We start from the raw sequence: 54,833 nt of genomic DNA, 5'->3' as shown, positions 1-54,833 counted from the left end.
CCATCGCCGCCAGGGTGGCCAGCCCGACCGCCTCCACGTGGTCGTGCACCAGGTCGATGTCGTCGCGGGTGTGCAGCGCGCGCACCACCCCGTTGAGATGCGCCTGGGAGATCCCGCAGACCTGGTTGTACGGCCGTTGCAGGGCGGGGAACTGCCCGTCCGGGAAGACCGAGATCTTCTCGTCGACGGGCAGCGTGCTGGTCTCCACCGAGGCGAGCACCACCCGTACGCCGAGTTTGCGCAGCTCCGGCACCAGGGTGGCGACGATGTTCTCGATCCCGCCGTAGCCGGGCGGCGGCACGGACAACCAGGGGCCCGCGTTCATCAGGACCGTGAGACTCATCGTGGGTTCCTTCCGTCGGCGGCGCGACCCGCCCGGCCGCTGCGCCGGGCGCGCCCGCTCACGCCGCGACCCGTCGCCGGGGCACCCGGTGCCGCAACTGGGCCAGCGGTGGGCGCTCCTCGATCGAGATGTCGCTGACCGCGATCTCCCGGTCCAGGTTGGGCAGCGCCTCCGAGCCGCCCCGCCGGAACTGGGTCAGCAGGGTGCTCGGAACGGCGTCCGGGCTCGCCCAGCCCCGCCGCTGCAACCGGGACCAGACGGTGAGCATGATCTGGGCGGACATCCGGCCCAGCGCGGCGGCGTCCTGGTGGCGGTGCTTGCGCTGGCCGAGGTCCACCTGGGCCAGCGCGTCCAGCCCGACCAGCTCCAACAGGTCGATGAGCATGGCCGTCTCCACGCCGTACCCGGAGACGAACGGCACCTGCTCCAGCACCACTCGGCGGCCGGCGTACTCGCCCGCCAGCGGCTGCACGAACCCGGCGAGCTCGGGCCAGAAGAGATTCAGCAGCGGGCGGGCCGTCAACTCGGTGACCCGCCCGCCGCCGTCCGGCTCCACGCCGCTGGCCCGTACCAGGGGCCGGTGGTAGAAGCCCTTGACGAAATCGACCGACGGGTCGGTCAGCAGCGGGCCGATCAGCCCGGTGACGAAGTGTGGCCGGAACTCGCGCAGATCGGCGTCGACGAACGCGACCACGTCCCCCTCGGCCGCCGCCAGCCCCGCCCAGAGCGCGTCGCCCTTGCCGGAGAGCCGGGGCAGCCCCCGGGTCATCGCGTCCTGGCTGACCACCTCGGCGCCGGCCGCCCGGGCCACCTGGGCGGTCCGGTCGGTCGACCGGGAATCCACCACGATCAGCTCGTCCACCAGCGGGATCTGGTCCATCAGGTGCTCGCGGATCGTCGACACGATGGCGCCGACCGTGGCCTCCTCGTTGCGCGCCGGCAGCACCACGCTGACCCGGCTGTCACCCTTCGCCCGCAGCAACCGCCGCGCCGGCCAGTCGTCCGCCGAGGTGGTGCGGTACGTGGCCCAGGCCTCCACCACAGGTGAAACGATTGCTTGTGTATCCCGCACTGGCACCCCCAGGTTGTGGCGGAAACGCGCGTTTGCTTTTCCCATTACGCACCCCGCGCTAACCGGATCATGCCGAACAGCGTGATCACCCCCCACTCTCCGGCTGGTTCCTCGCCGGTAAACGTTTGGTTGCGCGCCGACCAGGGGAGAGCAGTCGGCAGCTACGTGAGTCGCGGCGGGAGGGTCGACGGATGCGTACGTGCCGGGTGGGACTGGTCGGGGCCGGTGGGGTGGCGCAACGCCATGCCCGCGTGCTGACCGGCTTCGAGGACGTGGAACTGGTCGGGGTGACCGATGTTGCCCGGGACGCGGCAGAGGCCCTCGCCGGGACGTACGGCGGACGCCCCTTCGCCGACGTGGCGGAACTGCTCGCCGCCGGCCCGGACGCCGTGTACGTCTGCGTACCGCCGTTCGCGCACGGGCCGGTGGAGGAGGCGGTCATCGACGCCGGCGTGCCGATGTTCGTGGAGAAGCCGGTGGCGGTGGACCTGGAGACCGCGGAACGGATCGCCGCGCTGGTCGAGCGGCGGGGACTGCTCACCGCGGTGGGCCACCACTGGCGCTACCTGCACGTCGTGGCGGAGGCCCGGCAGTTGCTCGCCGACCGCCCGGCGCGGATGGTCAACGCGGCCTGGCTGGACAAGGTCCCGCCGGTGGCCTGGTGGGCCCGGTGCGACCGCTCCGGCGGTCCGGTGGTCGAGCAGGCCGCGCACGTGCTCGACCTGCTCCGGGTGCTGGTCGGCGAGGCGTCGGAGGTGACCGCGTACGGCGACGGCACCCCGCCGCCGGTGGAGGGCGCCGACATCGACTCGGTCACCGCGGCGACCGTGCGCTTCATCTCCGGCGCGGTCGGCACCCTCGCCGCGGCCTGCGTGCTCGGCTGGAAGCACCGGGCCGGCGTGGAGATCCTCGCCGACGGGCTGGCGATGTCGCTGGCCGAGGACGGCCTGCTGATCTGCGACGGTGAGGGGGAGCGGCATCTGCCCGCCGACCCGGACGGCGCCCGGGTGGCCGTCGACCGGGCCTTCATCGACGCGGTGCGGGGCATCGGCGACGACATCCGCGTCCCGTACGCCGAGGCGCTGCGCACCCAGCGGCTCGCCGTCGCGGTGGCGGAGTCGGCGCGGACCGGGCGCAGCGTGGCGCTGCCCACCGGGCCGGCCGCCCGGCTCACCACCCCGGTCGCCAACGCCGTGCCGGCCGAACCGACCGGGGTGACCGTCGATGCGTGACCGGGTGGTCGTGGTCAACGGACCGGGCGCCGTGGAGCTGGTCGAGCAGGAGGCGGGCGAGCTGCGCGAGGGCACCTTCCGGGTGGCGACGGTGTGCAGCGGGGTCTCCGCCGGCACCGAGCTGAGCTACGTCAAGGGCACCAACCCCTACCTCAACGTCACCTGGAACAGGGATCTCGGGCTGTTCCAGCCCGGCGCGGCGAGCACCCCGTACCCGGTGACCCGGCTCGGCTACATGCAGGTCGGCCGGGTGGTGGAGAGCCGCACCCCGGCTGTCCCGGTGGGCACCGTGGGTGCGATGACCTACGGCCACCGCACCGGGTACGTCGCCGACCCACTCGCCGAACGCTTCGTCCCGCTCCCCGACGACGTCGACCCGCTGCTCGGCGTCTACGTCGCGCACATGGGCCCGATCTGCGCCAACGGGCTGCTGCACGCCGCCGCCGACCTGTGCGGCACCGACGTGCGCTCGCTCGGCGACGGCGTACGCGGCCGCCGGGTCGCGGTGGTCGGCAGCGGGGTGGTCGCCCTGCTCACCGCGCTGTTCGCCCGGCGGCACGGCGCCGCGTCCGTGGTGGTCCTCGACCCCACCCCGGCCAGGCGCGAGGTGGCCGAGGCGCTCGGCCTGGAGACCCTGGCCCCGGCCGCGGACGACCCGGCGGTGGTGCTCAAGACCCGGTGGCACCACGCCGCCGGCGACCGGGGCGCCGACGTGGTGTTCCAGTGCCGGGGCCAGGCCTGGGCGCTGCACCTCGCGCTGCGCCTGCTGCGCCCCCAGGGCACCGTCATCGACCTCGCGTTCTACCAGTCCGGCGCGGACGAGGTCCGGCTCGGCGAGGAGTTCCACCACAACGGGCTGTCGCTGCGGTGCGCCCAGATCGGGCGGGTGCCCCGCGGGCTCGCCCCCACCTGGGACCGGGAACGGCTCTCCGCGGAGACCATCGAGCTGCTGCGCCAGTACGGCGACCTGATCCGCAAGCACGTCGTGACAGCGGTGGTGCCCCTCGACGAGGCGCCGGCGCTGCTGATCGACCTGGCCGAGCGCCGCCGGCAGGAACTCCAGGTGGTGTTCACCGGCTGACGCGTGGGCCGCCCGGCCGCCGGCGGCCCTCCCGACGGCCAGCGGCCGGAACCGCTCTGAGCTGCCGAAACGGTCAGGAAACCGGACACCGGACAGACCCGGCGCCGGGCGGGGGTCACAATCGGCTCCGGTTCGCGTACCGTTGCCGCTCATGGGTGTGTCGCAACGGTTGAAGACCAGGTTCCGGCGGTTCCTCCAGCGCCCGGGGACGACGGTCGACCTGGCCCCGCTGGAGAAGCTGCTGCCGGCCGTCGAGGCCCGCGAGGCGGAGCTGGAGAAGGTCTCCGACGCCGAGCTGACCGAGGCCGCCGGGCAGGCCGAGGGGTACGAGGAGATCTGCGCGATCGGCCGGGAGGCGGCTCGCCGCGGCCTCGACCAGCGGCCCTACGACGTCCAGCTGCTCGGCGCGATGGCCCTGCTCTCCGGCAAGGTGGCCGAGATGGCCACCGGTGAGGGCAAGACGCTCACCGCGACCATCGCCGCGTACGGCCACGTCCGGATGGGCAACGGCCCGGTCCACGTGCTCACCGTCAACGACTACCTGGCCCGCCGTGACGCCGAGTGGATGGCACCGGTCTACCGGCTGCTCGGGCTCACCGTCGGCTGGGTCAACGAGGCCTCCACCCCCGACGAGCGGCGCGCCGCGTACGCCTGCGACGTCACCTACGTCTCGGTCAGCGAGGCCGGCTTCGACTTCCTCCGCGACCAGCTCGTCACCGACCTCGACGACCGGGTGCAGCCGGCGCTGAAGACCGCCATCGTCGACGAGGCCGACTCCATCCTCATCGACGAGGCCCGGGTGCCGATGGTGCTCGCCGGCGCGGTCGCCGGCGAGCAGGACCCGGTGCACGCGGCCGCCGGGCTGGTTCGCGGCCTGCGCAAGGGCAAGCACTACACGATTGCCGAGGACGGCCGCAGCGTCGCCTTCACCTCCGCCGGCCTGGCCACCGTCGAGGCCAAGCTCGGTGGCATCGACCTGTACGACGAGGAGCACGTCGGGCAGCTCTCCGCGGTCAACGTGGCGCTGCACGCGCACGCCCTGCTGCACCGCGACGTGGACTACATCGTCCGGGACGGCTCGGTCGAGCTGATCGACGAGATGCGCGGCCGGGTGGCCCAGCGCCGCCGCTGGCCGGACGGGCTGCAGGCCGCGGTCGAGGCGAAGGAGGGCCTGGACGCCACCGCCGAGGGTGAGGTGCTGGGCACCATCGCCGTGCAGGCGTTCATCGCGCTCTACCCGAAGGTCTGCGGGATGACCGCGACCGCGGTGCTCGTCGGCGACCAGCTCCGCGAGTTCTTCGGCCTCGAGGTGGCGGTGATCCCGCCGAACACCCCGTGCGTCCGGGAGGACGAGCCGGACCGGATCTACGCCACCCGGGCCGAGAAGGAGGAGGCGCTGATCGACGAGATCAAGCGCTGCCACGAGGCGGGCCGCCCGGTGCTGGTCGGCACCCTGGACGTCAAGGAGTCCGAGGGCCTGGCGGCCGGGCTGCACGCGGCCGGCGTGTCCTGCGTGGTCCTCAACGCCAAGAACGACGACGAGGAGGCGGCGATCATCGCCGAGGCCGGCGCGTACGGCGCGGTGACCGTCTCCACCCAGATGGCCGGCCGCGGCGTCGACATCCGCCTCGGCGGCAGCGACCAGGCCGACCGGGAGCGGGTGGCCGGCCTCGGCGGCCTGTACGTGATCGGCAGCGGCCGGCACGACAGCCGCCGGGTCGACGACCAGCTGCGCGGCCGGGCCGGCCGGCAGGGCGACCCGGGCGGGTCGGTCTTCTTCGTCAGCCTGGAGGACGACCTCGTCGTCCGGCACGCCGGCGACACCGTCCCGGCGTCGCCCCGGATGAACGCCGACGGCCTGGTCACCGACCCGCAGGTCGACTACGCGGTGGAGCACGCCCAGCGGGTCGCGGAGGGCGTCAACCACGAGATCCACCGCAACACCTGGCGCTACAGCGTGGTGATCGAGCAGCAGCGCAAGGCCCTCGCCGAGCGGCGGGAGCGGCTGCTGACCAGCGACATCGCCGCGCTCATGCTGCTGGAGCGGGTGCCGGAGAAGGCCGGCGAGATGGACGAGGACCTGCTCGCCGAGGTGGCCCGGAAGATCGCCCTCTTCCACCTGGACCGGCTCTGGGCCGAGCACCTGGCCGAGCTCTCCGAGGTCCGCGAGGGTGTGCACCTGCGCGCGCTGGGCCGCCTCGACCCGCTGGACGAGTTCCACCGCAGCGCCGTCCCGGCGTTCAACGCGCTCGTCCCGGAGATCGAGGCGCGGACCATCGCCACCTTCGAGGAGACCGAGTTCGACGAGGGCTGGGAGCCGGACGCCGCGAAGCTGGTCCGGCCGAGCGCCACCTGGACGTACCTGGTGCACGACAACCCGTTCGGCTCGGAGCTGGACCGGCTGATCGCCTCGGTGGGGCGGCGGCTCATCTCCGGGTCCCGCTGACCGTCGACGAAGGGGTCCCTCCCCGGCGCACGGCGCGCAGGAAGGGACCCCTTTGCGCTGTTTCGAACCTGGTTTGTCAGGGTAGTAGGCCGGGGCTTCGAGTCAGGGAGAGAGCGGATGGGACAGGCAATGGCGCCGAACGGGGACACCGCGTGGTCGGAGGTGGCGGGGGCCGTGGCCCGGTGAACCTCGACACGCGGGAACCCGTGACCGACCCACTCAACGTGCTGGAGACCGCCGCCCTGCTGCGCGAACTGACCGCCGGCCTGATCGCCGTCGCCGACTTCGACGAGGCGTTGGCCCGGCTGGTCCGCGTCGCCGGGGACGCCGTACCCGGGGTGGACAGCTGCGGCTTCACCGCGCTGCGCGCCGGCGAGCCGGCCGGGGTGGCCGCCTCCGACGCCGCCCGGGCCGAGCTGGACGACCTGCGGCACGGCCCCGACACGCCGGCCCTGGCCGCGATCCGGCGGCGCGAAATGATCACCGCGGCGGACCTCGACCGGGAGTCGCGCTGGCCCGCCTGGACCGGGCGGGCCCGCGGGCTGGGCGTACGCGGGGTGATCTCCGCGCCGGTCGACGTGGACGAGCAGGTGATCGGCGCGATCAACCTGTACGCCGAGCCGGCCGGCGCGCTCACCCCCCGGCACCAGCTCACCGCGATGCTCCTGGCCGAGCACGCCGGGCTGCTCCTCGCCGCCGTGCGGGACCGGGAGCGGCAGGCCGCCCAGGCTGGCCAGCTCGACGCGGCGCTGCTGGAGGAGGGCGTGATCGGGCAGGCCGTCGGGGTGATCATGACGCAGCGCGGCTGCCCGGCGCCGGAGGCGCTGGCGGTGCTGCGCAGCGCCGCCGCCTCGTTGGACATCCCGCTGCGCGAGGTCGCCGAGCGGCTGGTGTCCACCGTGTCCCGGCCCCGGGAGAGCTGAGCGGCGTCCGTTTCGCCCCGGTGGCACGTGGGTAGCACCCTGGACTGGTGAGCTGCGCCGACCCGGGGAGGGACCGATGGAGAGCCGACTGCGGGTGCAGGGGCACCCCATCCAACCGATGCTGGTGACGTTCCCGTTCGGACTCTTCGTCAGCGCCGCGGTCTTCGATCTGGCCGACGTCGCCGGCGGCCCGGCCTTCCTCGGCGAGGTCGGCTACTGGACCGCCGTGGCCGCCCTGGTCGCCGCCGCGCTCACCGCGGTCGCCGGGATGGTCGACCTGTGGGACGTGCGCGCCGACCGCACCCGGCGCACCGCCGTCACGGTCAGTCTGGTCAACGCCGCGATGGCGGCGCTGTTTCTGCTCACCTGCCTGATCCGGGCCCACGCGCCGCAGCGGGGCGCGACCGGCGGACAGTTGGCCACCGAGCTGCTGGCGCTGGCCGTCGGGTCGGTCGGGGTGTGGCTGGGCGCCGGGCTGATGCGCCAGTTCGACCGCGGCCGGGCCGGCGAGCAGGGCGGGCTCGACGCGCTCGCCGAGCTCCCGGCGTCCACCGTGGAGATCATCCGGCCGCCGGCCCGAGCGGCCGGTCCCGTCCGGTAAACCCGTTGCCGCGTCCGGCGCCGCTACGACAGGCTCGGCGGGATGAGCGCGGATGGTGACTTCGAGGAGCTGATCGCCGAGGGTGCGGCGGTGCCGGTCGAGGGCTGGGACTTCTCCTGGCTGGCCGGGCGGGCCAGCGAGGAACGCCCGCCGTGGGGGTACGCCCGTCTGGTCGGCGCGCGGATGGCCACCGTCGACGCCGCGCTGGACATCGACACCGGCGGCGGTGAGGTGCTGGCCGAGGTGCCCGCCCCGCCTCCGCTGCTGGTCGCCACCGAGGCGTGGCCGCCGAACGTCGCGGTCGCCCGCCGTACGCTGCGCCGGGTCGGCGCCACCGTCGTCCAGGTGGCGGAGCGGCCGCCGCTGCCGTTCCGGGCCGGCTCCTTCGACCTGGTGGTCAGCCGGCACCCGGTGGACACCTGGTGGAGCGAGATCGCCCGGGTGCTGCGCCCCGGCGGCAGTTACCTCTCCCAGCAGATCGGCGCCGGCACCCAGCGGGAACTGAGCGAGGCGATCCTCGGGCCGCTCCCGCCGCCGGCTGCGCGCCACCCGGAGCAGGCGGTCGCAGCCGCCGAGGCCGCCGGGCTGACCGTGGTGGACCTGCGTACGGCCACCCTGCGGACGGTCTTCCACGACATCGCCGCGGTGGTGTATTTCCTGCGCAAGGTGATCTGGACGGTCCCCGGCTTCACGGTCGACCGCTACCGTCCGGAGCTGCGCCGCCTGCACGACCAGATCCGCGCCGAGGGCCCCTTCACCACCCACGCCCAACGCTTCCTCATCGAGGCCCACCACCCCTGACCACCCCCACCCCCCACCCCGGAGAGGCAGGCGTTGATCAAGGAGTTTGCGTCGAGGTCGATCTCCAACCAGACGCGAACTCCTTGATCAACGGGGCGGGACCCGCGAGCGGGACCGGGGCGGGGTGGGGGTGGGGTGGTTAGTGGGCGGTGGCGTGGTGGGCGGCCAGGACGTCGGCGCCGAAGTCGCTGGCCGGGCGGCGCAGCACGGTGTGTGCGTGGTTGCCGTCGTCGGTGGTGTTGTCGTACTCGATCAGCAGGTCGTCGCCCTGGATCCGGTAGTAGTGCCGCTGGCCCGGCCGGGTGGGGCCGGCCCAGGCGAAATGCAGCTCCCCACCGTCGAGCCGGCCGGCCTCGCGGGCCGCCAGCTCGGGCGGCAGCCGGTCCAGGTAGAGGGCGACGAGCTGGTCGAGCAGCGCCCGCCCGGTCGGGGTGAGCCGGTCCCGGGGCACGCCGAGCGGGTCGAGCCGGTCCGGCGCGGTGGGCCGGGTGGCGCTGATGATGTCGCCGGGCGCCTCGTCGGCGATGATCGCGGCGGCTCGGCCGGCTGGCCCGAGCGCGTCGAGCAGTTCGCGGGCCAGGTCCTCCTCGGGTCCGAGCGGGCGGGAGACCGGGCGGCCGGCGTACCGGACGGTGGCCGGGTTCGCGCCGAGGAAGAGCGGGGCGGGGGAGACCTGGTCGTCGACCACGGTCATCGTCACCGACAGGTGGTGGCCCTCGAACCGCCACCCCCACCGGTCGTCGCGGGCCGGGTCGCCGAAGACGGCCACCCAGTAGTCGCCGCTGTGCCGGCCGCGCCGCCAGCTCTCCGCCCGGTCGAGCACCTCCTCGAGGGCGACGACCGCCATGGCCTGGGCGTACGCGGGCGGGCTGAGCGCGGTGGCGAGCAGCCGGTGGGCGGCCTTGCGGGCGGTGACGTCCATGTCGGCGAGGCTGACCCCGGGCCGGGGCCGGGGCCGGTACTCCAGCCAGCGCCGTGCGGCCTCGTCGGCGAAGTCGTGCCGGGCCCGCTGTCGGGCCGGCTCGTCGAGCGCCGCCAGCCACGCGCCGGCCGCCGCGCGCATCTGCTCGGGCAGGGGATCCTCCACCGCCCTTGTATACCTGCCCGACCGGCCGTCGCGCCGGGAGCCCGGCGGGCCAGCTCGGACGGGGTGGGGCTTGCGTCGCGGGCGGGTCGAGGAACCGGGCGGCCGGAGGTGCTGCCGGGCCAGGGCCGGCGCCTGGTAGCTTGCCGAGCCGGCACGGGAGGGTACGGATGGACGATCGGGTGTACGTCGGCAACGCGGCGGTGGACGGGGCGACCGACGCGGGCTGGCTGCTCGGCCACTTCAAGCCGCTCGGGGACGTGCGGCACAGCACCGAGGTCGAGGTGAAGTGGGGCGTGCACCCGGCCGGGGAGACGCGCTCGGCGTGGGCGACGGGGGAGCGGCGCACCGCCCTCCTGGTGCTGATCAGCGGGGCGTTCCGGATCGAGCTGCGGGACCGGACGGTGCTGCTGCGCGAGCCGGGAGACTACGTGGTCTGGGGCCGCGGCGTGGACCACTCCTGGTACGCCGAGCGGGAGTCGGTGGTGCTCACCGTCCGCTGGCCGTCGGTGCCCGGCTACCGGGTGGACCCGCCGGTCCGGCGCTGACCGCCCGGATCCGTGCGGGCCGTCCCAGCATCCGGTATTGCCTACTAAACCTATAGGGTTTACCTCCTATAGTGAGGTGGTCCGCGCCGCTCCGTACCCGTGAGGACGAACCACCGATGACCCGCACCGATCCGCCCGACCTGCCCGCCGTCGCCGCCCGTTGGGCCGACCCGACGCGCTGGCCGGTGCCGTTGCGCTTCGACCCGGCGCAGCGGTGGTACGCGCGCCTGGCCGCCGAGGCCACGCACGAGGTGTGGGCGCTGAGCTGGCTGCCCGGGCAGGGCACCGACCTGCACGACCACGGCGGCTCCGAAGGCGCCTTCCTGGTGGTCGCCGGCACCCTCACCGAGGAGACCGTCAGCGGCGGCCGGCTCCGCCCGCACCGGCTCGCCGCCGGCGCGGGCCGGCGCTTCGGAGCCCGCCACGTGCACCTCGTCACCAACCGCGGGGACCGGCCGGCGGTCAGCGTGCACGTCTACCGGCCCGCGCTGCAACGGATGACCCGCTACCGCCTCGTCGCCGGCCAACTCCTGGTCGCCGAGGTGGCCGAGGCGGGGGTGGCCTGGTGACGCCGCCGCCCGCCGCACCCGTGCCCCCGACCCACGCCGCCCGGAAGGACCCGACGATGCCCCAGCGCCCCACCCGTACCGAGAGCTGTCCGGTCCCGCCACCCGGCTCGCGGGGTATCGACGAGATCCTCGCCGCCGCCCGTCGCCGGCTGCGCCGCCTCGATCCCGAGCAGGCCCACCTCGCGTACCGGGCGGGGGCGGTGCTGGTCGACATCCGCCCGGCCGGCCAGCGCGCCGCGCACGGCACGGTGCCCGGCGCCCTCGCCGTGGAGCGCAACGTGCTCGAGTGGCGCTTCGACCCGCGCTGCCCGTCCCGGCTGCCCGAGGCCGTCGACTACGACGTGCCGGTGGTGATCCTGTGCCAGGAGGGCTACACGTCCTCGCTGGCCGCCGCCGCGCTCCAGGACCTCGGCCTACACCGGGCCACCGACGTGGTCGGCGGGTTCGCCGCCTGGCGCATCGCCGGGCTGCCCACCCTCGGCCCCACCCCGCCGCTCCGACCCTCGTCCGCCGCGCCCCCGGTCACCACCGGCCGGGCGCCCCGCTGACCGCCACGCCGCACCCGGCGTGGCGGGCGCGACCGCCACTCAGGAGGCTCCATGTCCGTCGTCGCCATCTCCCCGCGCCCGCACCGGTCCGGCCGCCCCGACCGGGCCGCGCCGCCGAGGCCCCGCACGACGCCCACTGTGACCATCACCCTCGACCTGGGCGCCGCCGTGCTGACACCCGGCCTGGCCCGCCTGGTCGACCTGCTCGACGAACTCGCCGCGTCCGGCGCGGGAGTGGTCCCGACCGACGAGCACCAGGCCGTCCGCGCCGTGCCCGACCTGCGGCGCGACGCCGAGCCAGCCGCTCCGGCCGCGGCGGAGAAGCCCCACCCGGTACGCATCCTGGCCGGCACCCGGGTGGTCCGCCGGGGCGGCGTGCAGATCCCGCTGACCCGGATCGAGTACGAGCTGCTGCTCTTCCTCGCCGAGCATCCCCGGCGGGTGTTCACCCGGCTCCAACTGCTCGCCAACGTGTGGGGGTACGAACACGCGGTGGCCCGTACCGTGGACGTCCACGTACGCCGGCTGCGGGCCAAGCTCGGCGTCGACACGCCGGTGGTGACCACCGTGTACGGCGTCGGCTACCGGCTCGCCGACGAGGCCCGGATCGTGGTGGACCGCGACCGCTGAGGGCGGGGCGGCGACGGCGCGGCGTACCGGGCGGCCCGGTGCGCCGCGCTCACATTTTCGGTGCTGCCGCCGACGGCGACCCATTCAGGTGAACCGGTCAACCGGGTGGGGACCCCCCGTAACGGGTCATCTCGTCGCTCTGCTGTAATCAACGGACTCGTACGCAGAGCGAGCATCCGGCTCCGATGTGTTCGTCAATTGTCACAGTCATGCAACGTAGCCGCCCCTTGACCCGCGCACAGGCGCCCGGAAGCATCGATGAAGCGGTGTCCCGGGCCGTGGGGAAGCACTCGGACCAGCCAAGGAGGACCATGTCGGTCAGCCCCGCCTCGCCGCGCGCCGGATGGCATACGTCCCAACCCGCGGTCCCCGGTCGTCCTCCCGGCGGCCAGCGTCGTCCCGCCAACACCACCACCCCGGTGCTCACGGTCACCCTCAACATCCCGCTGGCCGGCGAGGAGTCGCTGAGCCCGGCTGCCCGGCGGCTGCTGGAAGCCGCCCGCGAGCTGCTGGAACGCGGCGACGCCGTGATCACCAGCGGCGGCGGGCCGGCGGAACGCCGGGTCGACGTGCCGGTCGGCCGATCGCCGAGCCGCCCGCTCGCGCCGGCCATCCCGAGCCTGCACATCCTGGCCGCGTCCCGGTCGGTGCTGCGCGACGGCGAGCCGCTGCCGCTTACCCGGCTGGAGTTCGACCTGCTGCTGCACCTCGTCGCCCACCCCCGCCGGGTGTTCACCCGGCTGCAACTGCTCAACGCGGTCTGGGGGTACGAGCACGCCGGCGTCCGCACCGTCGACGTGCACGTCCGCCGGCTGCGCGGCAAGGTCGGGGTGGACGTCCCCCTGGTCACCACCGTCTACGGCGTCGGCTACCGGCTCGCCGACGACGCCCGGGTCACCATCGACCGCACCGGCTGACCCGCCCGACCAACCCGCCGCGACCGGACGGAGCCCCGCACCGTTCGATCCGACGGAGACCGGGGGCTGACCGCCCGGTCGAACCCCGGCGAACGGCAGGATGGTCGGATGCGGATCCGCCCGATCACGCCAGAGCGTCTCGTCACCGAGCTGACCGACCGGCTCACCGGCGCCGCCGTACCCGGCCGGCTGCGGGTGGCCGTCGACGGCCCGCCGGCCGCCGACCCGGACGCGCTCGCCGGAGCGCTGGTCGACCCGCTGCGCGCGGCCGGGCGGCCGGTGCTGCACGTGCGCGCCGCGGACTTCCTCCGGCCCGCCTCGCTACGCCTGGAACACGGCCGGACCGACCCCGACGCGTACTACGAGGGCTGGCTCGACGAGGCGGGGTTGCGCCGCGAGGTGCTCGACCCGGCCGGTCCCGACGGCTCCGGCCGGGTGCTCCCGTCCCTCTGGGACGCGGCCACCGACCGGGCCAGCCGGGCCGCGTACGTCGAGTTGCCGGCCGGCGCGGTGGTGCTGGTCAGCGGGTCGCTGCTGCTCGGCGGCGGGCTGCCCTTCGACGTCACCGTGCACGTGGAGCTCTCGCCGGCCGCGCTGGACCGGCGGACCGATCCCGAGCTGCGCTGGACCCTGCCCGCCTTCGCCCGGTACGCCGACGAGGTCGCCCCGGCCTCCTTCGCCGACGTGGTGGTCCGCGCCGACGATCCGCGCCACCCGGCCCTGGTCGAGGCCGGCTGACCGGCGGTGCCGAGCCGGGCAGCCGGGCGGCATGCGGACGGCCCCGCCGGATTTGGGACGGCCGGGGACGGACCGGGCGGCGCAACAGCGCACGAATGCGATGGAAGACCGCGGAAATCCCCGGTTTGATCCTCGGAGGCGGCGGGTAATCGCCCGGCTCACAGAGCACGGGTGAGATCGCTCGTGCACCCCATCGATCCGTCCGGGGCGCTCGCCGCCCCGGACCGGTATGAGGCCCCGAGGAAAGGCAGGCAGCCATGCTCGTCCACGACACGACAGCCACGGGCCGTTCGCAGGCGGAGGTCGACCAGATCCGGCAGTCCCTGCGGTCGCGGTACGACGAGCTGACTGCGGAGTACGAGCAGGCCGTGCTGCAGAGCCAGGTGCTGCGCCTGGTCGAGGTCGGCGACACGGCCGGCGACGACCAGGCCGACAGCGGCACCAAGACCGCCGAGCGGGACACCGCACAGTCCCTGCTGCGCAGCATCCTGGACCGGCGCGCCCAGTTCGAGCACGCCCTCAGCCGGCTCGAGGAGGGCACCTACGGCTTCTGCGAGGGCTGCTCGGCCCCGATCCCGGTGGAGCGGCTGGAGATCTTCCCGTCCGCCACCTCCTGCGTGTCCTGCAAGCAGACCCGGGAGCGGCGGGCGGCCTGAGCGCCACCCGGGTTGCCGGTCGGTCCCCGACGCGGTGGACTCGCCCCATGGGTGAGATCAAGGTGGGCACCGCCTCGTGGACCGACCGGACCCTGCTCGACTCCGGCTGGTACCCGCAGACCGCGGACACCCCGGAGAAGCGACTGGCGTACTACGCCCGGCAGTTCCCGCTGGTCGAGGTGGACGCCACCTACTACTCGCCGCCGGCTGAGCGGACGGCGCAGCTGTGGGTCGACCGCACCCCGCCCGGCTTCACCTTCAACATCAAGGCGTTCAGCCTGCTCACCGGGCACCCGACCCGGGTCGGGGCGCTCTACAAGGACCTGCGCCCGGACACCGAGAAGAAGAACCTCTACCCGGACGACCTGCCGCCGCAGGCGTACGAGGAGGTGTGGACCCGGTTCCTGTCCGCGCTCGACCCGCTGGTCGCGGCGGACCGGCTCGGCGTGGTGCTGTTCCAGTTCCCGCCCTGGTTCACCATCAAGCGGGACAACAAGCAGTACCTCCTCGAGGTGGCGAAGCGGTGCGCCCCGCTACGACCGGCCGTGGAGTTCCGGCACGCCTCCTGGTTCGACGGTGACAACCGGGAGGAGACCCTCGGCTTCCTGCGCAAGCACCAGCTTCCGTACGTCTGCGTCGACATGCCGCAGGGGCACCGGTCGTCCGTACCGCCGGTGCTGGCCGCCACCGCGGACCTCGCGATGGTCCGCTTCCACGGCCACAGCGAGCGGTGGACCAGCAAGGACATCCACGAGAAGTTCGGCTACGACTACTCCGACCGGGAGCTGCGCGACTGGGCGCCCCGGCTGCGCGAGCTGGCCGGCGAGGCCGCGCAGACCCACGTGCTCATGAACAACTGCTACCGGGACTACGCCCAACGCAACGGCCAGCGGTTGCAGGCCCTGCTCGGCGTCGACTGACGGCCCGGGTTTCACCCGACCGGGGTGAGGCCGGCTCACCCTCTCCCCGGACAGTCTGGGCGGTGTGTGCGGTCCGTACGCGGCCGCGAGGCCGACAGGAGGTGGGCCATGACGGTGCGGGTGGTATCGGATCGACGCCGTGGCGGGGTGCTGCACGTGGTCGGGAAGTCCGCCGGCCCCCGGCGCGGCGAGCGGCCCGGTCGGTTCAGTCCGACCCGGCAGTGGCGGGGGCCCAGCGGGCCGCCGCGACGCACCGACGACCGACGGTGGGAAACCGACCTACGGGGGTGGGCAGATGGCTGAGCAGCTGAGTACCGCGATTGAGTCCTCCATCCAGAAGACCAACCTGATCCTCAAGGACATCGAGCAGGCCTACGGCTGGCCGAAGTCGCAACGCAACCAGTCCTACTGCGCGCTGCGTACCGTGCTGCACCTGCTGCGCGACCGGATGCCGGTGCAGGAGAGCGTGGAGTTCGCGGCGCAGTTGCCGGTGCTGGTACGGGGGATCTACTTCGACGGCTGGCAGCCGATGGACGTGCCGGTGAAGCTGAACCGGGACGACTTCCTGTTCGAGGTGCGGCAACGCTTCCCGTACGACGTCGAGGGCGGCACCGAACGCGTGGTCCAGGTGGTGCTCGACGCACTGAGCCGGCACATCACCCCGGGCCAGTGGGAGGACGTGAAGGACAACATGCCCAAGGACCTGGTGCAGAACTTTCCCTGACCGACCGTCCCGACCGGCCCGCCCCACCACCGGTGGAGCGGGCCGTTCGCGTCAGCCGGCGAGGTCGCCCGGCGCCGGCACGCGGCTCACCGGCCGGCCCGCCCGACCAGCCAGACCGGCGAAGGCCACCGCGTCGACGATCGCCGCGCCGCCGGGGTCGTTGTTGAAGTAGACGTACGCCGGTTCCGCGGCGTCGAACGTCCCGGCCAACCGGCGTACCCAGGAGGCGAGCGCGTCCCGGCCGTAGCGCGGCCAGGGCCGGGCCCGCCCCTCGTGCAGCCGCAGGTAGCCGAAGTCGGCGGTGCGCCACAGCGGGGTCACCGGGCGGCCGAGCCGGTCCGCCCAGACCAGCGCGGCGCGGCGGCGCTCCAGTGCCTGTCGCGTGTCGTCCGTCCACCAGGAAGGGTGCCGCAGCTCCACCGCCACCCGCACCTCGGGCGGGAAGAGGCGCAGCGTGGCGTCCAGCGCCTCCGGGTCGGCCCGCAGGTTCGGTGGGAGTTGCACCAGCACCGGTCCGAGCCGGTCACCCAGCCCGGTGGCCCGGCCGAGGAAGCGGGCCACCGGTTCGGCCGGCTCCCGCAGCCGCTTGATGTGGGTCAGGTAGCGGCTCATCTTCACCGCCACGCAGAAGTCGTCCGGGGTCCGGTCCCGCCAGGCGACGAAGGTGTCCCGCTCGGGCAGCCGGTAGAAGGCGTTGTTGACCTCCACGGTGGCGAACCGCGCCGCGAAGTGTTCCAGCCACAGCCGCTGCGGCAGCTTCGCCGGGTAGAAGCGTTCCCGCCAGTCCCGGTACTGCCAACCGGAGGTGCCGACCAGGATCATCGCCGCGGCCTAGGCGAGGTCGAGGCGGAAGACCTCGAAGGCGGCGCCGTGCCGGACGCCCAGGCGGGTGCCGGCCGGGCGGGCCAACCCCTCGAGGAACTCCTCCGCGTCGAACTCCAGGTCGTCGGGGTGGGCCACCACGGCGAGCGCCCGCTGCCAGTCCTCGGCCAGCGGCGTCAACGGCTCCGGCTGTCCCACGGCCACCTCCTCTCCGGCCTTCCCTCCGCCATCCTGGCACCGACCGGGCCGGCCCGCCGTCCACGCCCGGGCCCCCGGGTCCGGGTGACGCTCGGCGGGGCCCGGCGAACCGTCCGTGTCGCCGAGCCCCGGCGTCTACGGTGTGGTTAGAGGAGATCGCGCGTGGGGTACCACCCGCTCCACGACGAACCCCCCGACCGACGGCGGGGCGGCACACCCGAGGGAGCACCCATGGCACTCAACGACGACGACATGCAGACCACCGGTGGCGGCGGGGCCGAGGGCCCGGCCGACGGTGGCGCGACCCCGGGCCAGCGGGACGGTGGCGCCGATGGCGGTGCGGACCGTGGCGCGGAGCGCGGGGCCGACCGCGGCGCCGACAAGGGCGCCGAAGGTCCGGCCGACGGTGGGGCGACCCCGGGCAAGCAGGACGGCGGCGCGGACGGCGGCGCGGAGGGTCCGGCCGACGGTGGCGCGACCCCCGGCCAGCGCGACGGCGGCGCCGACGGCAGCGCCTGACCGATCGCCATGACGCACCTCGACGCGTCCGACAGATCCAGCTCGGCGCGTCTGACGCCGCGCCACGACCGGGAACCGTCGCCGGGCGGCGACGGCCGCCCGGCGGTTCCGCCTTCCGCCGCCGAGTCCCTCGCCCGATGTATCACGGTCGAGCCGGCCAAGTTCGCCGCCGACCACTGGGGACGCAGCCCGCTGCTGTCCCGGGCCGCCGAGCTGCCCAACCCGCGCGGCTTCACCGACCTGTTCAGCCCGGCCGACGCCGACGAACTGCTCAGCCGGCGCGGCCTGCGTACCCCGTTCCTGCGGATCGCCAAGAACGGCGAGCTGGTGCCGGCGGCGCGCTACACCGGTGGCGGCGGCGCGGGCGCCGAGATCGGCGACCAGGTCCTCGACGAGCAGGTCCTCCAGCTGTACGCCGACGGCGCGACCCTGGTCCTGCAGGGCCTGCACCGGACCTGGCCGGCGCTGGGCGACTTCGCCCGCGAGCTGGGCACCGCGCTGGCCCAGCCGGTGCAGGTGAACGCCTACCTGACCCCGGCCGGCAGTCAGGGCTTCGCCACCCACTACGACACGCACGACGTCTTCGTGCTGCAGGTCGACGGCCGCAAGCACTGGCGGATCCACCCGCCGGTGCTGCCCGACCCGCTCGAGCGCCAGCCCTGGGGCGGGCGGGCCGACGAGGTGGCCGCGACCGCCGAGGGGCCGGCCGCCCTGGACGTGGTGCTCGCCCCCGGCGACGCGCTCTACCTGCCCCGGGGCTGGCTGCACAGCGCTCAGGCGCAGGAGCGCAGCTCGCTGCACCTGACCGTGGGCATCCGGGCGCTGACCCGGTACGCCCTGGTCGAGGAGCTGCTGGCGCTCGCCGCCGACGATCCCCGGCTGCGCGCCGGGCTGCCCTTCGGCGTCGACGTGGCCGACCCGGACGCGCTGGAGCCGGAGCTGACCGAGACCGTGGAGGCGCTGCGCGACTGGCTGCTGCGGGCCGACCCGGCCGCGGTGGCCGGCCGGCTGCGGGCACGGGCCTGGCCAGCCGCCCGCCCGGCGCCGATGCGGCCTCTGGCCCAGGCCGCCGCGCTGACCGCGCTGGACCCGGACAGCCGGGTCGCGGTCCGGGGCGGCCTGCGCTGGCGGCTCGACCCGAGCGGGGACGGCCGGATCGCGCTGCGCCTGTTCGACCGCGCCATCACCCTGCCCGGCAGCTGCGAGCCGGCGCTGCGCGCCCTGCTCACCGGCGAGGTCACCCGGGTCGGCGACCTGCCCGGCCTCGACACCGACGCCGACCGCCTCGTCCTGGCCCGCCGCCTCCTCAAGGAAGCCGTCCTCACCCCCGCCTGACCGCCCTCCCGCCGGCCCTGCGTTGACCATGAAGTTGTTGTCATCCCGCGCGGTGTGTCGTGGCAACAACTTCATGATCAATTGGCGGTCACGGTCGGAGTGGCTGGCGGCACCGCCGGTTGCGGGGCGGGCGTGTCGGAGAGGGCGATGCGGCGGTGCAGCCGGCGCAGTGGCGCCGGTGCCCACCAGTTCACCCGGCCGGTCAGCCGCAGGAAGGCCGGGACCAGCGCGCCACGGATGAGGGTCGCGTCGACGATGATCGCCAGCGCCATGCCGATGCCGAGTTGCTGGAGGAAGACGACGCGGCCGGTGGCGTAGGTGACGAAGGAGACGGCGAGGATGGTGGCCGCGGCGGTCACCAGCGGGGCACTGCGACCGATGCCGAGGACCACGGAGCGGAGCGGGTCGCCGGTCCGGTCGTACTCCTCCTTTATCCGGGAGAGCAGGAACACCTCGTAGTCCATGGAGAGGCCGTACGCGACGCAGAACATCAGGATGGGGATGCTCGGCTCGATCGAACCGGTCGGCGTGAAGCCGAGCAGGCCGGCGAGGTTGCCGTCCTGGAAGACGAAGACCAGCGCCCCGAACATCACCGAAAGGCTCAGCAGGTTGAGCGCGGACGCCTTCAACGGCGCGACGACGCTGCCGGTCATCAGGAACAGGACGACGAACGTGACGGCGACGATCAGGGCGGCGATCAGCGGCAGTCGGTCCGTCACCCCGTCGCGATAGTCGGTGAGCTCGGCCGGGTAGCCGCCGACCAGGACCTCGAAGGGCGCTGGAGCGTCCCGCACCGCGCGGACCAGGCCGACCGCGTCGGCCTCCAGCCGGTCCGACGACGGCACGATGGACAGCCAGGTGCCGTTGCCCGTGGGGCGGGTCGCCGGCGGCGGACCGACGGCTACGCCGTCGACGTACGATCCCACCGCGGAGTCGACCCGCAGCGCGCCGTCCAGCCGGGACAGTCTGGCGGCGTACCGCCCGGCGGCCGCCGGGTCGGTCGTCCGCGAGACCACCTGGATTGCGTCGGCCTCTTCGGCGACGAAGCCGGCCCGGATCTCGTCGTACATCTGGCGGACCGGTGCGGTGGCGGGCAGAACCCGGTCGTCCGGGATGCCGAAGCGTACGCCGAGGAACGGCGAGCCGAGCGCGAGGACGGCCGCCAGCGCGATCCCGCCGAGCAGCAGCGGCCGCCGCATCACCAGGCCGGACATGCGATACCAGAAGCCGTCGGGCTCCGCGGCGGTCGCGCCCTGCCGGTCGGCTCGGCCGGGGCGAGCCAGCACGCGCCGGCCGAGCAGGGCCAGCGCTGCCGGCAGGACGACGGTCGCCCCGACCACCGCGGAGAGCACCACCGCGATGCCGGCGTACGCGAAGGAGTTGAGGAACGGGAACGGGAAGGCGAACAGCACGGCCAGTGAGGCGGCGACGGTGACACCGCTGAACAGCACCGTGCGACCGGCGCTGCCCAAGGTCCGACGGACCGCCACGGCGACGATCGCGGAGGAGTCGAGTTCCTCCCGGAACCGGAAGATGACGAAGAGCCCGTAGTCCACCCCGAGTCCGATCCCCATGACCAGGACGATGTTCGACGCGAAGGTGGAGATCTCGGTGACGGCGGTGGCTGCGCGGAGCAGGGCCAGCGAGCCGAGCACGGCGAACAGGCCGACCCCGAGGGTCACCAGCGCCGGGGTGAACCGCCGGTACACCCACCAGAGCAGCAGCAACACCATCGGCAGGATCACCAGTTCGGCGCGGATGAAGTCGGCGCGCGCCTGCTGCATCACGGTGCGGAACACCTCGTCGCCGCCACCGACCTGGACGGTGATGGTGTCGTCCTGGCGGGTGAAGGTATCGGCGAGCCCGGGCAGCAGGTTACGGCGAACCTCGTTGGCGTCGCCCGGCGCCCAGGCCAGCACCATGGCCTGGCGGCCGTCCTCGCTGCGCAGGGTGTCCGGGTTGTCGCGGGTCCAGTACGACCACGCGTCGCCCACCCCCGGGTAGCCGGCCAGTTCCCGGGTCAGCGCCTGCCCGGCGGCCACCACCTGCGCCGTGTCCACCGTCCCCTGGCGCGCTGTCACCAACAGCGCGACGTTGGGGCTACCGGTGTGGAAGGCACCGGCGAGGAGGTCCCGCGCCCGCATGGACTCCGACCCTGGGGCCTCGAAGCGGTTCAGGGAGAGAGCGTTGAGGGTCCCCGCCGCGATCGCCGCGGCTACGACCGTGGCGACGGCGGTCGCCAGGACGATCCACCACCGTCGACGTACCACGAAACCAGCCAGCATCAGACCTCCTGCTACGCTCGCTTTTGCGAGTGATCAGTCGCATTTTGTGGCAAGAATACGAGCGACCGCTCGTATTAGCAATGCCGGCTGAAGGAGGAGAGAGAGTGCCAGAGGAACCGACCGGGGTGGCACAGGTGCCGACGCGGCGCCGGCAGGCCCGGGGGGAACGCCGGATGGCCGAGATCCTCGACGCGGCAGCGGCGGTGTTCGCCGAGGTGGGATACGAGAACACCACCACCAACGCGATCGCTGCCCGCGCCGCCGTCTCACCCGGGTCGCTGTACCAGTTCTTCGCCAACAAGGAAGCGGTCGCCGCCGCGCTGGCCGACCGGTTCGTGGCGCAGATGCGGGCGGCGCACGCCGCAGCCTTCGACGCGACCGACTTCGCGGCCATCGACCTCGATCAGCTGCTCGACCGGATCGTCGACCCGATCGTGGCGTTCAACATCGCCAACCCCGGGTTCAAGGCGCTCTTCGCCCGCCCGGACATGCCGGCGGGCCTCGCGGACGCCGCCCAGTCGATCCAGTCGGCCCTGCTCGGCCGGGTCGAGGCGATCGTCGCCGACCGGGCGCCCGGCGTGCCGCAGGTCGAACGAACCCGTGTCGCCCGGGTCGCCATCCAGGTCTTCCAGGCAATGATCCCGCTGGTGACCGCCACCACGGGAGGCGAGCGCGCCGCAAACGTACGCGAGCTGAAGAAGGTTCTCCGCGGCTACCTCGCACCGGTCATCGGATGACCCTCCGTACCGCCCCCGTTGGCCCTCAGCGGGGGGCGAGGGCGAGCAGGAGGACGGTGGTCACCAGGCCGGCGGCGGCCACCAGGGTGATGGCACGCGGGGTCAGCACGGCATGCCGGCGGTCGGCCAGCAGCCGGGCCGGGGCCAGCCCCACCAGCGGCCCGAGCAGCGTGACCACCAGCGCCAGCACCGGCAGGCCGACCGCCAGGTCCCCGCTGGAGCCGTCGCCCAGCGCCCGCGCGCCCATCCCCAGCGCGTACGCGACCAGCGCGCCCCCGATCCCGCAGCCCACCAGCAGCGGGTTAGCCGAGCCGGGCAGCTCGCCTGCCTGGCGGGTGCGGTCCAGCACCTCGCGTACCCCGTGCAGCAGCGGCACCGGATCGCCGGTCGCATCCCGGGCCGGCCCGGGCAGCTCGCCCAGTCGCCGCCCGCCGCTGCCCATCCGGGCGCGCAGCTGCCCCCACAGGTGGGCGGCCTCGGCATCGACCCGCTCCACCAACTCCCGCGCCTGCGCCACCTCCGCCTCGGCCCGGCGGACCTGCTCGGTGGCCTCCGCCACCGCCCGGTCGGCGGTGGCGCACTGCTGCGCGTACCAGGTGTGCGCCTCGGCGCGCTGGGCGGCCACCCGGGCGGTCAGCTCGGCGAGCCGACGGATCTGGGCGGCGTACGTCTCACTGGCGACCGGTTCGTTCATCGGGAAGGACCATAGGGGATGATCACCTGGCCGGTGCGGTGCACCGCCCGGTCGAAGTACAGGCCCCGCCACGGGCGCGGGTACCAGTCCGGCCCGCCGGTGCCCGGGTAGAGCGAGGAGCCCAGCTCCGCGCCCTGCACGTCGAGCGCCACCCAGGCCCCGATCTGGTCGGTACGCGCCGCCGGGCCGCCCAGGTCGGCCCGCATCCGGGCCACCCCGCGCCACCAGGCCAGCACGTGCGTACGCCGCTCCGGGCCGTCGTGCAGGATCCGGCGCAGCTGCTCCAGCCCGGTCCGCCGGCCAGCCTTGCCGGCGAGCTGTCCGGCGGCCGCGTCGACCGCGTAGAGCAGCAGATAGTGCGGGCTGTTCGGGGTGCCCGGGGCGCCGAGCGAGTCGCCCACCTCGGCCATCAGCTCGGGGACGGTCTCCTCGTCGTACCAGGCGGCGTCGTCGGCGAGGTCCTCGTAGAGGGCGCGGGCGGCCGGGTCGGCGTCCGGGTCGAGGCAGGCGATGGAGAACCGGGCCGTGCCGGGGCGGTGCTGCCGGGCCAGCGAGCGGGCGGCGGCGTCCAGCACGGCGCACGCCTCGTCCACCCGGGTGCCGAGCACGGCCAGGTTGCGCCCGGGGGCCCGGGGCAGCCGCAGCGCCGCCGAGCGGGCCTGCACGTCGATGATCTCCCCGAGCAGCGCGACCGGGCTGCGCGGCACCCCCTGCTCCGGGGCGGTCAGCGCCCGGAAGTCCGGCGCCTCGGCCAGCTTCGGGATCGCGTCGCCGTCGAAGAGCCGGGCCGGGGAAGCGTCCTGCGGGCGCATCCGCCACAGCCGGTGCTGCAGTTCGCTCCACGTCTCCCAGTCGCCGGCCGACGGGATACGGGCCACCTGGTTCCCCTCGGCCAGCCCCGACTCGGCGTTCACCACCGCGTGGTGCCGGGGCAGCGACTGCGCCGCGTCGTTGCGCTCGGCCAGGATGCGCAGCGCCTTCGGCAGCGCGATCCGCAGGGTGAACTGGGCGACCAGGGCGGGTCGCCCCCACAGCGCCTCGATGCCCCGGACGTCCTGCGAGGCGAGCACCAGGTGGATGCCCTGTGACCGCCCGCGCCGGGCCAGGTCCTCCAGCAGGTCGGCGGCTTCCCGCGCGACCACGTCCCGGCCGGCCAGCAGCGCCTGGAATTCGTCCACCACGGCGACGATCCGGGGCCAGTGCCCGGTCGGGTCCACGGCGCGCAGCTCGGCCAGCTTGGTGACCTCGTGCTTCTTCGCCGCGTCCGCCCGGCGGCGCAGCTCCTCGGCGAGGAAGCGCAGCAGCGCCAGGCCGAACTCCCGGTCGGTGTTCACGTTGATCCCGACCAGCCGCATGTGCGGCAGCCAGCTCGGGTCCCGTCGGCCCTGGGCGAACCGCGCGAACGACACCCCCTCCTTGAAGTCGAGCAGATAGAACTCCAGCTCGGCGGGGGAGTAGCGGGCGGCGAGCGCGCCGATCCAGGCGAAGATCAGGTTGGTCTTCCCGGTGCCGGAGGGGCCGCCGATCAGCGCGTGCGGCGGGTAGTCGCCGAGGGTGAGCTGCACCGGCCGGCCGTGCGGGCCCTCGCCGATCGGCGCGGTCAGGCCGTGCGCCGAGTCCGCCCGCCAGTAGTCCTCGGTCGGGGGCAGCAGGTCGGTGAAGGGCGCCGGCGGCGGTCCGGCGTTGACCCGGGAGGCAGTCTCCCGGCACGTCTCGGTGACCAGCCCGGGCGGGGGCGGGGGGTCGAGCGCCACCGGCAGCCCGCCGATCCGGGCGTCGTCCGGCTCCACCACGACCCGGGTGACCGTGGGGTCGTCGGGCAGCTCGATGCCGCGGACCACCAGGTGCACCCCGCAGGCCGCCCCGGTCCGCACCACCCGGTCGAGCTGGCCGCGCTCGTGCCGGGACAGCTCGTCGCCGCCGAGCAGCACCGCCACCCGCCACGGCTCCGGCCGGCGGCCGGTGGTCGCGGCCAGCTCGCGCAGCGACGCGTACTCCCCGGCCAGCACGGTCTCGTTGATCCGGCGGATCTGCTCCACCAGGTCGTCCAGCAGCCGGCCCAGCCCGCCGGGGCCGACGAAGGTGAGCAGGCCGGCGGTGCCAAGCGGGGCGAACCCGGCGAGCCCGCCGCCCAGGTGCTCCGGGTCGTACCCGACGAGCCGGACGCTGCCCGGGTCGGCGCGCCCCAGCGAGCGCAGCAGCAGGGCCGGCACCACCGCGGCGATGCCCTCCCGGTCGCTGCCGGCGAGGTGCACGTGACCGGCGTCCAGTAGCGGCACCAGCGCCGGCAGCGGCTCCGCGCCGGGGATGCGCACCGTGCCGACGCGTACCGCGCCGGGGGTCTCTGTGCGGTCGGCGGGGGTGGGTCGCCACCGGTCCCACGGGGCGGACGCCGCGCCCGGCGCCTCCCGCTCGGCCGCGGCGGCGGCCCGCCGGGCCAGCTCGGCGATCCGCGCGGTGTGCCGGGCGTCTATCTCGGCGAGCCGGTGGTCGCGGGCGGCGCCCACCCGCTCCGGTACGTCCGCCGCGGCGCGCCGCACCCGGACCAGCCGGTCCCGGCGGGCGGCCAGGTCGGCGTCGGCGGCGGCCAGCCGGTGCCGGGTGGCCCCGAGTGCCTCGGAGAGCAGCCCCCGGACCCGCGACACCACCTGGGCGCGGACGTCAGCCATGCGTACCCCGTCCGGGTTCCCGCTCGTCGGCGTCGTTGGGCAGGTCGCGGCCGAGCCGGTCCAGCAGCACCCCGGTGACCACCCCGGCGGTGACCGCCGGATCCGCGGCGTGCGGTTGTTCCTGCTCGCCGGAACGGCGGGGCGGGGGCATCCGGCAGACCCGGGTCAGCAGGGTGTCCAGCACCGGCGGCGGCAGCCCGGGCAGCAGGTCGCGGACCCGCCCGTCCAGCTCCCGGCGCAGCCGGGCCAGGTCGTCGGCGCGGGGCGGGTGGCCGAGCAGTTCGCCGGCCAGCTCGCGCAGCAGTGGCGGGGCGATCGCGGCCAGCCCCAGCCCGACGTCGGCGTGTGCCTGGCGCAGCTCCGCGTGCAGCCGGGCCCGGTCGCCGGAGCGGACCCCGGTCACCACCCGGCGCAGCAGCTCGCGGGAGTCGCCGACCCGCGCGTCCGGCTCGTCCGGGGCGCCCTCCCGGCCGCCGGTCAGCTCCGCCACCCGCACCGACCACCAGCGCCGCATCGCTGGCTGCTCGCCCTGCTCGGCCGCTGCGTCCGGGGCCGCCGGCGGCGTCTCACCCCGGGGCGCGTCGTGCTTCGGCCGGCGCTGCTCGCCGGTCGGGGCGGGCGCGCCGTCGGCGGCCAGCCCGATCGCGGCCAGGTACGCGGACAGCTGCTCCTGGGCCACCCGCAGCGCGTACCCGGCGGTCTCGGCGTGCTCGGTCGCGGCGGACAGCTCCGGCACCCCCAGCGGGTTCGCCGATTCCTGCCGCACCCAGCGCAGCCGCTCGGTGGCCTGGCCGAACTTCTCCAGCGCCACGGCGAGCTGGGCCAGCGGCAGCTCCTCGGCGGCGGCGCGCACCTGCCCGCCGACGTCCTCGATGATGGACACGTTCCGCCCCCTACAGGGTGGCGACGTAGAGCTGCGCCTGCTCGACCGCGACGAGGGTGGCGGCGAGGCACTCCTCCAGCTCCTGGCTGGCCTGGGTCAGCGACGCCTGGGCCGCCTCCACCGTCTCGTGGCCGCTGCCCTCCAGCGCGCCGGCAAGGGTCTGCTGCGCCTCGGCCAGCTTCTCGCCGGCCGCCTGCACGGCTGTCTGCCCGTCACCTATCTGCTGGAGGGCGACATCGATGGCTGCCTTCAGCTCGGCGACGCTCGCCACGGGGGACCTCCTGGGGGCAAGGGAGATCTCCATTACAACCCATCCCGCCGGATGGGCGAACATCCGCCCTCGCGGTGTTCCTGCCCGGCTGTCCGATCAATCCCCTGACGTGCGCGGAAGCCCTTTCGCCCGGACGGCCCCGGTCCCGCCGGCGAACCGCCTGGTCCCGTGCACGAGTCACCCCGCCGGGCGTACCCCGGTCACCGCACGGGCCCGCGGCGCTGGACGTCCGGAGGCAGCCAGCGTGGCCCGTGCACCTCGGCGCCCAGCGCACCCACCCGGGCCCGCAGCTCCCGGTCGGCGGTGACCACCACCCGGCGTCGGTCCGGCGCCGCGGCGACCAGCTCGACCATGGTGTCGTCGCCGGACCCGGGTGCGGCGACCACGGCCACCCCCGGCGCGGCCGGCACGTCCCGCGCCGCGCCCTCCACCACCAGCACCACGTCCACCGGTGGCGGCAGCTCCGGTGGTACGCCCCGGTCGGCCAGCGGCGCGAGCGCGTCGCGCAGCCGCGCCGCCGCCCCGGCCCGGTCCCGCCACCAGCCGTCCGGCCGCGAGCCCACCACGTTCGCGCCGTCGACGATCAGCAGCGCCCTGTCCGCCATGCCCCCAGCCTGCCATCCGGAGGCGTTTGTCGCGCCGACCGCCGGGTAGCCACCGCCGACCGTGCCGCGCCAGTCGCCCGGCGGGGCGCGCCGCGTCTGAGGAGCGGAGGACAGAGATGATGGGACCCGGTGACTTCGGCTCCGACCCGTGGGACGAGTTCCTGGCCCGGTACTTCGGTCGCGGCGAGGGGGGACGCCGGCCGGCACACCGGGTCGACATCACCCGGCTGATGACCGCCGACGCGCGGGAGATGCTGGCCGACGCGGCCCGGCGCGCGGCGCAGAAGCACAGCAACGACCTGGACACCGACCATCTGCTCTGGGCGGCGCTGCAGCGGGAGCCGCTACGCGATCTGGTACGCCGCGCCGGCGCCGACCCGGACGCTCTGGTCAACGCACTCGGCGGGCGCGGTGACGGGGCGCCGCGCGGCGAGGTGCCGCCCAACCTGTCGCTCACCCCGGCGGCCAAGCGGGCGTTGCTCGACGCCCACCAGCTCTCCCGGGCGATGGGTGCCAACTACATCGGCCCCGAACACATCCTGATGGCCCTGCCGTTGAACCCGGAGTCCCCGGCCGGCCGGATGCTGGCCGCGGGCCGGATCCAGCCGGAGTCGCTGCAGGCGGCCAGCGCGGAACGCGGCGGCGCCCCCCGTCCGGACCGCGGCACCCCCACCCTCGACCAGTACGGGCAGGACCTCACCGAGCTGGCCCGCAACGACCAGATCGACCCGGTCATCGGCCGGGCCGACGAGATCGAGCAGGCCGTGGAGATCCTGTCCCGGCGGACCAAGAACAACCCGGTGCTGATCGGCGAGGCCGGCGTCGGCAAGACCGCGATCGTGGAGGGGCTGGCCGAGCGGATCTGCGACGGCGACGTGCCGCAGACCCTGATCGGCAAGCGGGTGATCCAGCTCGACCTCGCCGGCCTGGTGGCCGGCACCCGTTACCGGGGCGACTTCGAGGAACGGCTGAAGAAGGTGATCGACGAGATCCGGGCCCACAAGGACGAGCTGATCATCTTCCTGGACGAGATCCACACCCTGGTCGGCGCGGGTGGCGCCGGCAGCGAGGGCGGCATGGACGCCTCGAACATGCTCAAGCCCGCCCTCGCCCGTGGCGAGCTGCGGGTGATCGGCGCGACCACGCTGGACGAGTTCCGGCGCAGCATCGAGAAGGACGCCGCGCTGGCCCGCCGGTTTCAGCCGGTCTTCGTGCCCGAGCCGAGCGTCGAGGACACCGTCACCATCCTGCGCGGCCTGCGTGACCGCTACGAGGCGCACCACCAGGTCCGCTTCACCGACGAGGCGCTGGTCGCCGCCGCTGAGCTCTCCGACCGCTACGTCACCGACCGCTACCTGCCGGACAAGGCGATCGACCTGATCGACCAGGCCGGCGCGCGGGTGCGGCTGCGTACCCGTACCCCCGCCGAGGACGTGCGCGAGCTGGAGCGGCAGCTCGACGAGGTGCGCCGCAACAAGGAGCAGGCGGTCGCCGACGAGCAGTACGAGCGGGCCTCCCAGTTGCGCGACCGGGTGTCCGAGCTGGAGGAACAGGTCCGCCGGGCGAAAGGCGACGGGGAGAGCCCCGAAGTGCCGACGGTCGGGCCGACGGAGATCGCCGAGGTGGTCTCCCGAGCCACCGGCATCCCGATCAACCAGCTCACCGAGGAGGAACGCGACCGGCTGCTGCGGCTCGAGGGGTACCTGCACGAGAAGGTCGTCGGGCAGGACGACGCGGTCAGCGCGGTGGCCGAGGCGGTGCGCCGCTCGCGTGCCGGGCTGGCGGACCCGGACCGGCCGATGGGCAGCTTCCTCTTCCTCGGCCCGACCGGCGTCGGCAAGACCGAACTCGCCCGGGCCCTGGCCGAGGCGCTCTTCGGCGAGGCGGACCGGATGGTCCGGGTGGACATGAGCGAGTTCCAGGAGCGGCACACGGTCAGCCGGCTGGTCGGCGCCCCGCCCGGCTATGTCGGCTACGAGGAGGCCGGCCAGCTCACCGAGGCGGTGCGCCGCCGCCCGTACGCGGTGGTGCTGCTCGACGAGATCGAGAAGGCGCACCCGGATGTGTTCAACATCCTGCTCCAGGTGCTGGACGACGGCCGGCTCACCGACAGCCAGGGCCGCACGGTGAACTTCAAGAACACCGTCCTGATCATGACCAGCAACCTCGGGTCGGAGATGATCACCGGTACCCAGCGCACGGTGGGCTTCGGCGTCGGCGAGCCCGGCCGGGAGCAGGAGGCCAGCGAGCTGCGGGAGCGGCTGATGCGCCGGCTGCAGGAGAACTTCCGGCCCGAGTTCCTCAACCGGATCGACGAGGTGATCATCTTCCAGCGGCTGGAGGCCGAGCAGCTGCGGCAGATCACCGAGCTGATGCTGGAGGAGACCAAGCGCCGGCTGCACGCCCAGGACATCCAGGTCGAGGTCACCGCGGCCGGCATCGACTGGCTGGCCGAGCACGGCTACCAGCCGGAGTTCGGGGCCCGCCCGCTGCGCCGGGTGATCCAGCGGGAGGTCGACAACCGGCTCTCCCGGATGCTGCTGGAGCACCAGGTCTCGCCCGGCCAGAAGGTCGTCGTCGACGCGCGGGACGGGCAGCTGTCCATCGAGGTCGGCAGCGGGGACCGCGACTACGTCGCCGCCAGCACCTCGCACCCTCGATGAACCGGAAACGGGACGAGATGACCGAGCCGGAGGAGAGCCGGGAGGAAACCGAGCGGCGCGAACCGATCGTGAGCCCGCCGACGGCGAACCCGTCGCGGGTCAAGGTGCCGCCGGAGGGTGTGAAGAAGCAGACCGACGAGGGCGACCGGACGCCGTCCGGGCCGCCGCCGGAAGAGGAGGCGTGATGGTACGCGAACAGCGCGTGGATCCCGAGGTCGACGTGCTCTGGGACGACTTCCACGCCCTGGTGAACGTCCCCTCCGAGCAGTTGCGCCAGTGGCTGCTGACCCGTGGCTCGGGGGAGGAGTCGTTCGGCCCCGCCCCGAACATGGACCTGCCCGAGCCGGGCCGGCACATCCTGCGGGTGCTGAGCAAGCGCAAGGTGGACCTCACCCGGGAGGACATCGAGGTGATGCAGGCGGCGGTCGACCGCATCCAGGACCTCATCGACGCCCGGCCGAGCGGCGGCAACGCCGACAACGAGTGGCGGTACTCGCTGCTCGACCTCGGGCACGACGTTCTGGTCGAACGCTGACCGGACCGGCCGACGGCACCCGGGGGAGTCCCGGGTGCCGTGCCGTGCGTTAGTCGGACGATTCCATGCTGGGTAGCTCCAAGCCGGCCGCGTCGGCGGCGGCCTGCCGCTCCGCGCGGGCCCGTTCCTCCCGGCTGAGCAGGTTGGCGTACTCGGTGATGTCCGCCGGGTCGGGCACCTCCGGCAGCCGGCGCAGGAACGCCTCCAGGTCGGTGGAGGCGGCGGTGTGCGCGGCGGCCGCCTGGCGCAGCAACTCCCGCTGGTCGGCGGCAGGGTACAGATCAGTCATGGCGCCCTGATACCCGCGCTCAGGCGGTTCGCACCCCGCCGGCCGCCGCCACCTGCGCACCGAAGTCGGGTCGACCCAGCAACCAGGCCAGGTAGTCCGGGTGCGGGGCCAGCGCGTCGGTGTACGCCGCCACGGCCGTCTCGAGCACCGTCTCGGCGACCCGGGCGGTCGGCGCGTCCGGGTGCCAGCCCAGCAGCAGCCGCCAGCGCAGCGGCGTACCGGCCAGCCGGCGGGTCACCAGGCCGGCGACGGGCCGGAAGGTGGCCTGGCAGAGGCCCACCGCCTCGCCGGCGTCGACCAGGTCCAGGCAGCCGCGCACGTCCGCCTCGTACAGCTTGCGGGGGGTGAAGCCGGCGCGGGCGCAGGCGGCGGCGAAGCAGTCGCCGAAGCAGCCCTCCCCGGGCGCCGCGACCCACTGCTCGTGCCGCAGGTCGACCAGGCGCACCTCGTCCCGGCCGGCCATCCGATGGGTCTGCGGCAGCAGCACGAAGATCGGGTCGACGGCGACCTCCCGCCAGCTCAGCCCGAACTCCGCCGACGGGGCGGCGTCCCCGCACACCCCGGTCAGCGCGAAGTCGAGCCGGCCGCCGGCGACCAGTTGGGCCAGCTCGTCCACCGACCAGGACGCGTACGTGCTGATCTGCACGTCGGGCCGCTCGGCGGCGAGCCGGTGCACCAGCCGGCCGAGGATCGGGCTGTTCACCCCGCCGAACCGGTACCGGGTCAGCGGGTCGGCCGCCCCGGCCAGCCGGGCCGCCTCGTCCTGCAGGCCCTTCATCGCCGGCAGCAGCACCCGGGCCCGGTCCAGCACCAGTTCGCCCAGCGCGGTGGGGCGGGCGCCGCGGCGGTCCCGGTCGAACAGCGGTCCGCCGAGGGCCCGCTCGATGCGCTGGAGCTGGGCGGTCAGCGCCGGCTGGGCCAGGCCGAGCATCGAGGCGGCCTTGGTGACGCTTCCCGTCTCCGCGATCGCGCAGACCACCCGCAGATGTCGCAGCTCCAGATTCATACGGTGACGGTAGGACCACGAACGGGGATGCGGAAGGGCCCGTCCGCCATCGGTGTACGCCGATCAGTCGGCCGTCCGTCGCCGCGGCGGCCGGAATCGGCTCAGTGCTTCCCCGGCCGTTCCAGATCGGACAGCTGGGTACGCCGGCCGGTCACCGCGTCGCGGACCTTGTCCAACACCCCCACCGCCGGCTCGACGAGCTTGTTCCACGGCGGGGTGGCCGGGGTGCCCGGGTGCGGCCGGGTCGGCGCCGCCTCCTCGGCGATCTCCCACCGGTTGCCCAGCCGGATCAGCTCGGCGTCGGTGGCCACCTCGCGCAGCGGCGCCACCAGCGCGGCGACCCGGTCGACGTGCCGGCGTACCCGGTCGGCCACCTCGGCCAGCGCCGGGTCGTCCGGCCCGGACAGTTCCCGCAGGGCGGTGAGCAGCCCGGCGTCCGCCTCGATCTCCCGGTCCACCAGTTCGGCGCCGGCCGGCACGGCGGCCCGGGCGGCGGGGAAGAGGTACTGCTCCTCGGCGGACAGGTGCCGGGACACCACGGCGGTGAGCACGTCGAGCACCTCGCGCCGACGCTCGGCGGGCAGGTCCGGGTCGGTGACCTGCCCGGCCAGGCCGAGCAGCGCGGTGTGCTCCCGCGCCACGAGGTCGATCAGGCTCCGGCCACCCGGCCGGTACACGTCGTCAGCGGCGGGCGGCAGCGGCGGCAGGGGGACGGTCATGGTGCACTCCTCGACTGATGGCCGGCGCGGGATCGGCGGCGCCGCCGGCCCCGGGTGAGCGGTGCGGGAACGCCACCGGCGGTACCCGTACCCGCGATCCGTGAAACCGCCCGCCGGGCGGGGCGGACCGGGCGTCGGGACCGGCTGGTATGAAGAAGCGATGACGAGCGACCCCGCCTCCGACCGACCCGACCCCTGTGACGAGGTCGTGGACCTCTGCCGCGACCTGCTGCGCATCGACACCACCAACACCGGCGACAACGACACCAGCGTCGGGGAACGCCGCGCCGCGGAGTACGTCGCCGAGAAGCTCGCCGAGGTCGGCGTCGACGCGGAGCTGCACGAGTCCGCGCCGGGCCGGGCCAATCTGGTCGCCCGGATTCTCGGCACCGACCCGGGCCGGGACGCGCTGCTGGTGCACGGTCACCTCGACGTGGTGCCCGCCGACCCCGACGAGTGGTCGGTGCATCCGTTCTCCGGCGAGCTCCGTGACGGCTACCTGTGGGGCCGCGGCGCGATCGACATGAAGGACTTCGACGCCATGGTGCTCGCCGTGGTCCGCGGCTGGCAGCGCGCCGGGGTGCGTCCTTCGCGGGACATCGTGCTCGCCTTCACCGCCGACGAGGAGGCCGGCAGCGACTACGGCGCGCACTTCCTCGCCCAGCGGCACCGCCACCTCTTCGACGGCTGCACCGAGGCGATCGGCGAGGTCGGCGGCTTCTCCTACTCGGTTGACGAGCAGCGCCGGCTCTACCTCATCGAGACCGCCGAGAAGGGCATCGACTGGCTGCGCCTGCACGCCAAGGGCCGCCCCGGCCACGGCTCGATGGTGCACGACGACAACGCGGTCACCGCGCTCGCCGAGGCGGTCGCCCGGGTCGGCCGGCACCGCTTCCCGGTGGTCGTCACCGACACCGTGCGGGCGTTCCTCGAAGAGGTCTCCGACGTGCTCGGCATCGAGATCGACCCGGAGGACCCGGAGACCGCGATCGCCAAGCTCGGCCCGATCGCCAACATCATCGGCGCCACCATCCGCAACACCGCCAACCCGACCCGGCTGGCCGCCGGCTACAAGGACAACGTCATCCCCGGCCGGGCCACCGCCACCATCGACTGCCGCAGCCTGCCCGGCCAGTCGGAGCTGCTGGAGCGGCAGCTGCGCGAGCTGATCGGCCCGGACATCGCCATCGAGTACATCCAGCGCCAGCCGGCCCTGGAGACCACCTTCGACGGCGACCTGGTCGACGCCATGTCCGCCGCGCTGCGCGCCGAGGACCCGGGCGCCCGCCCGGTGCCGTACATGCTCTCCGGTGGCACCGACGCCAAGGCGTTCTCGCAGCTCGGCATCCGCTGCTTCGGCTTCGCGCCGCTGCGGCTGCCCGCCGACCTCAATTTCTCCGGGCTGTTCCATGGCATCGACGAGCGGGTTCCGGTGGACGGGCTACAGTTCGGCGTGCGGGTTCTCGACCGGTTTCTCCGCAGCTGCTAGCCGTGTCCGTCACGTCACCGTCGGCGCGGAATCTCCCCCCATCCGAAGGGACTGCCACACATGACCGACCAGCACGGTGAGCTGGACGCCGCCCTGGAGCGGGTGATCGACGCGGCGCGTGCCCACCTGGCCGCCGTCCGCGCCGCCCACGGCCGGATCGACGACGACAACGTCTGGCAGGCGTACGTCGCCCTGAACAATGCCTCGTTCGCCTACGACGAGCAGTTGCTCGACGCGTTCGGCGAGGTGACCCCGTGGGACGTGGAGTCGATCGACCCGAACGAGGCCGACGAGCGCTTCGGCGGCGTCGAGGGGGTCGAGGCCACCGACCCGCACCCGCGCGTCATCTCGGTCCGGCAGCGCCGGGACTACCGGGTGCCGAGCGTGTCCGCCCTGATCCGGGCGGCCGAGGCGGCCCGCCGCGAGGGCACCCCCGAGGAGGACGAGCCGGCCCCGGTCGAGGGGGTCGGCGAGGCCGTGCTGGAGCTGCTGCAGAGCGGTGACGGCTCGCTCAGCGCGCTGGACGTCCCCGAGCTGGAGCCGCTTGACGGCCTGGTCATGGTCAGCGAGGTCAGCAGCCCGGTCGACCTGGAGTCGTTCGACGACGACGACTCGCTCGGCCCCTTCCAGCCGGCCGCCGACGACCGTCTCGTGGGCCGCCTCGACGAGCACCCGTTCCTCGAGCTCGACGAGGAACACGACCACGCCCACTAGGCCACGCCGCCCCCGGGGCCTGACCGTCCGGTCCGGGCCCCGGGGGCGTACCGCGTCGGCCCGGTCCGGCCGTCCTCAGTACGACAGGCCCGGCTGCGGCTGGTTGACCCGGCGGCGGCGCAGCATCACCTGCCGCGTCCCGTCCCGGTACAGCCGCACCCGGGCCAGCTCCCATCCGGAGAACTCCGCCTGGATCGCCAGCTGCGCCGCGGCGGTCAACCGGTCGACATTCGCAGGCAACCGCAGCGGCGCGTATTCGTAGTCCATGCCCTCTATGCTGCCCAGCCCGGTGGTCCACCGCCACCCCCGGACGGTGACCCGGATCGCCGTCCGTCGGCCGGCATCCAGACGACGGGCCTCAGCCGTCCCGTTCCGGGTAGCCCACCGGCACCGCCGAGACGTCGTCGAGCGCGGTGACGATCTCCTCCGGCAGGGTCATCCGCTCCACCTGCAGCGCGCCGAGGAGCTGCCCCACGGTGCGGGCGCCGAGGATCGGCGCGGTGACCCCCGGCCGGTCCCGGATCCAGGCCAGCGCCACCTCCAGCGGCGACACGCCCAGCCCCCCGGCCGCGGTGGCGACCGCCTCCACGATGCTGGAGCAGCGCGGCTCCAGGTAGGTGGCGACGAAGCGCTCGAAGTGCGGCGACGCGGCCCGGGAGTCGGCTGGACGGCCGTGCCGGTACTTGCCGGTGAGCACCCCGCGCCCCAGCGGCGACCAGGGCAGCACGCCCAGCCCCAGCGCCGCGCAGGCGGGCAGCACCTCGCGCTCCACGCCCCGCTCCAGCAGCGAGTACTCCACCTGCGCGGCGACCACCGGGGCGCGCCCCGGCCAGGCGGCCTGCCAGGCGGCGGCCCGGGCGGTCTGCCAGCCGGAGAAGTTCGACACCCCCACATACCGGGCCTTGCCGGTGGACACGGCGTGGTCCAGGGCGGAGAGGGTCTCCTCCAGCGGGGTGTCCGGGTCGTATCCGTGCACCTGCCACAGGTCGACGTGGTCGGTGCCGAGCCGGCGCAGCGACGCCTCCAGGGTCCGCAGCAGGTGCCCGCGGGAGTTGTCCCGCCGGCGGCCGCTGCCCGGCCGCAGCCCCGCCTTGGTGGCGATGAGCAGCTCGTCCCGATCGACCAGGCTGCCCAGCAGCGAGCCGATCACCGACTCGGCGTCGCCGTCGGCGTACACGTCGGCGGTGTCGACGAGGTTGCCGCCCGCGTCGAGGTAGCTCTTCAGCTGGGCGGCCGCGTCGTCGGCGTCGGTGTCCCGTCCCCAGGTCATGGTGCCGAGCGCGAGCCGCGAAACCGCCAGCCCGCTTCGGCCGAGCGGTCGCTGTTGCATGGGTGAACCTTATTTCGAACCTCGCGTCACGGATATCCTCGCCCGGAGTCAAGTTCCTGCTCCACCCAGCCCGGCGAGCTGTGACGCGGTCGGGGGTGAGCCGGTGACCGGCTCGGCCACCGGCATTGCGTAACCTGATGCGACCTGTGGTGCGGACGGTGGGAGGACCAGTGCGACTCGGGCTCAGCCTCGGATACCAGACGGCGTGGAGCGCGCCGGCCGATCATCTGGCCCTGGCTCAGGAGGCCGACCGGCTCGGCTACTCGGTGGTGTGGGCGGCGGAGGCCTACGGCTCCGACTCGCCGAGCATGCTGGCGTGGATCGCCGGCCAGACCGAGCGGATCGACGTGGGCAGCGCGGTGATGCAGATCCCCGCCCGTACCCCGGCGATGACCGCGATGACCGCCGCCACCATCGACACGCTCTCCGGCGGCCGGTTCCGGCTCGGCCTGGGCGTCTCCGGCCCGCAGGTCTCCGAGGGCTGGCACGGCGTCCGCTTCGCCAAGCCCCTGGCCCGCACCCGGGAGTACGTCGACATCGTCAAGCTGGCGATCGCCCGCAAGGAGGTCGCGTACGACGGCGAGCACTACACGCTGCCGCTGCCGGACGGCCCGGGCAAGGCGCTCCGGTTGGGTTTCCACCCACCGCGCGAGCACATCCCGATCTACCTGGCCGCTGTCGGCCCGAAGAACCTGGAGCTGGCCGGCGAGATCGCGGACGGCTGGCTCGCCATCTTCTACGCGCCCGAGTTCGCCGAGGAGCAGCTCGCCGCGGTCCGCGCCGGCCGGGCCAGGATCGGCGAGGAGCTGAGCGGCTTCGACGTGGTGCCGTCCGTCCCGGTGGTGGTCGGCGACGACGTCGCCTCCTGCGCCGAGCTGGTCCGCTGGTACGCCGCCCTCTACGTCGGCGGCATGGGCAGCCGGGAGCAGAACTTCTACAACCAGCTCGCCATCCGGATGGGCTACGGCGACGCGGCCCGCGAGGTGCAGGACCTCTACCTCGCCAAGCGGCAGCGCGACGCGGCGGCCGCGGTGCCGACCGAGTTCATCGACCGCACCTCGCTGCTCGGTCCGAAGGAGCGCATCGCCGAGCGGATGCAGGAGTACGCGGAGGCCGGCGTCACCACCCTGTCGGTGACCCTCTTCGTCGCTGACCGGGAGAGCGGCGTGCAGACCCTGCGCACCGTCGCCGAGGCCCTCGAGCTGTCCGGAGTCGGCGAGTGACCTGGGTCGAGGCCATCGTCCTGGGCATCGTCCAGGGGCTCACGGAATTCCTGCCCGTCTCGTCCTCCGGGCACCTGCGGATCACCTCCGCGATCTTCTTCGGCCGGGATGCCGGCGCGTCGTTCACCGCGGTGACCCAGTTGGGCACCGAGGCGGCGGTGCTCATCTACTTCTTCAAGGACATCTGGCGGATCGTCCGTACCTGGGTGATCGGCATGTGGGACCGCTCGGTCCGGTCCAGCCTCGACTACCGGATGGGCTGGTACGTCATCGTCGGCACCATCCCGATCGGCGTCTTCGGCCTGCTGTTCAAGGACGCGATCCGCGACACGGCCCGGAACCTGTACCTGATCTCCTTCACGCTGATCTTCTTCGCGCTGGTGCTGGCCTTCGCCGAGTACTGGGGGCGGCAGACCCGCACCCTGGAGAACTTCCGGATGCGCGACGGCATCGTCATGGGCTTCGCCCAGGCGATGGCGCTCATCCCCGGCGTCTCCCGGTCCGGCGGCACGCTCACCTTCGGCCTGTTCCTGAACCTGACCCGGGAGACCGCGGCGCGGTACTCGTTCCTGCTGGCCATCCCCGCCGTGGTGCTGTCCGGCGTGTTCAGCCTCGGCGACGTCTTCGAGCCCGCCGAACCGGGCACTGCCGCACCCAGCGTGGCCCAGATGGTGGTCGCCACGGTGATCGCCTTCGCCATCGGCTACGCGGCCATCGCCTGGCTGCTGCGCTACGTCGCCCACCACACCCTGTACCTCTTCGTGCTGTACCGGGTGGCGCTCGGCACCCTCGTTCTGTGCCTACTCCTCACCGGGACGATCCAGGCCACGTAGCCCCTCTTCCTCGGCTGGCTCTCGCTTTTCGGGGGTCTGGGGGCGACCGTGCCCGGCTCCGGGCGGTCAGGCTTGATCCCTGCGCCGGTCACGGTCGCCCCCAGCCCCGTCGTGTGCCTTCGCCGCCCGCCGGTTGCGGTCTTCCTTTGGTACGTACCGCAGTGAGCTGCTGATCTTGGGCGGTGTTCTTCTGTTCTGCTGCTGACGGGAGCTGTCCAAGATCTGGAGACGCCAGCGTTCAGAGACACTGCTGGCCGGCACCCGTCTTGGGGTGCCGGCCAGCAGCTTGTACGCGTTTTCAGTTGGTCAGCTGATCAGGTGGGTCAGCTGTTCCAGTGCTGGGCGACGAGGTCGGCGGCCTGCTGTTCCCACTGGGCGTAGGCGTCCGGGTAGGCCGACACCTGCACGGTCTGGGCGGCCTTGGTCAGCGGCATGTCCTGCCAGCCGTCGATCTGCTTCAGACCCTTCAGGAACGCGGTGGTGGCGTACTCCGGGTTCGTGATCTGCTCCGGCGTGCCCCAACCACTGGAGGGGCGCTGCTGGAACAGGCCCAGCGAGTCGTGGTCATTGGCGTCGCCGAGGTGGCCCAGGTTCTCCAGCTTCGACTCCTGCAGACTCGTGGCGATCGAGATCACCGCGGCCCGCTCCGGCAGGCCCGCCTTCTTGGTGGCGGCGATGATCGCCTTCGCGTTCGCGGTCTGCTCGTCGTTCAGGGTGATCTTCGACTGGGCGCCCTGCACACCATGCGGCACCAGCTTGCCCATGTCCGGCTTGTCGGCCTGCACCGCCGCCACCGGGTTGGCGTGCACCGGCTCAGCAGCGTGGGCGGCGATCGGACCGGCGAACACACCACCGGTGAAAGCCAGACCAGCAACACCAAGAATGCTCTTACGCAGCATCGAGTTCATGACCAAAGCTCCATTCGGGGGTCGGCGCACACACCGCCCACGGGGGTGGGCAGGGCGCGCAAGCACCGTCAGGCGCTCAAAGGGGAAAGTCTTCGACCAGCGGCTCGCGGGGCGAGGGGTTCGCCTCTTCGCGGCGCCGGGACCATATCCAACGACCGGCGGCCCGCCAACATTCCGGGCCCGACCACCCCGGCACACGGGGCGGCTTCCTCGGTCGCGAGTCATGTGCAACGACCGCCGGCCTACCATCATTCCGACCTGGGCCGGCCAGCAAGCCTGCCTCGCGGGGCGCCTACCTCGGCCGTGCACCCGTGTTTCAACGACCCCCGGCCGCCCATCATTCCGGGCCCGGGATGCCGCCGACCACACCCACAAACCGGACATCGCCCACCACCACAGCCCGCCAAGTGGGCCCGAACCGCCCTTGATCCACTCCAGGTCGCGGAAACGGCGGTAACCGACACCCGCCTACACCGCCACATCCCCGACAGGGAGTCGATCACGGGCGGGCCAGGACGGGAGGCCACACTTTCGGCGAAACCGACGGCCGAGCCGGTACCCCCGCCGAGGCGCGGACCGTGTGCAGGTACGCACGCCGTACCCGGGGCGCGAACCACGCACGCCGGACAGCCGGACGGCGCAGGACCACGACGCGGGGTGTGGCCCGCCGTGACCGGCGTAGGGGTCAAGCCTGACCGCCCGGAGCCGGGCACGGCGGGCCACACCCCCAACCGCGACCAAAGCCGGCAGCGGCCCACGACGGGCGCGCGCGGCGGGCCACACCCGAACCGCAGCCGGAAGACAGACGCCGTACCGCCTAGGGTGGTCAGGGTGGCGACCCTTCTGCTTCTGCGACACGGCCGGACCACCGCGAACGCCGACGGCGGCCTGGCCGGCCGGCAGCCGGTCGAGCTGGACGAGACCGGTCGCGCCCAGGCCACGGCGGTCGGCGAGCGGCTGAAGGGGCTCCCCCTGGCGGCGGTGGTGACCAGCCCGCTGGTCCGCTGCCGGCAGACCCTGGAGCTGGCCCTGCCGCAGGCCGAGCCGGTGGTGGAGGAGGGGCTGATCGAGTGCGGCTACGGCAGCTGGGAGGGGCAGCCGCTGAAGAAGCTGGCGAAGGAGCCGCTCTGGCCGGTGGTCCAGCAGCACCCGAGCGCGGCCGTCTTCCCGGAGGGGGAGTCGATGTCGGCGATGTCGGCGCGGGCGGTCGCGGCGGTGCGTTCCTGGGACGCCCGGATCACCGCCGAGCACGGGCCGGAGGCGGTCTGGCTGGCCTGCAGCCACGGCGATGTGATCAAGGCGATCGTGGCCGACGCGCTCGGCGTACACCTGGATCTTTTCCAGCGGATCGTCGCGGACCCGGCGTCGGTGACGGCGATCCGCTACACGGCGCTGCGGCCGTTCCTGGTCCGGCTCAACGACACGGGCGGTGATCTGAGCGGGCTGGTGCCGCCGCCGCGGAAGCGCCGGCGGCGCGCGGCGCGGGCCACGGACTCGGACGCGGCGGTGGGCGGCGGCGCGGGGGCGGCCCCGTGAGCGCGAGGAGTGAGCCGATGAGCCGGTCCGCCACGCCCGGGAACGGCCCCCGTGGGCGCCGGTGTTTCGCCCTGGGCGGATTCAGCGTCGGTGCGCTGCACGGCGGTTCCACCCGCCGGATAGGGTCGTGGGTATGACCCACCAGGTGCACGCCTTCGAGCCGCCGGAGCGGTTCGTCGCCGGAACCGTCGGCCCGCCGGGGGAACGTACGTTCTTCCTGCAGGCGCGCGGCGGTGGCCGGCTGGTCAGCGTCGCGCTGGAGAAGGTCCAGGTGTCCCTGCTCGCCGAGAAGCTGGAGGAGTTGCTCGCCGAGGCGCAGCGCCGGTTCGGCGTCCAGTTGCCGGAGGCGGCCCCCGTCGTCGGCGACAACGACCCGCTGGACACCCCGGTCGACGAGGAGTTCCGGGTCGGCACGCTGGGGCTGGCCTTCGACGTGGACAGCGCCACCGTGGTGATCGAGGCGATCGCCGCCGGTGAGACCGAGGTCGAGGTCGCGCTAGGCGAGGCCGACGACGACGAGGACGAGGACCCGGACGAGCCGGACGACGACCTCGACCGGCTGCGGGTGCGGTTGACCCCCGAGGCGACCCGCGCGTTCATCGAGCGGGCCCGTCGCGTGGTCAACGCCGGCCGTCCGCCCTGCCCGCTCTGCGGCCAACCCCTGGACCCCGCCGGGCATCTCTGCCCGCGGCACAACGGTTATCACCGGTGACCTCGTCGGAACTCCAGCCCCGACAGGACGGAGCCGCTGCGCTGCGGCTGCTCACCGATGGTGAGCTCACCCTGGAGGGGCGGCTGGTCGACGCCTCGAACACCACCCTGCGCGGGATCCTCACCCGCGACGGGGTGGCCGCGCGCTGCGTCTACAAGCCGGTCCGCGGCGAGCGTCCGCTCTGGGACTTCCCGGACGGGACGCTCGCCGGCCGGGAGGTGTCGGCCTATCTCGTCTCCCGGGCGAGCGGTTGGGATCTGGTGCCGCCCACCGTGCTGCGGGACGGACCGTTCGGCCCCGGCTCCTGCCAGCTCTGGATCGACGAGCCCGAGGACGCCGAGTCGCTCGTCGGTTTCGTTCCCGCCGACGCCCTGCCGCCACGCTGGTTCCTGGTCGCCGCGGCCCGGGACGACGACGGGGCCGCGTACGCCCTGGCGCACGCCGACGACCCGCGCCTGGCCCGCCTCGCCGTCCTCGACGCGGTGATCAACAACGCCGACCGCAAGGGCGGTCACGTCATCGTGGGCCCCGACGACCGGATCTACGGGGTCGACCACGGCGTCTGCTTCCACGTCGAGGAGAAGCTGCGTACGGTGCTGTGGGGCTGGGCGGGCCGGCAGCTGCCGCCGGACGCGGTGGAGATGCTGGACGGGCTGGCCGGGCAGCTCACCGGTACGCTCGGCGACGAGCTGGCCGAGCACCTCACCATCGGTGAGGTCGCCGAGTTGGCGGCCCGGGTGGACCGGCTGCGGGAGAGCGGGCGGTTCCCGTTGCCCCCGCAGGAGTGGCCGGCAATGCCCTGGCCGCCCATGTGAGCCGTTGTCGCGTTGATCACTTGAGGCGCGGCACCCGAGCGCCTGACGGATCGTTAGGCTGACGGTCATGGAGTCTTGGGTGGGACACGAGGTGCCACGGCTGCCGGGCAAGGGCCAGCCACTGGGGTTGTACGACTCGGCGCGGCAAGGTGTCCACTCCAGTGAGCCCGACGGGGTCGCCTCGATGTACGTCTGCGGCATCACCCCGTACGACGCCACCCACCTCGGGCACGCGGCCACCATGATCGCCTTCGACCTGGTGCAGCGGATGTGGCGGGACGCCGGCCTGTCCGTGCGGTACGTGCAGAACGTCACCGACATCGACGACCCGCTGCTGGAGCGGGCCGAGCGCGACGGCGAGGACTGGAAGGTCCTGGCCATGCGGGAGACCGCCCTGTTCCGGGAGGACATGGAGGCGCTGCGGATCATCCCGCCGGAGCACTACGTCGGCGCGGTCGAGTCGATCCCGGACATCGCCGAGAAGGTCCTGGTGCTGCTCAAGGACGGCGCGGCCTACCGGCTCGACGACGGCACCGGCGACGTCTACTTCGACCTCAGCGCGGCCCCCGAGTTCGGCTACGAGTCGAACCTCTCCCGGGAGCAGATGCTGGAGATCTTCCCGGAGCGTGGCGGCGACCCGGACCGGGCCGGTAAGCGGGACCCGCTGGACCCGCTGCTGTGGCGCGGGGCCCGGGAGGGCGAACCGTCCTGGCCGGGCGGTGAGCTCGGCGCCGGGCGCCCCGGCTGGCACATCGAGTGCACGGTGATCGCGCTGAACCTGCTCGGTGACCGGATCGCCGTGCAGGGCGGCGGCAACGACCTGCTCTTCCCGCATCACGAGTGCTCGGCGGCGCACGCCGAGCGGTTGACCGGCCAGGCGCCGTTCGCCGACCACTACGTGCACGCCGGCATGATCGGCCTAAACGGGGAGAAGATGTCGAAGTCCCAGGGCAACCTGGTCTTCGTGTCCCGGCTGCGGGCGGACCGGGTCGACCCGATGGCCGTCCGGCTGGCCCTGATGAGCGGGCACTACCGCACCGACCGTTCGTGGACCGACGAGCTGCTCGCCGCGGCGCAGGAGCGGCTGGCCCGCTGGCGGCGGGCCGCCGCCTTGCCGGCCGGGCCGGCTGGGGACGAGCTGCTGGCCGGGGTGCGCGCCCGCCTCGCCGACGACCTGGACACGCCCGGCGCCCTGGCCGTGGCGGACGCCTGGGCCGCGCAGGCCCTGGCCGGGGTCGCCGACGACGCAGCCGCCCCGAAGCTCTTCGCGGACACCGTCGACGCCCTCCTGGGTATCCGCCTCTAGGTGCACTGATCGGGGACGTTGGTCAATCGCGTGAAGTAGGCGGACCCGTGAAGGCGTAGCCCGCGGCCTGACGTTTCGCTTCGTCGTGATGGGTTGTTTCGGCGTCACGGAGGGCTTGGGTGGTGACCCGGGAGGCGAGCAGGAGCGCGGCGAGCACGAGTCCGAGGGCTGCGGCGATGAAGGGGGCGCGGATCCCCAGGCTGCGTCCGAGCAAGCCGCCGGCGAGGGCTCCGAGGGGGACGACACCCAGGACGATCAGGCGGTAGGCGGCGGTGACGCGGCCGAGGAGTTCGTCGGGGACTGCTGCTTGGCGCAGGGTGCTGACGACGATCTGGTTCAGCGAGGTGGCAATGGCGGCGCAGAACATGCCGGCAAGGGCGAGGGGTGTGTGGTGACCCAGGCCGAGGATGGCGTAGCTGGCGGCCGGGGTGAGGGCGGCGAGCCAGGTGGTGGGGCCGCCGCCGATGCGGGGCACGACGTGTCCGGCGAGTAGCGAGCCGACGATCGCACCGGCGGCGGGAACGGCGACGAACAGGCCGTAGCGCGACATGGGCATTTGGTACGGACCGGTGATCAGCAGAACGAGCACCCCGCCGGTGGCCGAGCTGAAGAAGTTGATTGCCGCCGAGATGAACGCGACTCGGCGCAGCAGGTCGTGGCGCCAGAAGTGGGCCCATCCGGAGCGGATGTCCTGGGTGATTGTGGTCGGGGTCGAGCGGCGGCCCTCCTGTTCCTCGCTGGTGGGGCGCAGCGCGGGCAGCAGCAGAGCTGCCAGGCCGGCGAGCGCGAACGCGGCCGCGCCGGTGTAGAAGGCCGCTGATGCTGCCAGCGCGAACAACGCCGCTCCGGCAGGCGGACCGATGAAGGTGTTGATGACGGACTGGGTCGCGAACAACCGGCCGTTGGCGCGCTCGAGCTGCTCGCGTGGCACGAGACGGGGTGGGATGGTCAGTGCGGCGTTGTCGACCATCGTCTCGGCGCAACCAGCCAGGAACACTGCGGCGTAGAGCAGTGCGACGTGGCGCCATCCGTTCGCCAAGGCCACGGCGAGCAGCGCGAACGCGGCCGCGCGCAGCCAGTTACCAGCGGTAAGTATCCGGCGTCTGTCCATCCGGTCGGCGATCGCGCCGGCGGGGAGGGTGGCGACCAGCCAAGGCAGGAACTGCACCACCGTCATGCCCGCCACCACGAGCGGGTCACGGGTCAGCGTGGCGACGAGCAGCGGTGCCGCGGCCTGCAGCAGCCCGTCGGCGAGGTTTGAGGAGGCTTGGGACGCCCACAGCGCAGTGAACGGTGTGCGTGGGGCGGCGGCAGGCACGATCAGTCTCCTGGTGGTTTCTCATGGGTGATTGGCCGATTGGGAATGAGCATGCCAGGAGGCTGTCTCACATGCAATAATGCTTTTGGCCATGAGAGGAGCTGGTGGTGAGGTTCGGTCACATCGCGGGCGACCGCATGCTCGACCTGGTGAACACCGTTGACTGGCGCCTCGGCGGGTGCGACCGCACCGAGAAGCTGAAGACCTTCTCCGACGTCGTCGACTGGTGCGTCGAGTCCGACCTGATCAGCGGAGACGAGGCCGTGGCCCTGCGCGACCTCGCCGGCCGGGACGACGTCTGGGCCGAGCGGGAACGACAACAGGTCATCGAAGCGCGCGAGAAGGTCTACGCAGCTCTCTTCGATGATGACCCCGAAGCCGCCGCAGACCTCGCGGGCATGTACCGGGCGGCGATCGCCGCAGCCGACCTGGTCCGCACGGGCGACCGCTGGCAATGGCGAGACCGGGAAATCGACCTCCGCCTGCCCAGCAATCGCATCGTCCGCGGGCTCGTGGCTCTCACCCAGCGCGACGACCTCGACCGCCTTCACCAGTGCGAAGACGCCAAGTGCGGCTGGGTTTACCTCGACACATCACCGCGGCGGAACCGCCGCTGGTGCAACACGAAGGACTGTGGCGACCGCAACCGCGCCCGCGCCTACTATGCCCGACAGAAGGCGAAGAGCCAGCCCTAGGCCTTCGCGTCCGCGTGGCGGACCAGCCGCCACCGGCGGCCCCTCTTTCCCGCCGGAACGTGTGGCTGTTTCGCCGCGGACAACCACTCGTTCCGTGCATCTCCCAGCAGGACTGCGGGGGGCCGGCGGGCGGTCAGCCGAGGACGAGCCCAGGGTCCGGGTCGGGTTGCTCGGCCGGGGCCGGGATCTTGTACTCCTCGGTGAGGGTGGTCATCGGGCCGGGCCACGTCGCCTGTGCCACCTCGATCGGCTTGCGCCGCTCGTCGTAGGCGACGTGCAGCAGGTGCAGCACGGGGGTGTCCGGGCGGATCTGCAGGGTCTCCGCCTCCTCCCGGCTGGGCTGCCGGGCGCTGATCGTATCGGTCGCGGTGACGTACCTGCGGCCGGTGGCATCCTCGGCCTCCTGGTAGAGCGGGCGGCCGAACGCCTCGGCCTGCTCCAGCGAGGTGCCCGCGGTGTCGGTCGGCAGAAACCAGGAGGCACCCACCTCGACCGGCGACTCGTCGGTGCGGACCAGGTGCCGCCGGCAGAGCAGTTCGGTGCCGTCGGGCACCCCGAACGCGTCGGCCACCTCGGGCGGGGCGGGGGCCGGGCCGACCGAGACGAGCTGCTGCCGGTATCGGGCGGCGAGGTCGGTGTGGTAGCCGCGGAAGCCGCCGTACCGGCCGCGGGAGAGCCGGTTGAGCCGGCGCCGGGTGCCCCGGACGTACGTACCGGAGCCGGGTTTGGTGATCAGGATGCCCTCGACCCGCAGCTGGTCGACGGCGCGCTGCACCGTCTGTTTCGCGACGCCGAACATCTCGGCGATGGCCGGGATGGACGGCAGCCGCTCACCGGGCCCCCAGTCGCCGCGGCGGACCTGGGCCTTGAGCTGCGCGGCGATCTGCCGGTGCGGGAACTCGGCCGCTCCCGGGTTGATCTGCATGCCCGCCTCCTCATCACAGCTAGGTTCCTAGGTTGTCCTAGCGGAGGTGACCACGCCACCCCGGACACGCGGAAAAACCGGCCCCGGACGTGGTGTCCGGGGCCCGGCGGGCTTGATCAGGGAGCGGCTACCAGGAGCCGGCGGTCGGGCCGGCGGAGCCGCCGCGGCGGCGCAGGTACTTCTCGAACTCCTGGGCGATCTCGTCACCGGTGAGCGGGGTGATGCCGGCGTCGCCGACCCGTTCCTCCAACTCGCGGACGTACTCGCCCAGCTCCGCGTCCTGCTCGGCGGCGCTGCGCACCCGCTGCTCCCACTCGGCGGCCTCCTCGGCCAGGTCGGCCATCGGCACCGGCAGGTCGAGCACCTCCTCGACCCGGTGCAGCAGCGCGAGGGTGGCCTTGGGGCAGGGCGGGTTGTTGGCGTAGTGGGGGACGTGCACCCAGAACGACACCGCATCGACCTCGGCCCGGGTGCAGGCATCGTGCAGCACCCCGACGATGCCGGTCGGCCCGTCGTAGCGGGTGGGGGTCAACTGGTAGCGCTTGGCGGCGTCCGCGTCCGACGCGCTGCCGCTGATCGGCAGCGGCCGGGTGTACGGCACGTCGGCCAGCAGCGCGCCGAGCAGCACCACGCGCTCGACCTCCAGGCTGTGGCAGATCTCGAGGACCTGCTCGCAGAAGGTACGCCAGCGCATGCTCGGCTCGATGCCACGGACCAGCACCACGTCCCGCTCGGTGCCGGGCGGGCTGGCCACCATGAAGCGCGTGGTGGGCCACTCCACCCGGCGCGTCTCCCCGTCGGCCATGGTGATGGTCGGCCGGCTCACCTGGAAGTCGTAGAAGTCCTCCGGGTCCAGCTCGGCCACCTGCCGGGCCTGCCAGACCTGCTCCAGGTGCTCCACGGCGGCGGTCGAGGCGTCCGCGGCGTCGTTCCATCCCTCGAAGGCCGCGATGGCGACCGGGGACCGCAGCACGGGCAGTCCGTCGAACTCGGTCACGCCGCCACCTCACCCTGCTCGCCGGGAGCGGTGTCGGGCCGTCGCCCGGACGTCCGCCCGCCTGCGACAACTCCAGCTCGGCGCGTCTGACGCCGCGCCGCGACCTGGAGCCGTCGCACGGTCGCGTCCCTGTTGTCCTTCACGTCCGCCAGCCTACGTGTCGGCGCGGGTTGCGGCCCGTCGGCCGCGCCGGTCCGCCGGGGTGACCAACCCGGCCGAAGCGGATTAAAGGGACGGGTGATCCCGCTGACAGTATGTGGGAAGGCACGGTTGCGATATCCCCGTGCCGACATAGCGCACTAACCTGGCTCTGTGCGGACTTCGTTGCTCGATGTGCTGGCGGACCGGATCCTCATCGCCGACGGGGCGATGGGGACCATGCTCCAGGCGGCCGACCTGACCCTGGACGACTTCGACGGCCTCGAGGGCTGCAACGAAATCCTCAACGTCACCCGGCCGGACGTCGTCCGCGGCGTGCACGAGGCGTACCTGGCGGCCGGCGCGGACTGCGTCGAGACGAACACCTTCGGCGCCAACCTGCCGAACCTCGCCGAGTACGGCATCGCCGGCCGGATCCGGGAGCTGTCCGAGGCGGGGGCGCGGCTGGCCCGGGAGGCCGCCGACGCGTACGCGACGCCGGACCAGCCCCGCTTCGTGCTCGGCTCGATCGGCCCCGGCACCAAGCTGCCCACCCTCGGCCACGCCGCGTACGCGTCGCTGCGGGACGCGTACCAGGAAAACGCGGCCGGCCTGATCGTCGGCGGGGCGGACGCGCTCATCGTGGAGACCTGCCAGGACCTGCTCCAGGTCAAGGCCGCGGTGATCGGGTCGAAGCGGGCGATGGCCGAGCTCGGGCGACAGGTGCCGATCATCTGCCACGTCGCCGTCGAGACCACCGGCACGATGCTGCTGGGCAGCGAGATCGGGGCGGCGCTGACCGCGATCGAGCCGCTCGGGGTGGACCTGATCGGGCTCAACTGCTCGACCGGCCCGGCGGAGATGGGTGAGCACCTGCGCTACCTGTCCCAGCACTCGCGGATCCCGCTGTCGGTGATGCCGAACGCCGGTCTGCCCGTGCTGACCGCGGAGGGCGCGTACTTCCCGCTGACGCCGGTGGAGATGGCCGACGCCCTGGAGCAGTTCGTCGCCGAGTACGGCGTGTCCCTGGTCGGCGGCTGCTGCGGCAGCACCCCGGAGCACATCCGGGTGCTGGTGGAGCGGCTGCGCGGGAGACGGCCGGTGGCCCGGGAGCCGCGGCCGGAGGCGGGCGTCTCGTCCATCTACCACCACGTGCCGTTCGCCCAGGACGCCAGCGTCCTGATGGTGGGGGAGCGGACCAACGCCAACGGCTCCAAGGCGTTCCGGGAGGCGATGCTGGCCGGCGACTGGCAGGCATGCGTGGAGATCGCCCGCGGCCAGGCCCGGGACGGCTCGCACCTGCTGGACCTCTGCGTCGACTACGTCGGCCGGGACGGCACGCAGGACATGCGGGAGCTGGCCGGCCGGTTCGCCACCGCCTCCACGCTGCCGATCATGCTGGACTCCACCGAGCCCCCGGTGATCGAGGCCGGGCTGGAGATGCTCGGCGGGCGCTGCGTGGTCAACTCCGTCAACTTCGAGGACGGCGACGGCCCCGAGTCCCGCTACGCCCGGGTCATGCCGGTGGTCAAGGAGCACGGCGCCGCCGTCGTCGCCCTGCTCATCGACGAGGAGGGCCAGGCCCGCACCAGGGACTGGAAGGTACGCGTCGCGGTCCGGCTGATCGAGGACCTGACCGGCCGGTGGGGGCTGCGCCGGGAGGACATCCTCATCGACGCGCTGACCTTCCCGATCGCCACCGGTCAGGAGGAAACCCGCCGCGACGGCATCGAGACGATCGAGGCGATCCGGGAGATCGCCGCCCGGTATCCGGGGGTAAACTTCACCCTCGGCATCTCCAACGTCTCCTTCGGGCTGAACCCGGCCGCCCGGCAGGTGCTCAACTCGGTCTTCCTGCACCAGTGCGCGGAGGCCGGGCTGACCTCGGCGATCGTGCACGCCAGCAAGATCCTGCCGATGTCGAAGATCCCAGACGAGCAGCGCGAGGTGGCGCTCGACCTGATCTACGACCGCCGCCGGGAGGGCTACGACCCGGTGCAGCGGTTCATCGAGATCTTCGAAGGCGTCGACGCGGCGTCGGCGCGCGCCACCCGGGCCGAGGAGTTGGCCGCGCTGCCGCTGGACGAGCGGCTCAAGCGGCGGATCATCGACGGCGAGCGCAACGGCCTGGAGGCCGACCTCGACACGGCCATGGCCGAGGGGCGCTCGCCGCTGTCGATCATCAACGATCTGCTGCTCGACGGCATGAAGGTGGTCGGTGAGCTGTTCGGTTCCGGCCAGATGCAGCTGCCGTTCGTGCTCCAGTCCGCCGAGGTGATGAAGACCGCGGTGGCATACCTGGAGCCGCACATGGAGAAGACCGACGACGACGGCAAGGGGCGCATCGTGCTCGCCACCGTCAAGGGCGACGTGCACGACATCGGCAAGAACCTGGTGGACATCATCCTGTCCAACAACGGCTACGAGGTCGTCAACATCGGCATCAAGCAGCCGATCAACGCGATCCTGGACGCCGCCGAGCAGCACCGGGCCGACGCGATCGGCATGTCCGGCCTGCTGGTCAAGAGCACGGTCATCATGAAGGAGAACCTGGCCGAGATGGCCGCGCGCGGGGTGGCGGAGCGGTGGCCGGTCCTGCTCGGCGGGGCGGCGCTCACCCGCGCGTACGTGGAGGACGACCTGCGGTCGATGTTCCCGGGGCAGGTGCACTACGCCCGGGACGCCTTCGAAGGGTTGTCGCTGATGGACCGGGTGATGACGGCCAAGCGGGGCGGCGCGCCGATGGTCGACCCGGAGCGGGAGGCGGCCCTGGCGGCCCGCCGGGAGCGGCGGGAGCGGCAGCGGGCGATGGTGCGGGAGGCGCTGCCCGAGCTGGACGACGCCTCGGTCCGCTCCGACGTGGCCGTTGACGTGGAGGTGCCGAAGCCGCCCTTCTTCGGCACCCGGGTGGTCAAGGGGCTGCCGCTGGCCGACTACGCGGCACTGCTCGACGAGCGGGCCACCTTCCTCGGCCAGTGGGGGCTGCGGGGCGCCCGAGGCGGCAAGGGCCCGTCGTACGAGGAGCTGGTGGAGACGGAGGGCCGGCCGCGGCTGCGGTACTGGCTGGACCGGCTGATCGCCGACCAGGTGCTCGAGGCGGCCGTGGTGTACGGCTACTTCCCGGCGTACGCGGAGGGCAACGACCTGGTGGTGCTGGACGAGAACGGGCACAGCGAGCGGGCCCGGTTCTCGTTCCCACGGCAGCGGCAGGAGCGGCGGCTGTGCCTGGCCGACTTCTTCCGGCCGAAGGGCGAGGAGCTGGACGTGGTGGCGTTGCAGCTGGTCACCGTCGGGCAGCCGATCAGCGAGTACACGGCGAAGATGTTCGCCGGCAACGAGTACCGCGACTACCTGGAGGTGCACGGCCTGTCCGTGCAGCTCACCGAGGCCCTCGCCGAGTACTGGCACCGGCGGATCCGGTCCGAGTTGACCCTGCCGAGCGGGCGTACGGTGGCCGACGACGACCCGGCGGACCTGGCCGGCCTGCTGCGCACCGACTACCGCGGCTGCCGGTACGCGTTCGGCTACCCGGCCTGTCCGGACCTGGAGGACCGGGCGAAGATCGTGGAGCTGCTGGGCGCGGACCGGATCGGCGTGCAGTTGTCGGAGGAGTTCCAGCTGGTGCCGGAGCAGGCCACGGACGCGATCGTGGTGCACCACCCGGAGGCCAACTACTTCAACGCCAAATAGTCGAGGCAACTGGTCTGACCTGCACTTCAACCCCGTCCCTCACCAGCATCCGGTCCGGTGGCATATTGCCGTCAGGTGATCTCCGAGCACACGAGTTTGCCCTAGATCGACTCCGACTTGGTGGGCCGACGGGCATGCGTCAGCGGGGCGGCGAGGCCTGTTCCAGTGGGCGTCCGTGGGCTCGGATCATGTCCGAGACGGCGACGCCGAGCAGGACGGCGGCAGCTGCTGCGGCGACCCCGAGTGGCGGCAGGCCGACCATCACGGGCGCTACGGCCGCAAGTACGACGATCCCGATCAGTCGTGGCCGGGACACGCGGGCGAAGGCCACGTGCTCGAATACTGCGCGCCCGGCGAGGTAGAGCGCGGGCCCGCCGAGGATGGCGCCGACCCAGGCCGGTTTGGCGTGTCCGGATGGATCGTTGAGGACGAGCTCGGAACCGGCTGAGGTGGCGACGATGCCAGCCACCATGAGCAGGTGGGAGAGCTCGGCCGACCGACCGAGCCGGCCGGGATCGGCGGATGCCGCGATGGCCTCGCCCAAGATCTGGCCGGCTCGGTAGAAGTAGATCCGCCACAGCAACACCGTGGTGACGAACGACAGTACAAGGGCCGATATTCGTTCAGCCACGATCGGACCGTGCAGAAGAGTCGATCCGGTGGTCAGGATCGTCTCACCAAGCGCGACGATGACGAACAGCCAGTAGCGTTCGGCCAGGTGCTCGCCCGCGACGGCCCACGGGGACACCCGCGCACGCCCCAGCCCCGGTACCGGCCAGCCGAGTACGCCCCCCAGGTAGTCGATCGCCAAGGCCAGCAGCCACAGCAAATTGCGCGTCAGCTCCGGTGCGAAAGCTCCGGCGAGCCACGGTACGGCCGACGCGCCGAACCAGACGAGCGCCAGCATGTTGACGCGGCGCAGATCATGGCCCCGCAAGGTGAGTACGAAGAAGAGGGTGCGGCCCACCTGGATCGCCACGTACGTGCTCGCGAAGAGCAGACCGGTCTCGGCGAGAGCCCCGGATATCGCGACCGCCAGGAACAGGCTCCCGAGCATCGTCGCGAGGACAACGAACTGGATCGCCGGCTGCAACGGGTCGAACCGGCTGGTCATCCACGCCGTCTGGGTCCAGATCCACCAGATGGCCAGGAACAGCAGCAGAGTCTCGCCGTTTTCCGAAAGGGTGGTGGTCAACGTCTCGGCGACGCGGCCGGTGGTGTAGTCCAGCACCAACTCGTTCACGATCCGGGTGAGCGCGAAGACGTACACCAGATCGAAGAACAGTTCCAGGAAGGTCGGCCGCTGCGGACTCCCACGCTTGCGCAGCAGATTGGCCACTCTGTTCGTCGTCACCGGCCCGCCCGCTTCGTCGGCTTCTCGCTGAAGCAGTCGTACCACGTCGCCGTGTCGCCCACGGATCAGACGCACCTCCCGATGGCTGAAGGGCCTGACCGCCAGCGAGGTCTGCTGCCGCGCCCAGCGTCGTGTTCTCCCAACCAGGCAACGGCCTGTCCGGCCGACTGAGCCAGGGACGCGGCAGCGGTGCCCGCGGCGACTGGCAGGATCGTCGCAATGGAGAGCTTCACGTCTTGGGACGGCACGGAACTGGCGTACCGAGTTGTCGGCTCCGGGCCTCCGTTGGTGTGCATTCCGGGTGGCCCCGGCCAGACGGTGGAATACCTGGGCGAGCTGGGCGGGCTCACCCGCAGCCGTACCCTGATCCTGTTGGACAACCGGGGCACCGGCGCGTCGGGTGTTCCCGCCGATCCCACCACCTATCGGGTCGACCGCCTCGTCGATGACGTGGAAGCGCTGCGCCAGCACCTGGGCCTCGACCGGATGGACCTGTTCGGGCATTCCGCGAGCGGCGGGATCTGCCTGCTCTATGCCGCTCGGCATCCCGCGCGGCTTGATCATCTGGTGCTGGTCGCTCCGTCGTTGCGGGTGGTCGGCTTGCCGTCGGACCTCGACGTCGACCGGGTGCTCGCCGCGCGGGCGCACGAGCCGTGGCACGCCACCGCGGTGGCGGCGTTGCACGCCGAGCCGACGACGCCGGAGGAGCAGCAGCGGTACCGGTGGGAGGCGGCCCCGCTGTTGTACGGCAGGTGGAGTCCCGCGGCCCAGGCGCAGGCCGCGGCCGAACCCGCTCAGTTCGCCCCGGCCGCCACGGACGGGTTCTACGCGGGGTTCGCACCCGACCCGGCGCTGCCCGCGCGGCTGGCGGAGTTCACCGCTCCCACCCTGCTCCTGGCCGGCGAGCACGACATCTGGCCGACCGCGGCCGCGGTGCGGCAGCTCGCCACGCTCTTGCGCAGCCACGAGCTGGTGGTCCAGCCGGAGGGCGGCCACTTTCCCTGGGTTGACGACCCGGCGGCCTTCGCGGCGTCGGTGGAGGCGTTCCTGGCCGGCTGACGGACCCGTGGCCACGCTCCGGGGCCGCATCATGGACGGGTGCGGATGACACAGGTGGTCGGGTGGTTCGGGCTGGCCGGACACCTGGCCGTCGGGTTCTGGTACGCGGCGAGTGGCTTGGTGGTGCCGGGTTGGGCGCTCGCCGGGCTGCTGGTGGTCTGGGTGGTGCTCCTGGCGGTGGCGATCCGGCTGCTGCGTCGGCGGCCGGTGTTCGTGCCGTTGGTGCCGTTGGCGGCGGTGCTGATCTGGCTGGCGGTGGTCTCGGCCGGTGGCGCGTGGCTCGGTTGGACCGCCTGACGGGCCGGCCCGTGGGTGGGCCGGCCCGCAAGCGACGCGGTCAGTACGCGTAGGTGACCGAGATGGTGCTGTTGGGGCAGCTGTTCGCCCAGCTGGTCAGGGCGCTCTTCTCCGCGCTGTCGACGGTCAGCCGCCAGCGGATCTTCACGGCGACCCACTCGTTGATGTACCGGCAGCGGGCGGAGGCGTACGGAGGCATCCAGGTCGCCGGGTCCTGGTCGCCCTTGGCCTGGTTGACGTTGTCGGTGACGGCGGCCAGGGCGCGGGAGTCGCCGAGGTCGTTGGCGTACGTCTGGCGGCGGCTGGTGGTCCAGTTGCGGGCGCCGGAGTCCCAGGCCTCGGCGAGGGGGACCATGTGGTCGATGTCGAGGTCGCTGGTGAGGGTCCAGTATGCGTTGTCGTAGTAGGAGTACCAGCGGCCGCCGGACAGGGAGCAGCCTGAGCCCTTGGTGGGCTTGGTGGTGGCCTCGGCGATCAGGACCTCGTTGCGGGTGTTGCAGCCGTTGCCGTCGGCGTCGATCCAGTGGGGGAACAGGTCGCGGTTGTAGCCGGTGCGGACCTCGGTGGCGACCGGGAGGCTGGCCACCGCGGTGGTGAGCGGCGCCGAGTAGCTGGCCGCCCAGGCGGGCTGGGTGAGGCCGAGGGTGGCGGCCACGGTCGCGACGAGGCTGATGGCCGTCGCGCGCAGGGTGCGGTTCATGATGCTCCGTCCGGAGGGGAATGACTGCCTCTATATAGACACGCATGGAAGTAACGGTCTAGATCAATTTCCGTGAACGGCGGATGAGCGTCGGGCGTACCCTGCCCGCCGCGCCCATCGTGGAAGCCGCCGGGTCGACCGCGGCTCCAACCGCCCTCCACCGCCCGCGCGGAGGCTGGCCGGGGCGGCCGCCGTGTCCCGGTGTCGAACAGCCGGCCGAGGGTATGCGGACTTGAACGCTCGGACACCTGAACAGGCCGAAAGATGCGGGCGCCGGGAGGCCCTGGCGAGGATAAGGTGACGAGGGAAGGGGACGACGATGGCCGACGAAACGCCAGTCAAGGTTCGGCCGGCCACGCCCACGATCGTCGGCGTGCCAGCCGACTCTCCCGAGGAACCGCCGAGCAGCCTCGACCTGTGGGCCCAGGCCCAGGTGCTGCACCGCTGTTTCGGCGACGACGACGGAGAGCCACACATCATGCGCGGCCTCGACTGAGACCGGGCCGCACCCCAGGTCGGCGGATGACCGCCGACCTGGCGGCGCGTGATCCGCCGCCGGCCGGTCGGGTCGGACAGGTTCCCGGAGGGGTACGGCGACCTTCGGTCAGCCCAGCCGGGCGGCGCGGGCGTGCAGGTAGCGCTGCTGGGCCAGGTTCATCGAGCGGCGGGCCGCCGCCAGGTACGCCTGCCGCGCCGCGTCCGTCTCCCCGGCCAGTTCGAGCAGGTGCGCG

Annotated in this window: 57 protein-coding genes (2 of these 57 only partly in view); 34 read left to right on the top strand and 23 right to left on the bottom strand. The window is 73.2% G+C overall.

Annotated features, from left to right (window positions below):
- Positions 1-343, bottom strand: the start of a protein-coding gene (locus tag ACGF4F_RS14085) for a glycosyltransferase (RefSeq protein WP_393077546.1). Its footprint begins 812 nt before the window's first position; only the first 343 of its 1,155 coding nucleotides appear in the window; its start codon is at positions 341-343; the stop codon falls past the left edge of the window.
- 58 nt (positions 344-401) lie between these two features.
- The gene (locus tag ACGF4F_RS14080) at positions 402-1,415 is read right to left on the bottom strand and encodes a glucosyl-3-phosphoglycerate synthase (RefSeq protein WP_357442346.1); all 1,014 of its coding nucleotides are present in this window, start codon (positions 1,413-1,415) and stop codon (positions 402-404) included.
- 191 nt (positions 1,416-1,606) lie between these two features.
- Between ACGF4F_RS14080 and ACGF4F_RS14075 the strand changes: the two genes are divergently transcribed.
- The 6 genes from ACGF4F_RS14075 (at position 1,607) to ACGF4F_RS14050 (ending at position 8,499) form a co-directional block, all read left to right on the top strand.
- Complete coding sequence (locus tag ACGF4F_RS14075) at positions 1,607-2,647, top strand: Gfo/Idh/MocA family protein (RefSeq protein WP_393077543.1); 1,041 nt, start codon at positions 1,607-1,609, stop codon at positions 2,645-2,647.
- Entirely contained in the window at positions 2,640-3,728 is a 1,089-nt protein-coding gene (locus ACGF4F_RS14070) for a zinc-binding alcohol dehydrogenase (protein ID WP_393077540.1), read from the top strand. The genes ACGF4F_RS14075 and ACGF4F_RS14070 overlap by 8 nt, the downstream gene beginning before the upstream one ends.
- Positions 3,729-3,879: 151 nt before the next feature.
- Complete coding sequence (gene secA2, locus ACGF4F_RS14065; RefSeq protein WP_393077537.1) at positions 3,880-6,174, top strand: accessory Sec system translocase SecA2; 2,295 nt, start codon at positions 3,880-3,882, stop codon at positions 6,172-6,174.
- A gap of 182 nt (positions 6,175-6,356) precedes the next feature.
- A complete protein-coding gene (locus tag ACGF4F_RS14060) occupies positions 6,357-7,097 on the top strand; it encodes a GAF and ANTAR domain-containing protein (RefSeq protein ID WP_357442354.1) in 741 nt (246 codons plus the stop codon).
- 76 nt (positions 7,098-7,173) lie between these two features.
- Complete coding sequence (locus ACGF4F_RS14055; RefSeq protein ID WP_357442356.1) at positions 7,174-7,698, top strand: DUF2231 domain-containing protein; 525 nt, start codon at positions 7,174-7,176, stop codon at positions 7,696-7,698.
- Positions 7,699-7,740: 42 nt separating this feature from the next.
- Positions 7,741-8,499 carry a class I SAM-dependent methyltransferase gene (locus ACGF4F_RS14050; protein WP_357442358.1) on the top strand — a complete coding sequence of 253 codons (759 nt, stop codon included), beginning with the start codon at positions 7,741-7,743 and terminating at the stop codon, positions 8,497-8,499.
- A gap of 139 nt (positions 8,500-8,638) precedes the next feature.
- On the opposite strand, the gene ACGF4F_RS14045 is transcribed toward ACGF4F_RS14050, so the two are convergent.
- On the bottom strand, positions 8,639-9,586 hold the full coding sequence (locus ACGF4F_RS14045; RefSeq protein WP_357442360.1) for a DUF3500 domain-containing protein: 948 nt from the start codon (positions 9,584-9,586) through the stop codon (positions 8,639-8,641).
- Between the two features lie 167 nt (positions 9,587-9,753).
- Here ACGF4F_RS14045 and ACGF4F_RS14040 point away from each other — a divergent pair, with 167 nt between their 5' ends.
- From ACGF4F_RS14040 to ACGF4F_RS14000, 9 genes are all read left to right on the top strand, one after another.
- Entirely contained in the window at positions 9,754-10,131 is a 378-nt protein-coding gene (locus ACGF4F_RS14040; protein ID WP_393077532.1) for a signal peptidase I, read from the top strand.
- Positions 10,132-10,247: 116 nt separating this feature from the next.
- Positions 10,248-10,700 (top strand): cysteine dioxygenase family protein, encoded by a 453-nt coding sequence (locus tag ACGF4F_RS14035; protein WP_357442364.1) that lies wholly within the window; start codon positions 10,248-10,250, stop codon positions 10,698-10,700.
- A gap of 56 nt (positions 10,701-10,756) precedes the next feature.
- Positions 10,757-11,248 carry a rhodanese-like domain-containing protein gene (locus ACGF4F_RS14030; RefSeq protein WP_357442366.1) on the top strand — a complete coding sequence of 164 codons (492 nt, stop codon included), beginning with the start codon at positions 10,757-10,759 and terminating at the stop codon, positions 11,246-11,248.
- Positions 11,249-11,299: 51 nt separating this feature from the next.
- Positions 11,300-11,878 carry a winged helix-turn-helix domain-containing protein gene (locus ACGF4F_RS14025; protein WP_357442368.1) on the top strand — a complete coding sequence of 193 codons (579 nt, stop codon included), beginning with the start codon at positions 11,300-11,302 and terminating at the stop codon, positions 11,876-11,878.
- A 311-nt stretch (positions 11,879-12,189) separates the two neighbouring features.
- Positions 12,190-12,795 carry a winged helix-turn-helix domain-containing protein gene (locus ACGF4F_RS14020; RefSeq protein WP_357442370.1) on the top strand — a complete coding sequence of 202 codons (606 nt, stop codon included), beginning with the start codon at positions 12,190-12,192 and terminating at the stop codon, positions 12,793-12,795.
- A gap of 108 nt (positions 12,796-12,903) precedes the next feature.
- Positions 12,904-13,533: a uridine kinase gene (locus tag ACGF4F_RS14015; protein ID WP_357442372.1), complete on the top strand. Its 630-nt coding sequence runs from the start codon at positions 12,904-12,906 to the stop codon at positions 13,531-13,533.
- Positions 13,534-13,790: 257 nt separating this feature from the next.
- Positions 13,791-14,189: a TraR/DksA C4-type zinc finger protein gene (locus ACGF4F_RS14010; protein ID WP_357442374.1), complete on the top strand. Its 399-nt coding sequence runs from the start codon at positions 13,791-13,793 to the stop codon at positions 14,187-14,189.
- 47 nt (positions 14,190-14,236) lie between these two features.
- Positions 14,237-15,109, top strand: coding sequence for a DUF72 domain-containing protein (locus tag ACGF4F_RS14005; protein ID WP_357442376.1), 873 nt, complete (start codon positions 14,237-14,239; stop codon positions 15,107-15,109).
- Positions 15,110-15,404: 295 nt separating this feature from the next.
- The gene (locus ACGF4F_RS14000) at positions 15,405-15,833 is read left to right on the top strand and encodes a DUF2267 domain-containing protein (protein WP_357442378.1); all 429 of its coding nucleotides are present in this window, start codon (positions 15,405-15,407) and stop codon (positions 15,831-15,833) included.
- Positions 15,834-15,884: 51 nt separating this feature from the next.
- Here ACGF4F_RS14000 and ACGF4F_RS13995 read toward each other — a convergent pair whose 3' ends face one another.
- Together ACGF4F_RS13995 and ACGF4F_RS13990 are read right to left on the bottom strand one after the other, a co-directional pair.
- Positions 15,885-16,655: a DUF72 domain-containing protein gene (locus tag ACGF4F_RS13995; RefSeq protein WP_393077526.1), complete on the bottom strand. Its 771-nt coding sequence runs from the start codon at positions 16,653-16,655 to the stop codon at positions 15,885-15,887.
- Positions 16,656-16,664: 9 nt separating this feature from the next.
- Complete coding sequence (locus ACGF4F_RS13990; RefSeq protein ID WP_357442382.1) at positions 16,665-16,853, bottom strand: hypothetical protein; 189 nt, start codon at positions 16,851-16,853, stop codon at positions 16,665-16,667.
- A 231-nt stretch (positions 16,854-17,084) separates the two neighbouring features.
- Here ACGF4F_RS13990 and ACGF4F_RS13985 point away from each other — a divergent pair, with 231 nt between their 5' ends.
- Together ACGF4F_RS13985 and ACGF4F_RS13980 are read left to right on the top strand one after the other, a co-directional pair.
- On the top strand, positions 17,085-17,372 hold the full coding sequence (locus ACGF4F_RS13985; RefSeq protein WP_357442384.1) for a hypothetical protein: 288 nt from the start codon (positions 17,085-17,087) through the stop codon (positions 17,370-17,372).
- 9 nt (positions 17,373-17,381) lie between these two features.
- Complete coding sequence (locus ACGF4F_RS13980) at positions 17,382-18,707, top strand: JmjC domain-containing protein (RefSeq protein ID WP_357442386.1); 1,326 nt, start codon at positions 17,382-17,384, stop codon at positions 18,705-18,707.
- 77 nt (positions 18,708-18,784) lie between these two features.
- On the opposite strand, the gene ACGF4F_RS13975 is transcribed toward ACGF4F_RS13980, so the two are convergent.
- Positions 18,785-20,992, bottom strand: a complete 2,208-nt coding sequence (locus tag ACGF4F_RS13975; protein WP_357442388.1) for an MMPL family transporter — start codon at positions 20,990-20,992, stop codon at positions 18,785-18,787.
- Between the two features lie 104 nt (positions 20,993-21,096).
- On the opposite strand from ACGF4F_RS13975, the gene ACGF4F_RS13970 reads away from it, so the two are divergent.
- Positions 21,097-21,729, top strand: a complete 633-nt coding sequence (locus ACGF4F_RS13970; protein ID WP_357442390.1) for a TetR/AcrR family transcriptional regulator — start codon at positions 21,097-21,099, stop codon at positions 21,727-21,729.
- 25 nt (positions 21,730-21,754) lie between these two features.
- Here ACGF4F_RS13970 and ACGF4F_RS13965 read toward each other — a convergent pair whose 3' ends face one another.
- From ACGF4F_RS13965 to ACGF4F_RS13945, 5 genes are all read right to left on the bottom strand, one after another.
- Positions 21,755-22,423, bottom strand: a complete 669-nt coding sequence (locus ACGF4F_RS13965; RefSeq protein WP_357442392.1) for a hypothetical protein — start codon at positions 22,421-22,423, stop codon at positions 21,755-21,757.
- Positions 22,420-25,092, bottom strand: a complete 2,673-nt coding sequence (locus tag ACGF4F_RS13960) for an FtsK/SpoIIIE domain-containing protein (protein ID WP_393077521.1) — start codon at positions 25,090-25,092, stop codon at positions 22,420-22,422. Before ACGF4F_RS13960 ends, ACGF4F_RS13965 begins: the two co-directional genes overlap by 4 nt.
- The gene (locus ACGF4F_RS13955; protein ID WP_357442396.1) at positions 25,085-25,975 is read right to left on the bottom strand and encodes a hypothetical protein; all 891 of its coding nucleotides are present in this window, start codon (positions 25,973-25,975) and stop codon (positions 25,085-25,087) included. The genes ACGF4F_RS13960 and ACGF4F_RS13955 overlap by 8 nt, the downstream gene beginning before the upstream one ends.
- Before the next feature lie 10 nt (positions 25,976-25,985).
- Complete coding sequence (locus ACGF4F_RS13950; RefSeq protein ID WP_030504016.1) at positions 25,986-26,246, bottom strand: hypothetical protein; 261 nt, start codon at positions 26,244-26,246, stop codon at positions 25,986-25,988.
- 200 nt (positions 26,247-26,446) lie between these two features.
- Positions 26,447-26,851 carry a hypothetical protein gene (locus ACGF4F_RS13945; RefSeq protein WP_357442398.1) on the bottom strand — a complete coding sequence of 135 codons (405 nt, stop codon included), beginning with the start codon at positions 26,849-26,851 and terminating at the stop codon, positions 26,447-26,449.
- 116 nt (positions 26,852-26,967) lie between these two features.
- Here ACGF4F_RS13945 and ACGF4F_RS13940 point away from each other — a divergent pair, with 116 nt between their 5' ends.
- Genes ACGF4F_RS13940 through ACGF4F_RS13930 form a run of 3 tightly spaced genes read left to right on the top strand, consistent with a single transcriptional unit; the run spans position 26,968 to position 30,049 of the window.
- Complete coding sequence (locus ACGF4F_RS13940) at positions 26,968-29,514, top strand: ATP-dependent Clp protease ATP-binding subunit (RefSeq protein ID WP_393077516.1); 2,547 nt, start codon at positions 26,968-26,970, stop codon at positions 29,512-29,514.
- Complete coding sequence (locus ACGF4F_RS13935) at positions 29,511-29,699, top strand: hypothetical protein (RefSeq protein WP_357442568.1); 189 nt, start codon at positions 29,511-29,513, stop codon at positions 29,697-29,699. The genes ACGF4F_RS13940 and ACGF4F_RS13935 overlap by 4 nt, the downstream gene beginning before the upstream one ends.
- A complete protein-coding gene (locus ACGF4F_RS13930) occupies positions 29,699-30,049 on the top strand; it encodes a DUF3140 domain-containing protein (protein WP_357442402.1) in 351 nt (116 codons plus the stop codon). The genes ACGF4F_RS13935 and ACGF4F_RS13930 overlap by 1 nt, the downstream gene beginning before the upstream one ends.
- Before the next feature lie 49 nt (positions 30,050-30,098).
- Here the strand turns inward: ACGF4F_RS13930 and ACGF4F_RS13925 are convergent, their stop codons facing one another.
- From ACGF4F_RS13925 to ACGF4F_RS13915, 3 genes are all read right to left on the bottom strand, one after another.
- The gene (locus tag ACGF4F_RS13925) at positions 30,099-30,338 is read right to left on the bottom strand and encodes a hypothetical protein (protein WP_357442404.1); all 240 of its coding nucleotides are present in this window, start codon (positions 30,336-30,338) and stop codon (positions 30,099-30,101) included.
- 19 nt (positions 30,339-30,357) lie between these two features.
- Complete coding sequence (locus ACGF4F_RS13920; RefSeq protein WP_357442406.1) at positions 30,358-31,344, bottom strand: LysR family transcriptional regulator; 987 nt, start codon at positions 31,342-31,344, stop codon at positions 30,358-30,360.
- A gap of 101 nt (positions 31,345-31,445) precedes the next feature.
- Positions 31,446-32,063 (bottom strand): hemerythrin domain-containing protein, encoded by a 618-nt coding sequence (locus tag ACGF4F_RS13915; protein WP_357442408.1) that lies wholly within the window; start codon positions 32,061-32,063, stop codon positions 31,446-31,448.
- A gap of 160 nt (positions 32,064-32,223) precedes the next feature.
- Between ACGF4F_RS13915 and ACGF4F_RS13910 the strand changes: the two genes are divergently transcribed.
- Complete coding sequence (locus ACGF4F_RS13910) at positions 32,224-33,552, top strand: M20/M25/M40 family metallo-hydrolase (protein WP_393077511.1); 1,329 nt, start codon at positions 32,224-32,226, stop codon at positions 33,550-33,552.
- Positions 33,553-33,612: 60 nt separating this feature from the next.
- Positions 33,613-34,266, top strand: coding sequence for a hypothetical protein (locus tag ACGF4F_RS13905; RefSeq protein WP_357442412.1), 654 nt, complete (start codon positions 33,613-33,615; stop codon positions 34,264-34,266).
- Positions 34,267-34,341: 75 nt separating this feature from the next.
- On the opposite strand, the gene ACGF4F_RS13900 is transcribed toward ACGF4F_RS13905, so the two are convergent.
- Both ACGF4F_RS13900 and ACGF4F_RS13895 read right to left on the bottom strand, forming a co-directional pair.
- The gene (locus ACGF4F_RS13900) at positions 34,342-34,533 is read right to left on the bottom strand and encodes a DUF5703 family protein (RefSeq protein ID WP_073838148.1); all 192 of its coding nucleotides are present in this window, start codon (positions 34,531-34,533) and stop codon (positions 34,342-34,344) included.
- A 91-nt stretch (positions 34,534-34,624) separates the two neighbouring features.
- Positions 34,625-35,596 carry an aldo/keto reductase gene (locus ACGF4F_RS13895; RefSeq protein WP_357442414.1) on the bottom strand — a complete coding sequence of 324 codons (972 nt, stop codon included), beginning with the start codon at positions 35,594-35,596 and terminating at the stop codon, positions 34,625-34,627.
- 170 nt (positions 35,597-35,766) lie between these two features.
- On the opposite strand from ACGF4F_RS13895, the gene ACGF4F_RS13890 reads away from it, so the two are divergent.
- Positions 35,767-36,819 carry an LLM class F420-dependent oxidoreductase gene (locus ACGF4F_RS13890; RefSeq protein ID WP_357442416.1) on the top strand — a complete coding sequence of 351 codons (1,053 nt, stop codon included), beginning with the start codon at positions 35,767-35,769 and terminating at the stop codon, positions 36,817-36,819.
- On the top strand, positions 36,816-37,652 hold the full coding sequence (locus tag ACGF4F_RS13885; protein WP_357442418.1) for an undecaprenyl-diphosphate phosphatase: 837 nt from the start codon (positions 36,816-36,818) through the stop codon (positions 37,650-37,652). Before ACGF4F_RS13890 ends, ACGF4F_RS13885 begins: the two co-directional genes overlap by 4 nt.
- 323 nt (positions 37,653-37,975) lie before the next feature.
- Here the strand turns inward: ACGF4F_RS13885 and ACGF4F_RS13880 are convergent, their stop codons facing one another.
- Positions 37,976-38,560, bottom strand: a complete 585-nt coding sequence (locus ACGF4F_RS13880; RefSeq protein WP_357442420.1) for a hypothetical protein — start codon at positions 38,558-38,560, stop codon at positions 37,976-37,978.
- Positions 38,561-39,382: 822 nt separating this feature from the next.
- Between ACGF4F_RS13880 and ACGF4F_RS13875 the strand changes: the two genes are divergently transcribed.
- From ACGF4F_RS13875 to mshC, 4 genes are all read left to right on the top strand, one after another.
- Positions 39,383-40,096 (top strand): histidine phosphatase family protein, encoded by a 714-nt coding sequence (locus ACGF4F_RS13875; RefSeq protein ID WP_357442422.1) that lies wholly within the window; start codon positions 39,383-39,385, stop codon positions 40,094-40,096.
- 133 nt (positions 40,097-40,229) lie between these two features.
- On the top strand, positions 40,230-40,808 hold the full coding sequence (locus ACGF4F_RS13870) for a DUF3090 domain-containing protein (RefSeq protein WP_073840130.1): 579 nt from the start codon (positions 40,230-40,232) through the stop codon (positions 40,806-40,808).
- Positions 40,805-41,623 carry an SCO1664 family protein gene (locus ACGF4F_RS13865; RefSeq protein WP_357442424.1) on the top strand — a complete coding sequence of 273 codons (819 nt, stop codon included), beginning with the start codon at positions 40,805-40,807 and terminating at the stop codon, positions 41,621-41,623. Before ACGF4F_RS13870 ends, ACGF4F_RS13865 begins: the two co-directional genes overlap by 4 nt.
- Before the next feature lie 67 nt (positions 41,624-41,690).
- Positions 41,691-42,929 carry a cysteine--1-D-myo-inosityl 2-amino-2-deoxy-alpha-D-glucopyranoside ligase gene (gene mshC / locus ACGF4F_RS13860; protein WP_357442426.1) on the top strand — a complete coding sequence of 413 codons (1,239 nt, stop codon included), beginning with the start codon at positions 41,691-41,693 and terminating at the stop codon, positions 42,927-42,929.
- Positions 42,930-42,951: 22 nt separating this feature from the next.
- Here the strand turns inward: mshC and ACGF4F_RS13855 are convergent, their stop codons facing one another.
- Entirely contained in the window at positions 42,952-44,247 is a 1,296-nt protein-coding gene (locus tag ACGF4F_RS13855) for an MFS transporter (protein WP_357442428.1), read from the bottom strand.
- 107 nt (positions 44,248-44,354) lie between these two features.
- On the opposite strand from ACGF4F_RS13855, the gene ACGF4F_RS13850 reads away from it, so the two are divergent.
- A complete protein-coding gene (locus tag ACGF4F_RS13850; protein WP_357442430.1) occupies positions 44,355-44,942 on the top strand; it encodes a CGNR zinc finger domain-containing protein in 588 nt (195 codons plus the stop codon).
- 133 nt (positions 44,943-45,075) lie between these two features.
- Here ACGF4F_RS13850 and ACGF4F_RS13845 read toward each other — a convergent pair whose 3' ends face one another.
- Positions 45,076-45,867 (bottom strand): GntR family transcriptional regulator, encoded by a 792-nt coding sequence (locus tag ACGF4F_RS13845; RefSeq protein WP_393077503.1) that lies wholly within the window; start codon positions 45,865-45,867, stop codon positions 45,076-45,078.
- A 127-nt stretch (positions 45,868-45,994) separates the two neighbouring features.
- On the bottom strand, positions 45,995-46,864 hold the full coding sequence (locus tag ACGF4F_RS13840; RefSeq protein ID WP_357442434.1) for a PAC2 family protein: 870 nt from the start codon (positions 46,862-46,864) through the stop codon (positions 45,995-45,997).
- A 312-nt stretch (positions 46,865-47,176) separates the two neighbouring features.
- Between ACGF4F_RS13840 and metH the strand changes: the two genes are divergently transcribed.
- Positions 47,177-50,692 carry a methionine synthase gene (metH, locus tag ACGF4F_RS13835; RefSeq protein ID WP_357442436.1) on the top strand — a complete coding sequence of 1,172 codons (3,516 nt, stop codon included), beginning with the start codon at positions 47,177-47,179 and terminating at the stop codon, positions 50,690-50,692.
- A 139-nt stretch (positions 50,693-50,831) separates the two neighbouring features.
- On the opposite strand, the gene ACGF4F_RS13830 is transcribed toward metH, so the two are convergent.
- Positions 50,832-52,121 (bottom strand): low temperature requirement protein A, encoded by a 1,290-nt coding sequence (locus tag ACGF4F_RS13830; protein WP_357442438.1) that lies wholly within the window; start codon positions 52,119-52,121, stop codon positions 50,832-50,834.
- A 144-nt stretch (positions 52,122-52,265) separates the two neighbouring features.
- Between ACGF4F_RS13830 and ACGF4F_RS13825 the strand changes: the two genes are divergently transcribed.
- On the top strand, positions 52,266-53,105 hold the full coding sequence (locus ACGF4F_RS13825; protein WP_393077499.1) for an alpha/beta fold hydrolase: 840 nt from the start codon (positions 52,266-52,268) through the stop codon (positions 53,103-53,105).
- Between the two features lie 39 nt (positions 53,106-53,144).
- Positions 53,145-53,402, top strand: coding sequence for a hypothetical protein (locus tag ACGF4F_RS13820; RefSeq protein WP_393077496.1), 258 nt, complete (start codon positions 53,145-53,147; stop codon positions 53,400-53,402).
- A gap of 40 nt (positions 53,403-53,442) precedes the next feature.
- On the opposite strand, the gene ACGF4F_RS13815 is transcribed toward ACGF4F_RS13820, so the two are convergent.
- Complete coding sequence (locus ACGF4F_RS13815) at positions 53,443-54,102, bottom strand: HNH endonuclease family protein (protein ID WP_393077493.1); 660 nt, start codon at positions 54,100-54,102, stop codon at positions 53,443-53,445.
- A gap of 319 nt (positions 54,103-54,421) precedes the next feature.
- On the opposite strand from ACGF4F_RS13815, the gene ACGF4F_RS13810 reads away from it, so the two are divergent.
- A complete protein-coding gene (locus ACGF4F_RS13810) occupies positions 54,422-54,598 on the top strand; it encodes a hypothetical protein (protein WP_357442442.1) in 177 nt (58 codons plus the stop codon).
- A 108-nt stretch (positions 54,599-54,706) separates the two neighbouring features.
- On the opposite strand, the gene ACGF4F_RS13805 is transcribed toward ACGF4F_RS13810, so the two are convergent.
- On the bottom strand, positions 54,707-54,833 hold the end of the coding sequence (locus ACGF4F_RS13805) for an RNA polymerase sigma factor (RefSeq protein ID WP_393077490.1). Its footprint extends 1,106 nt past the window's final position; 127 of the gene's 1,233 nt are visible here — the last part of the coding sequence; its start codon lies off the right edge, out of view — the gene reads right to left on this strand; the stop codon is at positions 54,707-54,709.

Origin of the sequence: Micromonospora sp. NPDC047740 (assembly GCF_043204735.1) — a bacterium.
Taxonomy (GTDB): Bacteria; Actinomycetota; Actinomycetes; order Mycobacteriales; family Micromonosporaceae; genus Micromonospora.
Note: the sequence above shows the minus strand (reverse complement) of the source record. Positions and strands in the feature narration are given on the sequence as shown.

Excerpts from the sequence above, each read along its gene's own strand:
- ACGF4F_RS13900 (WP_073838148.1), bottom strand. The coding sequence starts at position 34,533 with ATGGACTACGAATACGCGCCGCTGCGGTTGCCTGCGAATGTCGACCGG.
- ACGF4F_RS14050 (WP_357442358.1), top strand. The coding sequence starts at position 7,741 with ATGAGCGCGGATGGTGACTTCGAGGAGCTGATCGCCGAGGGTGCGGCG.
- ACGF4F_RS13905 (WP_357442412.1), top strand. The coding sequence starts at position 33,613 with ATGACCGACCAGCACGGTGAGCTGGACGCCGCCCTGGAGCGGGTGATC.
- ACGF4F_RS13810 (WP_357442442.1), top strand. The coding sequence starts at position 54,422 with ATGGCCGACGAAACGCCAGTCAAGGTTCGGCCGGCCACGCCCACGATC.
- ACGF4F_RS14075 (WP_393077543.1), top strand. The coding sequence starts at position 1,607 with ATGCGTACGTGCCGGGTGGGACTGGTCGGGGCCGGTGGGGTGGCGCAA.
- ACGF4F_RS13915 (WP_357442408.1), bottom strand. The coding sequence starts at position 32,063 with ATGACCGTCCCCCTGCCGCCGCTGCCGCCCGCCGCTGACGACGTGTAC.
- ACGF4F_RS14040 (WP_393077532.1), top strand. The coding sequence starts at position 9,754 with ATGGACGATCGGGTGTACGTCGGCAACGCGGCGGTGGACGGGGCGACC.
- ACGF4F_RS13985 (WP_357442384.1), top strand. The coding sequence starts at position 17,085 with ATGGCACTCAACGACGACGACATGCAGACCACCGGTGGCGGCGGGGCC.
- ACGF4F_RS14000 (WP_357442378.1), top strand. The coding sequence starts at position 15,405 with ATGGCTGAGCAGCTGAGTACCGCGATTGAGTCCTCCATCCAGAAGACC.
- ACGF4F_RS13920 (WP_357442406.1), bottom strand. The coding sequence starts at position 31,344 with ATGAATCTGGAGCTGCGACATCTGCGGGTGGTCTGCGCGATCGCGGAG.
- ACGF4F_RS13845 (WP_393077503.1), bottom strand. The coding sequence starts at position 45,867 with ATGCAGATCAACCCGGGAGCGGCCGAGTTCCCGCACCGGCAGATCGCC.
- ACGF4F_RS13975 (WP_357442388.1), bottom strand. The coding sequence starts at position 20,992 with ATGCTGGCTGGTTTCGTGGTACGTCGACGGTGGTGGATCGTCCTGGCG.
- ACGF4F_RS14015 (WP_357442372.1), top strand. The coding sequence starts at position 12,904 with ATGCGGATCCGCCCGATCACGCCAGAGCGTCTCGTCACCGAGCTGACC.
- ACGF4F_RS14020 (WP_357442370.1), top strand. The coding sequence starts at position 12,190 with ATGTCGGTCAGCCCCGCCTCGCCGCGCGCCGGATGGCATACGTCCCAA.
- ACGF4F_RS13930 (WP_357442402.1), top strand. The coding sequence starts at position 29,699 with ATGGTACGCGAACAGCGCGTGGATCCCGAGGTCGACGTGCTCTGGGAC.
- ACGF4F_RS13910 (WP_393077511.1), top strand. The coding sequence starts at position 32,224 with ATGACGAGCGACCCCGCCTCCGACCGACCCGACCCCTGTGACGAGGTC.
- ACGF4F_RS14070 (WP_393077540.1), top strand. The coding sequence starts at position 2,640 with ATGCGTGACCGGGTGGTCGTGGTCAACGGACCGGGCGCCGTGGAGCTG.
- ACGF4F_RS13935 (WP_357442568.1), top strand. The coding sequence starts at position 29,511 with ATGAACCGGAAACGGGACGAGATGACCGAGCCGGAGGAGAGCCGGGAG.
- ACGF4F_RS14055 (WP_357442356.1), top strand. The coding sequence starts at position 7,174 with ATGGAGAGCCGACTGCGGGTGCAGGGGCACCCCATCCAACCGATGCTG.
- mshC (WP_357442426.1), top strand. The coding sequence starts at position 41,691 with ATGGAGTCTTGGGTGGGACACGAGGTGCCACGGCTGCCGGGCAAGGGC.
- ACGF4F_RS14030 (WP_357442366.1), top strand. The coding sequence starts at position 10,757 with ATGCCCCAGCGCCCCACCCGTACCGAGAGCTGTCCGGTCCCGCCACCC.
- ACGF4F_RS14005 (WP_357442376.1), top strand. The coding sequence starts at position 14,237 with ATGGGTGAGATCAAGGTGGGCACCGCCTCGTGGACCGACCGGACCCTG.
- ACGF4F_RS14010 (WP_357442374.1), top strand. The coding sequence starts at position 13,791 with ATGCTCGTCCACGACACGACAGCCACGGGCCGTTCGCAGGCGGAGGTC.
- ACGF4F_RS13995 (WP_393077526.1), bottom strand. The coding sequence starts at position 16,655 with ATGATCCTGGTCGGCACCTCCGGTTGGCAGTACCGGGACTGGCGGGAA.
- ACGF4F_RS13940 (WP_393077516.1), top strand. The coding sequence starts at position 26,968 with ATGATGGGACCCGGTGACTTCGGCTCCGACCCGTGGGACGAGTTCCTG.
- ACGF4F_RS13965 (WP_357442392.1), bottom strand. The coding sequence starts at position 22,423 with ATGAACGAACCGGTCGCCAGTGAGACGTACGCCGCCCAGATCCGTCGG.
- ACGF4F_RS13825 (WP_393077499.1), top strand. The coding sequence starts at position 52,266 with ATGGAGAGCTTCACGTCTTGGGACGGCACGGAACTGGCGTACCGAGTT.
- ACGF4F_RS13945 (WP_357442398.1), bottom strand. The coding sequence starts at position 26,851 with ATGGCGGACAGGGCGCTGCTGATCGTCGACGGCGCGAACGTGGTGGGC.
- ACGF4F_RS13960 (WP_393077521.1), bottom strand. The coding sequence starts at position 25,092 with ATGGCTGACGTCCGCGCCCAGGTGGTGTCGCGGGTCCGGGGGCTGCTC.
- ACGF4F_RS13870 (WP_073840130.1), top strand. The coding sequence starts at position 40,230 with ATGACCCACCAGGTGCACGCCTTCGAGCCGCCGGAGCGGTTCGTCGCC.
- ACGF4F_RS13880 (WP_357442420.1), bottom strand. The coding sequence starts at position 38,560 with ATGAACTCGATGCTGCGTAAGAGCATTCTTGGTGTTGCTGGTCTGGCT.
- secA2 (WP_393077537.1), top strand. The coding sequence starts at position 3,880 with ATGGGTGTGTCGCAACGGTTGAAGACCAGGTTCCGGCGGTTCCTCCAG.
- ACGF4F_RS13895 (WP_357442414.1), bottom strand. The coding sequence starts at position 35,596 with ATGCAACAGCGACCGCTCGGCCGAAGCGGGCTGGCGGTTTCGCGGCTC.
- ACGF4F_RS14025 (WP_357442368.1), top strand. The coding sequence starts at position 11,300 with ATGTCCGTCGTCGCCATCTCCCCGCGCCCGCACCGGTCCGGCCGCCCC.
- ACGF4F_RS14035 (WP_357442364.1), top strand. The coding sequence starts at position 10,248 with ATGACCCGCACCGATCCGCCCGACCTGCCCGCCGTCGCCGCCCGTTGG.
- ACGF4F_RS13980 (WP_357442386.1), top strand. The coding sequence starts at position 17,382 with ATGACGCACCTCGACGCGTCCGACAGATCCAGCTCGGCGCGTCTGACG.
- ACGF4F_RS13815 (WP_393077493.1), bottom strand. The coding sequence starts at position 54,102 with ATGAACCGCACCCTGCGCGCGACGGCCATCAGCCTCGTCGCGACCGTG.
- ACGF4F_RS13925 (WP_357442404.1), bottom strand. The coding sequence starts at position 30,338 with ATGACTGATCTGTACCCTGCCGCCGACCAGCGGGAGTTGCTGCGCCAG.